Here is a 57671-nt window from a genome sequence, read left to right as displayed (position 1 = left end):
CATCATTTTAAACATAAAATGTGCGAAGGCACCAGTCTCTTCCTACTTGAAATGCATCTTTTTTTGAGCTTGACCGAAGCTATGATAAAATACAATCAGCGAATGATAACAGGAGGCAAAACATGAGTGAATTCCGATTTAGAGAAGAAGATTTTGATACGTTTACAGTAGACGGCTTAGAGGAACGGATGACAATATTAAAAGAAAGAGTGAGACCAAAACTTGAAGCACTTGGTGAACATTTTGCTCCTCTTCTTTCTTCCATTACGGGTGATGAAATGTATGTACATGTTGCAAAGCATGCTAGAAGATCAGTCAACCCGCCAGATGATTCTTGGGTAGCGTTTGCTAACAGTAAACGCGGATATAAAAAACTTCCTCATTTCCAAATTGGGCTATGGAAAACGCATGTGTTTGTTTGGTTTGCCCTCATATACGAGTCTCCCGTCAAAGGCGAGTATGGTCAATTATTTGAAAAACAGTTGGACACCATAAAAAAAGAAATTCCAAAGGATTTTGTTTGGTCAAAAGATCATATGAAACCAGATGTCTTGCGCCATAGCGAACTAGATGATGAGCAACTCAAAACATTGTTTGAACGCGTTCAAACAGTGAAAAAAGCTGAGCTGTTATGCGGAATTCAATTACCAAAAGAAGAAGTGGTTCAAATGAATAATGAAGTGTTTTTATCAAAAATTGAAGAAGCATTTCATACCCTTGCGTTTCTCTATCGGTTTACACATAAAGAATCCGTTTAAAAAACGAGCCTTCATCGGCTCGTTTTTTACATACGTATGAGCGCAGTCTCTTCTGCTTCTCTTGCTGTTTTTACTGTTCGGTAAGCAGAATATCCGCTTCCTTTCTCAAAAGCCGCACAGTGCGTTTTTTCCTCTGATTTGGCTGGTACAACCTTTTTAAAATGTTGATAAGCATTTAGTAATTCTTTGGCTGAAATGCCTTTTTCATAAGCTTTTTCAACCGCTTGAAAAAAAGCAATAACCGCTAGTTTCTCCTCAGTTGTCCATTCGACATCCATCGGATATTGATATTCCATTTCACATGTCCCTCACTTTAATTTTTCCACTTTGTTCTTGCGTTTTTATTATAACATTGATTGCTTAAAGAACCGATTGATTTTGTGCTTTACAATCTGAGCAGTTCATAATATAATTCTTTTGTTTTATGCAATGAAACCCGCTGTTTATTGGCATAATAACAGCAGGTATTTCGATGAAGGTGGGAAAGCAATTGTCACAACACGATACACCCTTATACACTGGACTAAAAAAGCATGCATCTAAAAATCCAGTACAATTTCATATTCCTGGTCATAAAAAAGGAGCAGGTATGGATCCTGAGTTTCGTTCATTTATTGGAGACAACGCTTTAAGTATTGATCTAATTAATATAGAACCTCTTGACGATTTACATTCACCTAAAGGGATCATTAAAGAAGCACAAGATTTAGCAGCAGAAGCGTTTGGTGCAGACCACACATTCTTCTCCATACAAGGAACAAGCGGTGCCATTATGACAATGGTCATGTCTGTGTGTGGCCCTGGGGACAAAATCATTATTCCTCGCAATGTCCACAAATCCATTATGTCTGCCATTGTATTTTCTGGTGCGATTCCGATCTTTATTCATCCTGAAATTGATAAAGAACTTGGTATTTCTCACGGGATTACGCCTGAATCAGCGAAAAAAGCGCTGACAGAACACCCTGATGCAAAAGGGCTTCTTGTCATTAATCCAACATATTTTGGCATCTCAGCCGATTTGAAGACGATTGTTGACATCGCTCATTCCTTTGATGTTCCAGTCCTTGTTGATGAAGCCCACGGTGCTCACATCCATTTTCACGAGAAACTTCCACTTTCTGCGATGCAGGCTGGTGCCGATATGGCAGCAACAAGTGTGCATAAACTTGGAAGCTCACTTACTCAGAGCTCCATTTTGAATATGAAGGAAGGATTGGTTTCAAAAGATCGTGTTCTTTCGATATTAAGTATGCTTACGACGACGTCGACTTCATATTTGCTACTTGCATCACTGGATGTGGCAAGAAAGCGACTAGCCATAGAGGGCAAAGCTTTAATAGATGAAGCAATTCGCTTAGCTGATTCCGCTAGGCATCGTCTGAATGAGATTGATGGCATCATTTGTGTTGGTGAAGACATTTTAGGTACAGCTTCTACATTCGATTATGATCCAACCAAACTCATCATTTCTGTTAAAGATCTTGGTCTGAATGGTCATGACGTAGAAAAATGGTTACGAGAAAGCTATAATATTGAAGTTGAATTATCGGATTTATACAATATTTTATGTATTGTGACACCTGGCGATACAGAAGAGACAATTGAAGCACTTGTTTCCGCTTTAAAAGAAGTTGCGTCAATATCATCTCATGATGCAAAAAGACGTACACCAACTGAAGTGCTTTTGCCTGACATTCCATCTCTAGCGATGACACCACGAGATGCATTTTATGCCACAACAGAAATGATTCCACTTAAAGAAGCAGTCGGACGAATCACCGCTGAATTTGTGATGGTCTATCCACCTGGAATCCCTATTTTTATTCCTGGAGAAATTATTTCGGAAGAGAACATTTCATATATCTTTAAAAACATGGAGATTGGTCTTCCTGTTCAAGGTCCTGAAGATTCGACATTAGAAATGATTCGAGTAATCAAAGAGCAAAGACCTATCTTATAATGAAAAAAGAAGCATGTAGCCTCTTAGCTACATGCTTCTTCTTATTTTATTCAGCAGCTTCATCAAAGCAATAACAATGACCGCAAGTTCCGTAAAGAGTCGTCACTTTCTCATTTTCGAATTGATCAATGGTTTCATTGCAATCTTGACAAACGATTGTACCCAATGTACATTCCCCTTTTCTCAAGTGATGGTTGAAAGCGTTTTAATATTTTCATATTTCTATAATATGATGTCACATTGGAGTTGTCAACGATATATTGTATGTCACATTTAATCATTTTAAATAAAATACGCTATTCCACTAACGATATAGGCGAATTTTTCAAATGTGTTTTTATTCATATCAATTCTGTAACAATTGGGTAACAATCCTAAATTGCGAAAAGAACCGTGATACACTAGAGTCATTAACAAGGAATCAATTCCTAAATTTGTTGGTACAACCCCAAAGGATAAAATTTGAGGTGAATAGATTGATTTTTTTCAGGGCGCTTCTCGCCACATTTCCCCTACTACTTATACTTAGCTCATGCTCACTTGCATATATTATACCGAACAAAACGGATCAAGTTGCAAACATTCAAAAGCCGAGAGTCTTATTTTTTACAGATGCTGAAAATCTCGATAAAGAAAGCCCTTATTACGATGCCGTACTTGAACTTAAAAATCAGTACCCAAATGAAATGGCAAAGATGATTGTGAAAGAGGATCGAAAAGGCTGGAAAAATGAAGTAGACGAGGTTCCTGCTATTTTACTTGTGAATGAAGAGAAAGTGATTGTGAAAGTAGAAGGAAATGTCCGAAATAAGGAAGACATCTTATCACCATTTTGTCATGCGCTCGATCAAGTCAAGACCAACTAATTGGTTGCATTGCACTTATATAGATCATTATGAAAAAACCCCTCATGATATGAGGGGTTTTCATTTTATGTGCGATTATTTTACGATATGGATTGGGCTACCAATAGCTACTTCAGCCGTTTCCATTGTAATTTCACCAAGTGTTGGGTGAGCATGGATCGTCATAGCGATATCTTCAGCTGTTACACCTGCTTCAATTGCAAGGCTAAGCTCTGAAATCATATCAGAAGCGCCTACACCTGCAATTTGTGCACCGATAACAAGGCCATCTTCTTTACGAGTGATCATTTTCATGAAGCCATCTGTAGCATCAAGAGAAAGTGCACGTCCATTTGCACCAAATGGGAATTTCGCTGCAACGATGTCGATTCCTTCTTCTTTCGCTTGCGCTTCACTATAACCAACTGTTGCAAGTTCTGGCTCAGAGAAGACAACAGCAGGAATACCTAGATAATCAATTTCAGCTGGCTCTCCAGCGATTGCTTCAGCTGCAATTTTACCTTCATAAGAAGCTTTGTGTGCAAGTGGAGGTCCATCAACGATATCACCAATTGCAAAGATGTTAGAAACGTTTGTGCGGCACTGTTTGTCCGTTTTCACAACGCCACGATCAGTCAATTCAACACCAACTTGCTCAAGACCAAGTTCATCTGTGTTTGGACGACGACCAACTGTTACAAGAACGTAATCCGCATCAACTGTTTTCTCTTCACCTTTCACTTCAAATGTTACTGTAACGCCATCTTCTTTTTCTACAACGCCTTTTGCAAGAGCGTTTGTATGAATTTCAACGTTCCCTTTTTTCTTCAAGTTACGTTTCACAAGAGAGCTCATTTGCTTTTCGAAACCTGGAAGGATTTCGTCTCCTCCTTCAAGGATGACAACTTCTGTTCCAAAGTTTGCGTAAGCTGTACCAAGCTCTGTACCGATGTATCCGCCACCGATGACAACTAACTTTTTAGGTACTTCTTTCAATGCAAGAGCACCAGTTGAGTTAATCACACGCTCAGTGTATTTAAATGCAGGCAATTCAATTGGACGAGAACCAGTTGCAAGGATTGCATTTTTGAAAGTGTAAGTCTGAGCTGAGTTTTCATCCATGACACGAACAGAGTTGCTGTCTACGAAATAAGCTTCACCTTTCACAATGTCAACTTTATTTCCTTTAAGAAGACCTTGCACTCCACCAGTTAATTTGTTGACTACAGAAGCTTTCCATTCTTGGACTTTTGTAAAATCAACTGTTACGTTCTCAGCTTTGATACCCATATCTTCAGAATGCTTCGCATTTTCATAACGGTGTCCAGCATTGATTAATGCTTTTGAAGGAATACAACCAACGTTAAGACAAACACCGCCAAGCGTTCCTTTTTCAACGATTGTTACTTTTTGTCCAAGTTGAGCAGCACGAATAGCAGCTACATAACCACCAGGACCTGCACCGATGACAAGAGTATCTGTTTCAATTGGGAAATCTCCTACTACCATGACATTACGCCTCCATTAAAATTAATTGTGGATCATTCAGTAAACGCTTGATGTGGTTAAGGGCATTTTGCGCAGTAGCTCCGTCAATCATACGGTGGTCAAAGCTTAGGGAAAGAGCTAAGACAGGAGCTGCAACGATTTCGCCATCACGTACAATCGCTTTTTCTGCGATACGGCCGATACCAAGGATCGCCACTTCTGGGTGATTGATAACTGGTGTAAACCATTGTCCGCCAGCAGAACCGATGTTAGTGATTGTGCAAGATGCGCCTTTCATTTCAGCTGGAGCCAATTTACCATCACGTGCTTTTGTTGCAAGCTCATTGATTTCGTTAGAAACTTCAAAAATCGCTTTGCGATCAGTATTTTTCACAACTGGAACAAGCAAACCTTTTTCAGTGTCAGCTGCAATTCCGATGTTGTAATAATGTTTTTGAACAACTTCATCTGTTTTATCATCGATAGATGTGTTCAATACTGGATATTTCTTAAGTGCAGAAGTAAGAGCTTTCACAACGTAAGGCAAGTAAGTTAATTTGATTCCTTGATCAGCTGCAACTTGTTTGAATTGTTTACGATGTGCAACAAGGTTTGTTACGTCAATTTCATCCATCAATGTAACGTGTGGAGCTGTATGTTTAGAGTTCACCATTGCTTTTGCGATCGCTTTACGGATTCCGCTCATCTTCTCGCGAGTTTCTGGGAATTCTCCTTCAAGAACTGGAGCTGCTGCCGCTTTTGGAGTCGCTTCTTCTTTTGCACTTTCTGCTGCTTGAGGAGCTGCTTCTTGTGCTGAAGAACCACCGTTTACGAAGCTGTCGATATCTTCTTTTAGTACACGGCTGTTTTTACCAGTACCTGCTACTTTGTAAATTTCAACGCCTTTTTCACGTGCATATTTACGTACAGAAGGCATAGCAATTACGCGTTTATTCGGGTCAGCATCTGCTTGATCTTGTACGCCAGCGCCAGATGCTGCATCATCTGCTTGTGCAACTTCTTTCTTCTCAGGCTCGTTACCAGATTCAGCAGTTCCTTGAACTTGTGCTTCTGTTTTTGCGTCGCCTGACTCTTCTTCGCTACCTTTAAATTGAAGGTTTTCATAACCAGGTGCATCAAACGTAATGATTGTTGTTCCAACAGTTGCAACTGTTCCCTCTTCAACTTTTAATTCTAATACTTTTCCTTTAACAGGTGAAGGAATTTCTACAACTGCTTTATCGTTTTGTACCTCTGCTAACACGTCATCTTCATTTACTTCGTCGTTTGGCTTAACAAACCACTTAACGATCTCACCTTCGTGAATACCTTCTCCGATGTCCGGAAGTTTAAATTCAAATGCCACTGTTTTCGCCTCCTAGATTTGGTTCGTTCTTTGTTGTGCATTTCACACGTTCGTTTTGAGAATTGATAAAGGGGAAGAGAAATAAATTCTTTTCCCCTTGTCATTTAATTAAAATTCAAGAACTTTTTTAGCTGTTTCAAGCACGTCTTTATGGTTTGGAAGCCATACGGTTTCAGCTTGAGAGAAAGCAAAGACAGTATCAGGTGCAGTTACACGCAACACAGGTGCTTCTAAGCTAAGAATCGCTCTATCATTGATTTCAGCTACAACGTTTGCAGCAATACCTGCTTGTTTTTGAGCCTCTTGAACAACGATTGCGCGTCCTGTTTTTTCAACAGAAGCAATGATCGTTTCAATATCAAGTGGGCTAACTGTACGAAGGTCGATAACTTCAGCAGATACGCCTTCTTTTTCAAGTTCTTCAGCAGCTTTTAATGATTCGTGAACCATTGCACCATAAGTGATGATGGAAAGATCAGTTCCCTCACGTTTCACGTCAGCTTTACCAATTTCGATTGTGTACTCTTCTTCAGGAACTTCCTGACGGAAAGAGCGATATAGTTTCATATGCTCAAGGAATACAACTGGATCGTTGTCACGAATTGCTGAGATAAGCAACCCTTTTGCATCATAAGGTGTTGAAGGGATAACAACCTTAATACCAGGCTGTTGTGCAACAAGTCCTTCTAAGCTATCAGCGTGAAGCTCGGGAGTATGGACCCCACCACCAAATGGCGAACGGATTGTTACTGGAGAATGCCAGCGTCCACCTGAACGGTAACGCATACGAGCCATTTGTCCAGAAACAGAATCTAATACTTCATAAACGAATCCGAAGAATTGAATTTCCATAACTGGGCGGAATTCTTGTAGTCCAAGGCCAATTGCAAGACCGCCAATACCAGATTCAGCAAGCGGAGTATCAAAAACGCGATCCTCACCAAACTCTTTTTGCAATCCTTCAGTCGCACGGAATACGCCGCCGTTTAAACCAACGTCTTCTCCGAAAACGAGAACGTTTTCGTCATTTTTCAGTTCTGTGCGTAACGCATCAGTGATTGCTTGAATCATTGTCATTTGCGCCATGGCTTACTTCGACTCCTTCTGTTTGTAGATTTCAAGCTGTTCAACTAGGTTGTATGGTTGAACATCATGCATGTTTGCAATCAAGTCAGTTACTTTTTGCTTAGGTTGTTCATCTGCTTCTTTAATTGCTTGTTTGATTTGTTCCTTTGCATCTTCGATGACTTTATTCTCTTCTTCTTCAGACCATAGGCCTTTGTTTTCCAAGAATTTACGGTAGCGGATCAATGGATCTTTTTGCTCCCAGTCGTTTTCGATTTCTTTTGTACGATACTTCGTTGGGTCGTCACCAGCCATCGTGTGTGGACCATAACGGAATGTAAGAGTTTCGATAAGCGTCGGACCTTCACCGTTCACTGCACGCTCACGAGCTTCTGCTGTCGCTGCATACACAGCAAGTGCGTCCATACCGTCAACTTGGATACCTACGATACCAGCTGCGGCAGCTTTTTGTGCAATTGTTTGAGCAGATGACTGCTTTTCAACTGGAGTTGAGATTGCATATCTATTATTCTGCACAACAAAAATCGCTGGTGCCTTGTATGCTCCTGCGAAGTTGATTCCTTCGTAGAAGTCACCTTGTGAAGCTCCACCGTCACCAGTGTAGGTGATTGCTACTGCTTTTTTACCGCGTTTTTTCAAACCAAGTGCTACACCAGCAGCTTGGATGATTTGTGCACCGATAATGATTTGTGGAGAAAGTGCATTCACATCTTCAGGCATTTGGTTACCAACAAAGTGTCCACGAGAGAACAAGAATGCTTTCGCAAGTGGAAGACCGTGCCAAATCAATTGTGGAACATCACGATATCCTGGAAGAACGAAGTCTTCTTTTTCAAGTGCAAAGTGAGTTGCAAGTTGAGAAGCTTCTTGTCCAGCTGTTGGTGCATAGAAGCCAAGACGTCCTTGTCGGTTCAATGAAATTGAACGCTGATCTAATACTCGAGTAAACACCATACGGCGCATTAATTCTTTTAATTGGTCATCTGAAAGATCTGGCATTGCCGCTTCATTTACGACTTCGCCTTTTCCGTTTAAAATTTGAAACGTTTCAAACTGCTTTTTGATGGCATCAAATTGCTTTTTGCTATCAACGATTGTTTTTTTCGTTTTTGCAGCCATTCTAAAGTCACCTCTTCCTTTCTTATAACAGTCAATTTGTCGTGAATCCATTTATACATACAGAATTAGGATAACCCAAAATGTTCATATGACTCCATATACATAATCGCTACTTGGATTTGTCGAATCATCATATGTATGGGTCATGTTGAAGCCTTTTAAACTGTATTAACGATAGTTCACAAAAAACTAATACAACTTCTGTTAACAAGGACTAGTTTACAACAAGAAAAATACTCCGTCAATTGATTTAATGGCTTATTTTAAATAAATGTATTCGCTTTACATTTCATTCAGCGGTTTCACTTTATTCCCTCAAAATAGACATAACTGTACTAGTATAGAATGAACTGCTGTACTACAATAACCATTGTATGTTTTTGTCGAAAAATAAAAAAAGAGCTATTTTCAGCTCTTTTCTATCTCATAACCTGCTACTCGATATAAGGATTGCTTTTTTTGATTTAATTGATCGGTATAATCATTGAATTTCTTACTTTCTTTTCTCACCTTGCTGTATGTATGATTCACTGTTTTTAATTTTGTTTTTAGCTCCTGATATCCAAGGTCTTTCTTTTTGAAGGATTTGTATAACTTCTGATCGAGTTCCAGTGCCTTCTCATATTCACGATAAAGCTTATCGTAAGACTGATATCTTTTCTCCATTGACATGACCGTTTCTTTCGCTTTTTCTTTCATATCAGCATCCGCTATCCGCTCCGCTGACTCTTTCACAATATGAAATTCTTTTTTTGACTGGTCCATGCTTTCTTTTTCTGTTCTTAAATGTTTTTTCCGTTGTTTTGATAAGGCTAACGCTTGATTGGATAGGTTTGTGACTGTTTTCGTTTTATCCTTAGTTGTGTTGATCATGTCTTTGTATAGCTGCTGTTCCTTCTTTTCATAATCCATGAGTGAAGCTTGCTCCGTTTGAAACGGCTTCTCTTTTTCAGTGACTTTCTCCATTGCATCCTGCATTTCATTCAGTGGATTCTGACTACCACATCCAGCAAGAAGAAAGCTGCATATACCGGCTGCAATAAGGGCTGTTTTGACGCTTCGTTTTGTAAATCTCATCAACAAAATCCTCCTTATGTATCTAACTACCACTATAATTTCTCTGGGCGTTTGTGACAAGAAAGGATCATCGTTTTTTTCGTTTTCAGAAGATATTTTCTATCTATAGGCTCATGACTATACAATTGGTGCAGTTATACATAGTTTATATTACACGCTTCGCCTTCTAAGAAAGGCTGAGTGTATTTTCAAAGGAGGTCAAAATGATGTCTAATTATAGTCACGGTAGCATGTATGGTGGATATGGTGGATATGGTGGATATGGCGGTGGATACGGCGGTGGCTGTTGTTATCCAAGTTATGGTGGTGGATACGGTGGAGGATACGGCGGTGGACGTACATTTGCTTTAATCGTTGTATTGTTCATCCTTCTAATCATCGTAGGCGCAGCATTTTTAGGCGGCGGCTGCGGCTGCTAACGGCTGTTTAGCCTCTGACCGGTCAAAGTGACCGGTCTTCTTTAATTCATTGCATATGTGGCGTTTCATTTTATATACTTTACATACATAAGGAAATAGGAGTGAAGTTTTGTGATTACCATGGACGATATTGTACGAGATGGTCACCCCGTCTTAAGAAAGACAGCAGAAACGGTTCAGCTTCCGCCAACTGAAGAAGAAAAACAACTTTTAGCAAGCATGATTGAGTTTGTGAAAAATAGTCAAGATGAAGAATTGGCTGAAAAACATGAGTTAAGACCTGGGGTTGGTTTAGCTGCTCCACAAATTAACATTAGCAAAAGAATGATAGCTGTTCATTGCGAGGATGAGGAAGGACAATTATATAGCTATGCTTTATTTAACCCTCGAATTGTCAGTCATTCTGTCAAAAGAAGCTATTTGTCAACTGGTGAGGGCTGTCTTTCTGTAGATGAGGCGATTCCAGGATTTGTTCCACGTTATGCGAAGATACGTATTAAAGCAACAACACTTGAAGGAGAAGACATTGATATTCGTTTAAAAGGTTTTCCTGCGATTGTATTTCAGCATGAGATCGATCACTTAAATGGCGTGATGTTTTACGATCATATTAACAAAGAGAACCCGTATGCTGAACCAGAAAATTCTGTTGCGATTGGACGTTAGAAAAAGACCCCTGTCAAAATAGACAGACTTAAATAGACGATGTAGCCAGTGCGACACGATATTGCAACCCAAGTACACTGGCTACATCGTTTTTGAAGTCTTTTATGATTCTACTCATATATGTCATTGAGTGAATAACAACATAAAATCCCCTCTAAGTAGAGGGGATAAAACCATTTTCAAGTGTCTTATTCAGTTATTGTGATAAACCTAACTTGTTCACTGCATATAAAATACCATCTTCATCGACCGACTTTGTGACAAAATCAGCAAGTTCTTTCAATTCATCTACTGCATTTCCCATCGCTACGCCTGTCCCAACGAATTCAATCATTTCTCGATCATTTAATCCATCTCCAAATGCAACTGTATCTTCTACTCCGAAAGGAAGACGCTCAATGACATGTTTGACGCCTTCTGCTTTCGAGCCCCCTTTTGGCAAAATGTCAGTAGCGAGTTCATGCCATCTTACAAGGTCGATTGCATCATGGAATGCTTCATATTGCGTTTCTTCTTCTTGTTTACAAAACAGAAGAAGCTGAAAAATTTCATTCTCTTTAAAGAAACTTACATCATGCTCGGGATGTTCCGTTTTTAACGTACCAATGCCTTCATGAATAAACGGATGATTTAGAACAGATGCTTTCATCGTTTTTTCTCCCATAAATACTAGCGGATGATCGCGTCTTTCTGCTACTTCATATATTCGCTCAATTAGCTCTTGATCAATTAGGTTTCGGTAAATCACTTTTCCTTCGTAAACAACAAATTGCCCATTATAAGCAACAAATGAGTCAAGCTCTAGCTCTTCTAAAATCGGTGCAATTAAAAAAGGTGAGCGTCCGGATGCAATAAATAAATGATGCCCTTTTTCTTTAAGGATTTTTACTGCTTGTTTCGTCGAATTAGGTATACGTTTATCGTGATCATATAAAGTACCATCAATATCAAAGAAGATGACTTTTTTATTCATATCTAAGTCTCCTGTCCCTTCGTTATGTATGCCATGTATTTATTTTTTCTTATACTCATCATACAGAAAGATACCATTTGAGAAAACCTTTTGACTGCGAAAACACTTATTCCCACATTTAACCATGTAACAATCAGGACATTCATCATATAATACAAGTATAAAGAGATCATGGATACTTCGGCTGTTTATAACCCCATTATTGAAGGGAGGAATTTAAGATGCTACGCCGTCTCCGCAAAAAATTTAGAAGACAATGGAAGGACATGCTTCGTAAAAAATCCATTGCATAACAAGGATCTTCCGCACATTTGCAGGAGGTCCTTTTTTCTCAAGTCTTTTCTTATGGGCGTTTTTTTAATATAATAGAATAAGCGAGTGTAACATACGGTATTTAAGGAGAGATTTGGATGATATATAAGGTATATTATCAGGCGAGCAACACTGAGGTACCTATTAGAGAAAACACAGATTCACTATACGTTGAAGCGGCTTCCGAAAGAGAAGTTCGTGATAAGTTAAAAAAACATAACTACAATATTGAATTCGTTCAGCCTGTAGACAGTGCTTTTTTAGACTACGAACGAGAAAGTGAAAATTTTAAAGTATTGGAGCTATGAGAGGAATGAAATTTGTAAAAAATGATCAGGCGGCTGTTTTTGCTCTCGGCGGTTTAGGCGAGATCGGTAAAAACACGTATGGCGTTCAATTTCAAGATGAAATCATTTTAATTGATGCGGGTATTAAATTCCCTGAAGATGAGCTTCTTGGTATTGACTACGTCATTCCTGACTATACGTATTTAGTTAAAAATGAAGACAAAATTAAAGGTCTTTTTATTACACACGGACACGAAGACCACATTGGGGGCATCCCCTATCTTCTCAAACAAGTGAATATTCCAGTTTACGGAGGCAAACTCGCAATCGGCCTCTTGCGCAACAAATTGGAAGAACATGGTTTACTTAGACAAACCAAACTTCACACGTATGAAGAAGATGACGTGATTAAATTTAGAAAGACAGCTGTCTCTTTCTTTAGAACGACGCACAGCATTCCAGATTCTTATGGCATCGTTGTAAAGACTCCACCTGGAAACATCGTACATACGGGTGATTTCAAGTTTGACTTTACGCCTGTTGGTGAACCTGCTAACTTAACGAAAATGGCTGAGATCGGAAAAGAAGGTGTTCTTTGCCTTCTATCAGATAGTACAAACAGTGAAATACCTGAATTTACGATGTCTGAAAGACGTGTAGGAGAAAGCATTGATGATATTTTTAGAAAAGTAGATGGTCGTATTATCTTTGCAACATTCGCTTCAAACATCCACAGACTACAACAAGTGATTGAATCTGCTGTATCAAACGGCAGAAAAGTAGCTGTATTTGGACGTAGTATGGAATCTGCTATTGATATTGGACAAGACCTTGGTTATATCAAATGTCCAAAAAACACATTTATTGAACATAATGAAATCAACCGACTTCCAGCAAATAAAGTCACGATACTTTGTACTGGAAGCCAAGGTGAACCGATGGCAGCATTATCAAGAATTGCCAACGGTACACACCGCCAGATTTCAATTATCCCTGGTGATACAGTTGTATTCTCATCATCACCAATCCCAGGCAACACGATCAGTGTGAGTCGTACGATTAACCAGCTTTATCGTGCTGGCGCAGAAGTGATCCATGGTTCACTCAACAACATTCACACATCAGGTCATGGTGGGCAAGAAGAACAAAAACTTATGCTTCGTTTAATCAAGCCTAAGTTCTTTATGCCAATCCATGGGGAATACAGAATGCAAAAAACGCATATTAAACTTGCGACAGATTGCGGGATCCCTGAAGAAAATTGCTTCATTATGGATAACGGTGAAGTGCTTGCACTGAAAGGTGAAGAAGCAAGTATCGCTGGTAAAATCCCATCAGGTAACGTATATATCGATGGTAGTGGCATTGGTGATATCGGAAATATCGTCTTAAGAGATCGACGTATTCTTTCAGAAGAAGGCCTTGTTATTGTAGTGGTCAGCATGGACATGAAAGAATTTAAAATTTCTGCCGGTCCTGATTTAATTTCAAGAGGGTTTGTTTATATGAGAGAATCTGGTGACCTCATTAACGATGCACAGGACCTTATTTCTAAACATCTTGAAAAAGTAATGGAGCGTAAAACAACACAGTGGTCTGAAATTAAAAATGAAATTACTGACACACTTGCGCCGTTCTTGTATGAAAAAACAAGACGACGCCCAATGATTTTACCGATTATCATGGAAGTGTAAGCAGTCGAGGAGGCATTCCCGTTTTGGGATGCCTCCTTTTTTCTTTCAGACACGAAACAACCGCATGCTATTCAGCATGCGGTTGTTTTAAATTTATGATTGGATGTCTAGGTGTTTAAAGGATGTGACATCAAACAATCCTTTAGTTGTCATTTTGACATCTGGAATGACGGGCAATGCTAAGAATGACAATGTTAAGAACGGATTAAAGTCTGATGTAAAGCCTGTGTCTCGTAATGCCTCGTGGAGCGTATGAAGGCTGTCATTTACCTCACTAGCAGACTGATCAGATAAAAGTCCAGAAATCGGCAAGGGGAGCGTATGCAATGAACGTCCACCGTTCACAACCGTTAAACCGCCTCCTACCTCTTTTAAAACTTCAATGGCTTTCATAATATCCTTATCATTTGTTCCTACAGCAATCAAGTTATGCGAATCATGTGCAACTGTTGTTGCGATTGCACCTTCTTTTAATCCAAACCCTGTCACAATGCCTACACCAATTTCATGTAGTCCTTTATGGCGTTCAACAAGGACAATTTTCAATAAATCTTTCTTGATGTTGCTCGTAAATTGAGCACAATTTTCATCTGGCTCTACTTGCTTCAGCTTTGTTTCAAGCTGATTTGGAATAATGCGAATGACGTTCAAATTCTTTTTAGGTTGAAGAGGAATTGACAAGTCTTCGGTTTTCACATCAACTGTATGAACAGAATTCATGAGCTGTGGGTCAGGTATCACTCTTTCTACCTTTTGATTGTACTCACCATTTTGTGCAACCAAGTGGCCATTCATAAATACATCAGTAATCTGTACTTTGTGCAGGTCAGAAATGAGCATAAAATCTGCATCATATCCTGGTGCAATGGCTCCTTTCGTTTTGAGCCCGTAGCATTCAGCAGCATTTAAACTGCCCATTTGATAGGCTAAAAATGGATCTAGACCTTCAGCGATCGACATTCTTATTTGTTCATCAATGCTTCCTTGTGAAATCAGATCGTCTAAATGCTTATCATCTGTACAGAAGAAAAAACGTCTTGCATTTTTAGCATTTACAGCAGGCAATACTCGTTTCACATTTTTGGCAACCGATCCTTCACGAAGCATGACATACATCCCTCGCCTCACACGATCAAGTGCTTCTGATGCTGTTGTCACTTCATGATCTGTCTGAACATGTGCCGTTCGGTATACATTGATCAATCGGTCTGTTAAACCTGCTAAGTGACCATCAATTAATTTGCCGTGGTTGTGTGCATCCAAAAGCTTTTGTAACATATCACTTTCAGCTTGTTCTACCGCCACATAATCCATGACTTCCGCAAGCCCTAGCACTTCTTCTTCTTGATAAAGGGGCGCTAAATCCTTCGCCTTTAAGACAGCACCAGATCGTTCAAAACTCACTGCTGGGACACAGGAAGGAAGCATAAAATAAATATTTAAAGGGGCTTTCCTCGCTTCTTCTAACATAAAGCGAATGCCAGCAACACCTGATACATTTGCGATTTCATGCGGATCTGTAATGACGCTTGTCACACCATGGGGAACCACAGCTTTGGAAAATTCAGCGGGGGTAACCATTGAGGATTCAATATGAACATGACCATCAATAAAACCTGGAACAAGCATTTGACCAGATGCGTCTATTACCTGCTCTCCCTCATACTCACCAATACCTACTATTTTACCGCTTTCGACAGCGACATCTGCTTCGATCCATTCTTGGTTAAATACATCCATAATTTTCGCATGTTTAATCACAAGGGCTGCTTTTTTCCGCTCTGCAGCAACCTCAATTTGATGACTGAAAAGCTCCTTATCCAACAACAACTGCCTCCTCCAAGTAAACATATATAATGTTTCTTATCGTATACGAATCTCCCTGTCCAGTCAATGAAATTTAGAGAAATTGACTATGGAAAAAAGCTCGATTTTTCATTTCAGAAAAATGATAATATAATGAAAAAAACACTTTTTTCTAAGGCTTTTGTTCTACAGGTTTCATCGACTCAAAAAGCGTTGACTCACCTAAGATAAAGGGAGTGCCATTCCTTCACAAACGGACACTAACACAAAAAAACACTTCAGTGACGAAGTGTTTTAATGATCATTTTGCATTTCTCTTTTTTCAAAACGTCCAATATCTGCGACAGCACCGATAACAATTAATATATCTTCTTTCTGAATCATTTCATCAGCAAGTGGAGAAACAATGACTTCTTTTCCCCGTTTAATTGCTACAATATTAATCCCATATCTTGCTCTGATATCAAGATCGAGTAACGAGTGACCTGCCAATCGGGTGTTCGCCACAATCTCTATTAAGCTGTACTCATCTGAAAGCTCTAAATAATCAAGTACATTATTTGAAATAATCTTGTGGGCAATACGTCTCCCCATGTCTCGTTCTGGATGAACGATTCGGTCAGCACCGATTTTATTTAAGACTTTTTCATGATAATCATTTTGTGCCTTCACTGTGACCATTTTGACTCCGAGCTCTTTTAGCATAATTGTTGTTAAGATACTGGCTTGAATGTTTTCTCCGATTGCAACAATGACATGGTCAAAATTTCGAATGCCAAGATTCTTTAAAACAGATTCATCTGTTGAATCGCCGATGACTGCATGAGAAGCAATCTTCGCATATTCGTTCACACGATCTTCGTTCATATCCATTGCCATCACTTCTAGACCTTCTTCACTCAACGCTTTACAAATACTTCCTCCAAAGCGTCCAAGTCCAATGACTGCATATTCCTTTTTCATCATACTGCTCCTTTTATTTCACTTACCATGCATTTTACTACGCTTTCGCTAACGAATCCATATGAGAACGAATTTTTTCCCGAAATGCCTCACTTAAATAAAGATCCGCCCCTTTTTCGATCTCAGTTCGATAATGGAGCGGCGGAGCAATTTCATCGCTTTTTTCAATGACAAGAAAGGTTAAACAATCTTTGTACAATTTCCCATTTACCTTTACATCCACAAAAGCAGGGCGGTACGTTTGTTCAAAAACGCCTTCTCTCTTATACAAATAGTGGGCGGCAGCAAACGGAACATTGTAGAGCACACCTTCTGTCTCGCCCCCATCCTCAACCATATCCGCTCTCGACCCATCAGGTCTAACTAAAGTAAACCTTGTTGTAAAACGATCTAGTATGCCGCCACCAACGATCTCCTTGAAAAAGTGATCGACTTTAGCAAGCTGAAATCTTGCATCATCCATACAAGAACCGTACGCATAATAGTGAATAAACTCTGGTTGCTGCTGAAACAGCAGATGCTCTTTCCAATTCCCACTTTTAATGAGGCTAAAATGTTCGACATCTTTAGCAAACATCGTATAGACGAAAGCTTTTATACTACCTTGGTCTGTCTTTACTGTCACCTCTTGTTTTTCATACCCTTCCTCTAGCTTGTCTATCTTATTCAACGTCTCAGATGAAACCTCATATATTTCACCATAAACGGTACCGTCTCCTTCTAATACACAGACTGGATAGCCTTCTCCAGTATCATATAATTGTCCGTCAATCCATGCTTCTTTTGCCTTCAGTAATTCCGTGGATAAATAGTCATGATGATATACTTCGTGCTTTAAAAGTGTACCGTAAACAAACAGTGTCTTGTTTATCAAAAAATCCATCCTCTCTTCTCTGTCATACTCTATTTTTATACGCTGGTAAGTAAATATTGAAGGTTGTCCCTTTTCCTAACTCACTAGAGACATTCATTCTTCCATTATGACCTTTCAAAATAGTGTCGCATATCGTTAGACCAAGACCTGTTCCTTCTTTTTTCGTTGAAAAGAATGGATCAAACATCTTTTGAATGTCATGGGTTGGCATTCCTTCTCCTTCATCTCTGATTGTCATTTTCCACTCATCAAATTCCTGTTCAGTAGATATGTAAATACTACCGCCTTTTGGCATGGCCTCAATTGCATTTTTAATCAAATTAATGAGTAACTGCTTCATTTGATTTGCATCTGCTAATATGGCACCTGGATCTTGTTTTTTAAATGACTGATGAAGATGAATATCAGATAATACTGCATTTGTGTTTAAAAGTGTAATGACTTGCTCAAGCAATGGGTGAATATTAACCTCTCGAAAGGTGACTTCTTGTGGCTTTGCAAGAACAAGTAATTCACTTAAAACAAAGTCAATTCGTTTAATTTCAGAAAAAATAATATCGAAATAATCAGTACGTTCTGGATACTGTGTTTTCATTAATTGCAAGAAACCATTCACAGATGTAAGGGGGTTTCTGACCTCATGTGCAATTCCAGCAGCAATTTGACCAGCAACAGCGAGCTTTTGTGCCTGAATTTGCACTTGTTGATTAGATCGTTCGAGCGCAAGTTTTGCTTCTTTTTGTTTCGTGATATCAGCTACCGTTCCAATACTACCGATAAACTGCTGATCTTCATTAAAATATAGCTTATAATGAACATCTCCCCACACCTTTTTTCCTTCTTTATGAAGGAGCTGCACTTCGATTCTTTCTTCGTCCTTATGCTCACGAAGAACGGAGAGGATATGATTGGTCACTCGCTCCTCCTGATCAAAATATTGATTGTACAAAGTGCCTATACACTCATCTATTTCATAGCCTGTAATCGATTCCCATGCTTGATTTAAAAAAATGAATTCACCTTTTTCATCCGTTTCAAACACCCCTTCTTGTAAATTATCTGTAATACGATTTAAACGATCGGTTAAATCATGTGCTTCTTTCTCTCTTTGATTCAAATCCGATACAAGTAGGTTTAATCGATCTACATATCCTGACACAACCCATATCCCAGCTAGAACTACAAGAGTAAACATCAAATCAAGGGGCCAATTGATTTGATACCCTCCCATATAATAAAAGTAATCCCAGCTAAGTATTAAAATGATTGCAAGAACGGATAATCCGATCCGCACTTGATATTTTTTGTTCAATGATTCCACCTGCCGACCTGAGATTCTTTGTCAATTGTACCATTTTCCATTTATTTTTTGCGGGAGTTGTGTCATTTTTAAAGAATTTTTTCTTTCCTCTCCAATTTCAATCGGGAGATATTTTTCAATTTCCAAAACAAAAAAGCCTGCTATCATCCCAAAGGAATAAACAGCAGGCTTCTTTGTTTTATTGTTGAAGTGCTTCTTGCAGTTCTTTTAATAGCGTTACTGCACCTTCTGCACTTAATGTAATTTGACCATTTCCATACTCATGGTTATCAGAGGTAATTTCACCAGTCAACAAGCAAGCTCCTTGTGGTTGATATTTCTTTAAGACGATTTTATCCCCATCTGTAAAAAATTCCATGCTGTCTTTAATTGCGATATCAAGTGCCCTTCTTAGCTCGATTGGCATGACAATTCGCCCTAGTTCGTCTACTTTTCTTACAACTCCGATAGATTTCAATTTCGTTCCCTCTTTCTTTCATTAGCTCAAGATCAATAGGCTTTCACCATCTTGATATATCGTAGACGTAGGAAACGCTAAAAAGGTTTCTCGTAGTAAAAAAAAAATTCGAAATGTGTGAAAGGAAAGGGAAATTTTATAGTGAATGGCAAAATGATACTTGAATTTTACAGATTCATTTCAAGGTTGTCACACACCCCCAAAAAAGATAAGGATCCTCTGAACTTTTAAATGTGAAATGATTTGAATGAGCAAAAATAGAGATTGGGTGAAAACATGTTTCAAAATGCCGAAATTGGAATTGATTTAGGAACAGCTAATATATTGGTTTATAGCAAAAACAAGGGGATTATTTTAAATGAACCGTCCGTTGTCGCAGTTGATACAGAGACAAAGGCTGTTCTTGCTGTAGGATCAGAAGCAAAAAATATGATCGGAAAAACACCAGGGAAAATTATGGCAATTCGTCCAATGAGAGACGGTGTGATCGCAGACTATGATATGACAACAGATCTATTGAAGCAAATTATGAAAAAAGCAGGTAAAAACATCGGTTTTACCTTTAGAAAACCAACCGTCGTTGTTTGTACACCTTCTGGTTCGACTGCTGTCGAACGACGTGCGATCAGCGATGCTGTCAAAAATTGTGGCGCTAAACATGTTCATTTAATTGAGGAACCAGTTGCAGCTGCAATTGGCGCTGACCTTCCTGTAGACGAACCAGTTGCAAATGTTGTAGTTGATATTGGCGGTGGGACGACTGAAGTCGCCATTATTTCATTTGGTGGTGTTGTGTCTTGTCATTCTATTCGTATTGGTGGAGATCAGCTTGATGATGACATCATCACCTTTATCAGAAAGAAATACAATCTACTAATTGGAGAACGTACAGCAGAGCAAGTTAAAATGGAAATTGGCTATGCGCTCATTGACCATGAAACAGAGTCTTTAGAGGTTCGTGGTCGCGATCTCGTCACTGGGCTTCCAAAAACGATATTGCTTGAGTCACTTGAAATTCAAGGGGCAATGAGAGAGTCTCTTCTTCATATATTAGAAGCAATTCGTGCGACACTTGAGGACAGCCCTCCTGAACTCAGTGGAGATATTGTAGACCGAGGTGTGATTCTGACAGGCGGTGGTGCCCTTTTAAACGGCATTCAAGAATGGCTCGCCCAAGAAATTGTCGTTCCTGTACATATCGCCGCAAATCCACTTGAATGTGTGGCAATCGGAACAGGTCGCTCACTTGAAGTGATCGACAAATTGCAAAAAACATTGAAATAAATCTTCTTGTTCTACTTCTTTTTTGAGCCTTTCCATCATATTGTGAGAAATGGATAAACAATAAGGAGGAAGAACATGTTTCTTGATTTAGGAAAACGGGTCGTTGTCACAGTGATTTTAACTGGAATCATTTTAGGAGGAATGAGTTTATCCTTTTCTCATATGCCTCCTTCCAATGCTCAGCCTGTGAAACAACTGAACCGCTAAAAGCCGCTGTCATGCGGCTTTTTCTATTTTCAGTATGCCTGCTCCAATTTTCCTTTTCATTCATAAATCTGATATGATAAGCATGACTAAAGGAGGGTTTTTTTATGAGTTCATTTGAAAAACAGCTAGATCAATACGCCAAACTCATTGTTGAAGTAGGAGTGAACGTTCAAAAAGGGCAAGAGGTGATGATTTCAGCTTTTACTGAAGCGATTGACCTTGTTCGTCTCGTTGCAAAACATGCATATGAACGAGGTGCAAAGAATGTCCATATTCGTTGGAGCGACAGTGTGCTAGCACGCTTAAAATATGAACATGCACCCAATGAAGTGTTTGAAGATTTCCCTGCATGGGAAGCCCAATCAATGGAAACCATCGCGAAACGTGGGGGAGCTTTTATTTCAATCTTGTCTCAAAGTCCTGATCTCCTTCAAGGGATTGATTCTAAAAAAATTGCTGCGCAGCAAAAAGCAGCTGGTACAGCGCTTAATACATATCGTAAATATGTCCAATCCGATAAAGTGGCCTGGACGATTGTTGGAGCAGCGTCTTTAGATTGGGCGAAGAAAATGTTCCCTGATCATTCTGCTAATGAAGCTGTCTCTTTACTGTGGGAGAATATTTTTAAGGTTGCACGTGCGGATCAAAAAGAGCCTGTGGATGCTTGGAAAAAGCATGATGAAGCATTAAATGAAAAAGTAGAAGTACTTAACGAAAGACACTACCATAAACTTCACTATCAAGCGAAAGGAACAGATTTAACCATTGAACTTCCCGAAAAACACCTTTGGGTTGGAGCAGGAAGTGTAAGTGAGCAAGGTGTTTCTTTCATGGCAAATATGCCGACAGAAGAAGTATTTACAGTACCTAAAAAAGACGGAGTGAACGGAACCGTTTCAAGTACAATGCCACTTAGCTATGCTGGAAATATCATTGATGGGTTTACTTTGACGTTTGAGAACGGTCGCATCATTGATGTTAAGGCAGAGCAAGGTGAAGATATTCTGAAATCACTCATTGAAACAGACGAAGGCGCTCATTATTTAGGTGAGGTTGCACTCGTTCCAGACGATTCGCTTATCTCCAACTCAAATATTTTATATTACAACACACTTTATGATGAAAATGCATCAAATCATCTTGCAATTGGTAGCGGCTATGCCTTTAATATCGATGGCGGTAAAAGTATGTCAAGAGAAGAGCTAGATGCAGCTGGCGTAAACAATAGCATTACGCATGTTGATTTCATGATTGGTTCTAAGGAAATGAATATCGACGGCATTACAAAAGACGGCAAGCGCGAGCCTATTTTTCGTCAAGGGAACTGGGCATTTTAAGCACAACAAAAAAGACATCCACAAGAGTGGATGTCTTTTCTATTAAGCATAAAGCTCATTTAGTTTTTGTTTAATTTCTTGATCTTCTAGGAAATCATCATACGTAGTTTGTTTGTCGACAATACCGTTTGGTGTGATCTCAATAATTCGATTCGCAATTGTTTCTACAAATTGATGGTCATGAGATGAGAAGAGCATTGCACCTTTAAAGCCCATCAAACCGTTATTGAGCGCTGTAATTGATTCAAGGTCTAAATGGTTCGTTGGTTCATCAAGAAGCAGGACATTGGCACCTGATAGCATCATTTTTGATAGCATACAACGTACCTTTTCTCCTCCAGAAAGAACGCTAGATTTTTTCTTCACTTCTTCTCCAGAAAAGAGCATGCGGCCTAAGAAGCCACGCAGGAAGCTTTCACTCTGATCATGTGGTGAATATTGACGAAGCCAATCAACAAGATCAAGATCATTTCCTTCAAAGTATTCACTGTTGTCTTTCGGGAAGAATGCTTGAGACGTCGTCACACCCCATTTAAAAGTCCCGCTATCTGGTTCCATTTCTCCAGCAAGAATTTTAAATAGTGTAGAAACAGCAAGCTCATTACGACTTAAGAAAGCAATTTTATCTTCACGATTCATAATAAAGCTGACATTGTCGAGCACTTTTACGCCATCAATCGTTTTAGACAAACCTTCTACTTGCAACACGTCATTCCCAATTTCACGCTCTGGTGCGAAGTGAACGTACGGGTATTTACGAGAAGATGGTCTTATATCATCCAGTGTAATTTTATCAAGCAATTTCTTTCTCGATGTTGCTTGCTTAGATTTAGAAGCGTTCGCACTGAATCGTGCGACGAATTCTTGAAGTTGTTTGATTTGTTCTTCTTTTTTCTTGTTGGCATCCTGATTCAGCTTCAAGGCAAGCTGACTGGATTCATACCAGAAATCATAGTTCCCGACATATATTTGAATTTTACTAAAGTCAAGATCAGCAATATGTGTACACACTTTATTTAAGAAATGACGGTCATGGGATACAACAATAACAGTATTCTCAAAGTTAATTAAGAATTCTTCTAGCCACTTAATCGCCTGCAAGTCTAAATGGTTCGTTGGCTCATCCAGTAAAAGAACATCTGGTTTGCCAAATAAGGCTTGCGCTAAAAGAACCTTCACCTTTTCAGAGCCACCAAGCTCAGCCATCTTCTTTTCATGAAGGCTTTCCGGAACTCCTAGCCCTTTTAAAAGAATCGCTGCTTCGCTTTCGGCTTCCCAACCGTTTAATTCAGCGAACTCTCCTTCAAGCTCTGCTGCACGAATTCCGTCTTCATCTGAAAAGTCCGCCTTCATATAGATAGCGTCCTTTTCTTGCATCACATCATAAAGACGCTTATGTCCCATAATGACTACTTTTAGCACTTCATACTCTTCATATTCGAAGTGGTTCTGTTTTAAGATCGTCAAACGCTCTCCTGGGCTCATATGAACATCACCTGTTTGTGGTTCAATTTCGCCAGAGAGAATCTTTAGAAATGTTGATTTCCCCGCTCCATTTGCGCCAATCAAACCGTAACAGTTACCTGGTGTAAATTTAATATTTACTTCTTCAAATAGTTTACGATCTGCAAAACGCAAACTAACATTATTAACTGCAATCATTTATTAATCCTCCATCACTAGTTCATCATATGCAGTATAACATGAATGAGGAGCGATAGAAACGCCTCTCTCTTAGAAACCATTAGTATCCGAGGTTTTTATCAAATATGTTATAATCACAAGTAATGATAACGAGAAGGAGTTCACTGACTTTGAGATTATTAACATTAATGGAATATTGTTTACTTGTTTTTTTCTTAGGCATTTACTTATCAGCGACAGGATTTACCGCGAAGGACATTGGACTTTATATTGGCCTTGTTCTTATTTATACATTCGTCCATCTCTTTTCAAAACGTTTTTTGCAAAAACGCGGTAAAGCAGATCACAAAGTCGGATTGTTTAAATCTGTCCTTGCCATTGTAGGAGCTGTATTTGCTTCAGTGCTGGCAATCGTGTTGATTGTGACAATTCTTGCCCCAAAATAAAAACGACTCTTCAAACAGAGTCGCATTTTGATAAACCGCTCATCACACTTGCCTGTTTCAACAGATGGCAAGTGTATTTTTATGTGTGAATGAGAGGGTTTGGTTTTATTTTGTTTGTCTAATATCACCGAATGGAAAGAAAACAAATTCTGAAGTGCCGACAATTCGATCCTTTTCAATCAGTCCTAGTCCATTCCTGCTGTCCATGGAATTCAATCGATTGTCACCCATGACAAAATAATTGTCCTTTGATACTTTGATTGGACCGAAATCACCTGTTAAGTGAACCTCATATTCTTTTGCATGCTGCTTATTTTCTTTCAAATATGGCTCTGCGCTTTTCTTTCCATTGATGTAAAGTGTGTCATCCTTCATTTCGATTGTATCGCCCGGAAGTCCAATTAACCTTTTCACGTAATGAATTTTTTGGCCATCTTTCCCATTAATAATGACGATGTCTCCACGTTTCACTCCGCCTAAATAATTAATCGTTTTATTCACAAACAACTTTTCGCCATCATGAAGTGTAGGTTGCATCGATTCGCCTTCAACCACGTATGGTTCGAATATATACGTGCGAATAAGCAATACAAGGGCAAGGGCAATTAAAATCGCTTTGACCCATTCAAGTAAAGAATTTTTCTTTATTTTTGCTTGTTCAGCACCAGATTCAATTTCTTTTTCATTATGTTTGTTTTCTTCTTTCAAAATGCTACTTCCTCCTAAGACTTTCTTCTGTCAGACTGAAAACGGTTATACAATAACTTTACTTTATCATATGTCATTTAAAAATTCACAAACCAACCATCTAATTAGATATAATTTCCTAATTTTTTCAATCTAAACAAAAAGAAGCATCGCTTTCTTGCGATGCTCCTTTTCATGTTACGCTTCTTGTTTAACAGGTTTTTTCAAAATACCTAACAGTAGTGCTGTGACGACTGCACCAATTAAGATGCTCATCATATATAGTAACGGATGGTTTGTCACCCAAAATACAAACAGTCCACCATGAGGTGCTGGGAGGGTGACTCTAAAGAATTCAGTTAATCCCCCAGCCACTGCTGCCCCGATAACTGCGGAAGGGATAACACGAAGCGGATCTGCTGCGGCAAACGGAATGGCACCTTCAGTTATAAATGCCGCCCCCATAAAGTAACATGTAATGCCTGCTTCACGATCACGCTTTGTAAATTTGTTTCTAAAAATGGTTGTCGCAAGTGCAATACCAAGTGGAGGAACCATCCCCCCTGCCATAATGGCTGCGTGAGGTGCAAAGTTACCTGCAGCAATCATCGCAAGACCAAATGTGTATGCCGCTTTATTGATTGGTCCGCCCATATCAATTGCCATCATTCCGGCTAGAATGATCCCCATTAAAACAAGGTTCCCAGTTCCAAGTGTTTCCAGCCAATTCGTTAAACCATCCATAATATATTTTACAGGTGTGTTAACCACGTAATGCATAATGATCCCTGTAAAGAAAATCCCAAACAATGGATACAATAGTACAGGCTTAATTCCATCTAATGCTTGAGGAATAAACGTAAATGCTTTTTTCAATAGAACGACGATATAACCCGCTAAGAAACCAGCAATTAAACCACCTAAGAATCCAGCACCTGCAGAGGATGCCATAAATCCACCAACTACACCCGGTGCAAAACCAGGACGATCTGCAATACTCATTGCAATAAACCCAGCTAATACCGCTACAATTAAAGCTAATGCATTATCTCCACCGATACTTTTTAGTACAGCTGCAAATTCGTTAAATGAAGGGTCTTTTGGATTAGCTGAATTAATTCCCCAGAAAAACGAAATGGCCACTAAGATCCCGCCACCAACAACAAATGGTAGCATGTTGCTGACACCGCTCATTAAATGCTTGTAAAAGCTACTTCTTCCACCGCTTGTAGATTCTTGTTTGTCACTTACTGCACCACCAGCACCCTTATAGATTGGTGCATCTTGATTAAGTGCTTTTTCTATGAGCTCTTGTGGACGACGAATACCAGCTGTTACAGGGACTTCGATGACATGCTTGCCCTTAAAGCGTTCCATTTCAACCTGCTTGTCAGCAGCAACAATGATCGCAGGTGCCTCTTCAATTTCCTTAGCTGTTAATGCATGCTTAATACCACCTGAACCATTTGTTTCTACTTTAATGTCAACGCCAAGCTCTTTAGCCTTTTCTTTGAGTGCATCTGCTGCCATAAATGTATGAGCAATTCCTGTTGGACATGCAGTGACAGCTAAAATCTTGCCTTTTGATCCTTCAAAAGATGCTTCTTCTGCTTGCTCTTCTTCCTCATCATCATCTTGATCATGTGCATTAATAATCTCGATAACTTCCTCTTCTGATTGCGCTTCAAGGAGTTGTTTTCTGATTTCTTCACGCATCAAGAGTGTGGACAGACGAGAAAGCGCTTCAAGGTGTGTATTGTTCGCTCCTTCTGTCGCAGCAATCATAAACACAAGATGACTTGGTTGACCGTCTAATGATTCATAGTCAACACCTGATTTAGATCGTCCAAATGCAATAGCAGGCTCTTTTACGCTAGTTGTTTTGGCATGAGGAATGGCAATCCCTTCACCAATTCCTGTTGAGCTTTGCTTCTCACGATTGAGGACTGCTTCTTTGTAGCCTTCTTTATCATTTAATTTTCCTGCCCCATCTAAAACGGTGACAAGCTCTTCGATGACTGCTTCTTTTTGCTGACTGCTCAAATCAAGCTTGATTGTATGCTTCGTCAGTAATTCTGTGATTTTCATGATGAATCCTCCTTTAAATGCGTGTGACTTTCACTTCTGGCAATAGCTTTTCAACAAACTCCTTTGTTCCAAGCTCTTCAGAGAACGCTGTAGCACTTCCTGATGTAACACCCAGTCTAAATGCTTCTTCCATGGATAGTCCTTTTGAAATTCCGGCTAAAAATCCTGCCACAACTGAATCACCTGCACCGACTGAGTTCACTAGCTTACCTTTAGGGACGTTTGATTGAAAAATACCATCTTTGCTAAATAAGAGCGCGCCGTCTCCTGCCATCGACACAATCACATGCTCTGCACCTTGTTCAAGCAGCTTTTCCCCATAAGGCACAGCTTCTGATACAGATGTAATGGATGTATGAAACATGTCACCAAGTTCATGATGATTCGGTTTCATTAAGTATGGTTTCATGTCTGTTGCTTTTTCTAAGGCTTCTCCTGAAATATCAAGAACAACATGCCCGCCATTTTTCTGACAAACTGATGCGATACGTTCATACGTGTTTTGCGGCATTGATGATGGGATACTTCCTGCTAGTACAACGATATCTCCTTCATTCAAGGCATCAAATTGAGCAAGAAACGCCTCAAACTGTGCTTCAGTAATGTTTGGACCCATTCCATTGATTTCAGTTTCTTCACCTGTTTTCAATTTCACGTTAATTCTAGTATCTTCTGCTACCTCATGAAAGGCAGTTTGTAATTGTTCATTTTGTAAGAAATCTTGAATATATTTCCCTGTAAATCCGCCAATAAATCCGAGCGCTTTCGATTCGACACCATGACGATTTAAAAGCCTTGAGACATTGATGCCTTTACCACCTGGGTATTTTTTGTCATAGGTCGAGCGGTTCAAAGCGCCGACAGCAAAGTCCTCAACATGTACGATATAATCAACAGATGGATTTAGGGTGACTGTGTAAATCATGTTTTCACTACCTTTATGACCGTTTTTTCATGGTAATTATCGAATGCATCTTCTGCTAAGTCGTTTGTGATAATGACCGCGTCTTGTACACTAGCAAAGGCTGAAAACGATATTTCTCCAAATTTTGAAGCATCTGATAAGATATACGTTTTTTTCGCCTGCTTCATTGCCTTTTTTTTGATGAGCGCTTCCTCTGGATCGGGCGTTGTAAAACCAGCCTCAGGATGAATTCCATTCGTTCCAACAAAACTTTTGTCAAATCGATAGTTGTCCATCGCTGTCAATGCTGCTGCTCCAACCATTGCTCCTGTTCTATGCTTCACTGATCCGCCTATCAGGTAAAAAGAAATCCCTTTTCTCAAGAGTGCTTCAATGTGCATCACGCCATTTGTGACGACGACGATATCTTGATCCGGATCAAGATACTCTATCATTTGCTGTGTGGTCGTACCCGCATCTAAATAAATACAGTCGCCTTGTTTTAAGAGTGATACTGCTTCTTTGGCAATGGCTGACTTTTCGTGAAGGTTTTTGGCTGATTTTTCATAAACGTCAGGTTCAAGGCGAATACTTGAAATTTTTGCTGCTCCTCCATGAACTCTTTTCAGAAAACCTTTTTCTTCAAGGGCAGACAAATCTCTTCTGATTGTAGATTCAGAGGCATCTGTCATACTCGTTAAGTCCTGTATTTTGACGACATCCTGTTCTTCCAAGTAATCGATAATTAATTGATGTCTTTCCGGCGTTAACATTGAAAACACCCCCTATTGAAAACGCATTCATTCTGTGCGCATCTTTATTGTAATCGGTTTTTTCATCATTATCAATATAAAACAATCAAATACATCCAATAACTATCAAAATCTTTCACAATGGTCATCTTACCTTTATATGTACCATTTGTAAACTGAAAAATATGTGACATTGAGATTTATGTGATGGTATTAGCATTTCTATCATTTCTTATTTCATTCTAATGTTCTAAAAAAGGATCAAAAAAAGTCCTCATGCCAAGTGGCACAAGAACTTTTTTGGTTTATTCATATCGAAGAGAGGCAATTGGATCGAGCCTTGCTGCTTTGTTTGCAGGGATTAAACCAAATACAATACCAATGATCATACTAAATAATACACCGCCACAAACAACCTGCCACGATACAAGTGAAGGCCATCCAGCAATCAGTGAGACAAGCGAGGCGCCTCCAAAGCCTAGTGCAATTCCGATCAAACCTCCTATTAATGTCAGTACAACGGATTCAATTAAAAATTGTATGAGAATTTGTGATCTTGTCGCACCGAGTGCCTTTCTAATACCGATCTCTCTTGTTCGTTCTGTCACTGAAACAAGCATGATGTTCATTACACCTATTCCGCCTACAAGAAGAGATATCCCAGCAATAGAACTGATAATCGTCGTCATCACCGAGGTGATTTGGCCAATTCCAGCGACTATTTCCTCCATGTTAATCACCTCGTAGGAATCTTCTGTATGATGATTTTCATTGATCAGCATAGCTGCTTTACTCCCCACTTCTTTCATTTGGTCTGTATGTGCTACTTGAATGGATAATTTATCGTATTCATTGATTCCAAAAGAAGATGTCAGCATAGAAAATGGTACATACATGTCGTTCATATCAAATGACAGAAGACCTGCTTGTTTTTCTAGGACCCCAATTATTTCAATTGGTTGCCCGTTAATCCAAACAATTTCACCAATGATTTTTTCTCCATTTAAGAGCTCTTTGGCAAGATCAGCTGAAATGATCGCCGCTCGTCTACCACTGATAAAATCAGTTTCTTTGAAGTCTCGTCCTTCAGCGATTTGAAGAGAATGAACATTCGTATATCCTTCATTGATTCCATTGACTGTTGTATCAATTGTTGTATCCTGTAATCTCACCTGCATCCCTTGAGTTGATGATGAAGCTACTCGTTTTACACCACTTAGTGTTTTGACCAATTGAATGTCTTCTTCTGTAAAACGTGCATCAAAATATGCATTGGGATTTGCACTTAGCTCTTCATCAGAGGGCATATATGTCACATCAATCGTATTGTTTGGTCCTGAGATGGATTCCTTTAGCATTTGTTCACCACCCTGCCCAATAGCGACAACTGCAATAACTGAACCTACACCAATGATGATGCCAAGCATGGTTAAAATCGATCTCAATTTATGAGCAAGCACAGAGTTGAGCGCCATTTTTATATTTTCAAATAGACTCATTCCCTGCGCCTCCTTGCTTCATTCTTTCTTGAACAATTTGACCGTCTCTGACAATGATTGTCCGGTTTGTGTAAACTGATATTTCCTCTTCATGTGTCACAAGCACCACTGTCGTTCCTTCTTCATTTAGCCGTGTAAATTGTTCCATGATCGAGGTGCTCGTTGTTGAATCCAGAGCTCCCGTTGGTTCATCTGCTAAAATGAGCTTAGGCTCGTTGACAATGGCTCGTGCAATTGCCACTCGCTGCTTTTGACCACCTGACAGTTCACTCGGCATATGACGCATCCGATCTGCCAACCCCACTTTTTCAAGCGCGTGCTCTGCTCGCTCTTTTCTTTCTTTTAGACCGATGCCAGAATAAATCATCGGAAGCTCCACATTGCGTCTGGCATTCAACCGCGGCAGTAATTGAAATTGCTGAAAAACAAAACCAATTGATTGGTTACGGATTGCCGCAAGCTCTTGATCTTTACAGACTGACAGGTCTTCTCCATGAAACAAATATTGTCCAGTCGTTGGGCGATCAAGACACCCAATGATATTCATTAAGGTCGATTTCCCAGAGCCTGAAGGCCCCATAATTGACACATACTCTCCATCTTCTATAGAGAGATTTATCTCTTTTAATACATCAAATGTTTCATTGCCGACTTGATAGCTCTTTTTGACCGTTGAAAGCTGAATCATTGAGCATTCACTTCCATTCCATCATGCATGTCTTCAGATGGATTCGCTATAATCTGATCAGTCGTTGTGAGGCCTTTTTTTACTTCAAGTTGATTTCCTGTTGTCTCACCTAGTTCCACCTGAATCTTTTTTAGCTTATTTTTTTGTATAACATAAACGTAATGATGGTCATCTTCTTTTTTCACAGCTAAATCCGGTAATGTAAGTGCCTTTCGTTTATCTGTTTCAATCTCCATAATCATTTTAAAACCCGGTTTACCTTCTGGTTTTTTTCCTTTTATCTCAATTTCAACCGGATACTGCACAGTCTGCTCCGCACTTGTATTCTCTGTAGAAGGATTGTCAGGAACAAGACCGACTTGTTTGACAACCCCTTCCCAGCTCTTGCCACGGATCACATCAGATGTAATTTTCACTTTTTGTTTCTTCTTTACCTTTAAAGTGTCATATTCAGATAAAACGCCACGTACCACCATTTTTTTCTCATTTCCGATATGAATGACCGGCTGCTGAATATCTGATTTATTCGCAGTAGTGGCCTCATGATGAATTGAAATAATTGTGCCTTTCAATTCACTATAAATGGTGAGATCATCAATTTGATCTTGTACTTTTTGTCGATTTAGTTCTGCCTGTTTTTTCTCCAATTCAGCCGCTTTCAGTTCCATTTCAAGCTGGTTTCGATTAGCTGATGTTAGCTCCGGTTCATCTGAGGAGCCATCCTTTTTTTCATTCAGTTGTTCGCGTAATTGCTCGATCTTTAATTGACTTGATTCGATAGCCAAGGCTTGCTGCTCCTTCTCTAGCTGAAGCTCCTTGTTCTCGTATGTAAGTAATGCAGAACCAGGTTCTACTTTGTCCCCTTCTTTTACTTCAATGTTCTTTATGGAACCTTTATTTTCTTCAAAGAACACATATTGTTCCTCAGAAAAGGTGAGCGTGCCAGGAGTCATCACAGTTGATCTGATTTCCTTTTCCGCTAGCTGCACTGTTTTCAGTTCAACAGTTGAGACAGTTCGCTGTTGATTCTTTGCGATATTAAATCCAATAAAAAGACCAATTGCAATAATCACAATCGCACCAATGATGATTTTTTTCATCAACTTTTAAGCCCCCCATTGCTTCACTGTAATAAGAATCGTAGCACCTATGTATGTAAAGACGATCAAAAGTAGATAGAAAATACCAACCGTAATCCAAGAAGCTTTTTTGGACATATGTCCCACTTGCATAAACAGAATGGCTGTTAAAATATAACTCCAAATGGTAAAGATATCTACATTTGATAAGACAGCATGCCATTCTTCGGGGAGGCGAATGACAGCATTTAGTGATGTTACGACCACATCTTTCTTTAGATCAAATAAGGTAATGGCCAGCTTTTGAATTATTGTGCCAACGATGTTAATTGGTAAAATAAGTAAAACTCCAGAAAAAAGCTGCTTAAACGTTGCATCGCCCTTTGCTAAAAAAACGATGAACTTATAAATCCCTGCGGCAATTGTTGTTGCAAGTAGCGTGCCTAAAAATGCAGTGATCAACGCTAGAGGCAGATCAATCTCCCTAAGAGCTGTCATGTCACCTGTTATCATTTGTTTTGGAAGTAGATAAGCATCAATCAAAGTTAAAACAAGCACAAATAGTAGTGGTAGCCATATCAACGGAAACTGACGCACCCGTCTGAGATGCTCTGTTGGGTTGGTGAAAATCCCCCAAATGGAAGGCTTCAAACTTGTCTTTTCATTCAATTTTTGTACTCCCCCTTATATCTATTTATTTGTAAACATTACGAATGACGAATCAATATGTTTCATGAATGTTAACCATTCTTCTATTTTATCAAAAGATTGCCAGTTTAGTTATTTCTAATTTTATTTTCCTGTTCGTTGTTTTAGAATGACCATCCTATAATCCCTTTTTTTAACACAAATTGTTGATTTAAGCTCTTCAATTACGTCAAAACAGTATAGAAAGTTGCTTTATCGAAGTGTAAAAAACTTTTTTTCAAATGAAATAGATTGTTATACGGAATAAATACCCTTTTCCATAAAAAAACGCACTTTCTTAAGATACAACAATTTTTTATTAAAAAAAGCCTGTTATTCATGCTACTCCTGCCATTTTAGGACTACCATATGTTTCTTTTACAGAACAACTAAGACTTTAGTATCAATACTTTCATATTAAAAAATTAAAAAAAAAGGGATTTTGCTTGATTGAAAGTTATTTTTTCATATAATGTAAAATAGAGGTAGGGTAAATGATAGTGGAAATGGAGTCAAGTGAATGTTAAGAGAACAATTAAAAAAGCAATTAATCTTACTTTATCAAAAGGAACAAGAAGCATGGCAATACTTTCGAAAGGAACGAGAAGTGGTCTATCATGAATTAAAACTGCTCGATATGAAGGAAAGTAAACCTTCAACTGACAAAGTATTCTATGCAGCAAGATGTGTTGACATTATTAAAGAAAAGAAAGGAAGTATCGTCAGTACGAAGGAATTGAAGGAACAACTTCAAGCACGAACAGACTTTAATGTAAGGCGTATTAGCGAATTATACGATCTGATTCAACAGCTCGACCCTCACATTTTAAAAGCACGAAGAGGTTGTTTCATTTATGAAGATCACACTCAACCACCTCTGCAAACTTTTCACACTTAAAAAATTGGTTACAGCCAATGTGCCATAACCAATCCCTCTAACCTATTTTATCCACCACTTACAGGAGGAATGAATGCAACAGTGTCCCCGCTAAACACTTCGACATTGTCCCTCGTATAAACTTCGTTGACTGCAATCATCACTTTTTTTGCAGTATCAACACCATACACCTCCTGTAATTCTATTTTAATATCATCTATCGTTGTTTTTTCTTTATTTATGACCATGTATTGTTTGCCGGCCTTTTCAGCAAGTCCGGCAAACAATAATACCTTAATCAAAATGCACCTCTCCTTTCCGATTTAAATGGTGAGCTTTTGGTTTTCCATCCGGATAAGATATCGTTTCAAGCTGATCACCAATCCACGCCTCCCCATCTTCCCAATATTCTTTTTTCCAAATTGGTACAATTTGTTTGATTCGTTCAATTGCATACTCATTGGCTTCATAGGCCGCCTTCCGGTGAGGAGATGATACAGCAATAGCAACTGCTGCATCTGTTATATCGAGTATACCAATTCGATGGACTATTGCTACGACTGTATTTGACCACTTTTCTTGAATTTCCTTGCCGATTTGCTTTAGCATCTTTTCGGCCATCGGCGGATACGCTTCATATTCTAATCGTAATGTTTTCTTACCGTTTGTCCATTCCCTCACTGTACCAACGAAGGTTGTGATGGCACCAGCTTCTCGTCTTTGGACATGATCAATCAGTTGATTCACATCGATTGGCTGATCTGTTATTTTAAACAACTCATTCATGCTTTAGCCTCCTTAAGTAAGTTTAAAGCAAATACCACACCTTGCTCTTCATATGCTGAAAAAACAGGAAACGGATATTCATTTTTTGTACTCAAGTAATCTGATAAATAAATGGCTGCTTGCACATTTGAAAGGGCAGCCAGTTCTTTTAGCTCTTGCTCATTCCTAGCACAAATTATCTTAGGGTATTGCGCTTGTTTATAGCCTTCAATCAAAATTCCATCTATCGGAAGATGCTTCAATAAAATTAAAATAGAATCCATCGACATATGATTGACCATCAAGTGAAACTCTCCCTCGCCCTCAACACCGGCAACAAGCGCACCAGCATCTAGATATCGATCTGAGTCTTTCTCTTTTGTCATACGGTCTGGTTTTCCGCCATGTCCATGATGTTTTAGACAGCCAAACTTCAGCTCATTTTGATCAGCCCGTTTACATATTTTTTCGATAAAAGTCGTTTTTCCGCTATTTTGATAACCCACAATTTGTAAAATATTCATATATTAATCCACGGATCTTCACTTCCGTTTTCTTCCTTAAACAATAATACGTTCACCTTATCACCTGTTTTAAATCCCCTTGTACCTCCTGGAAGTACGATGAAACTATCGGCTTCAGCAATTGAAGTGACAGCACTTGATTTATCCAGTCCTGTTGGGGTGACTTCAAGCTGACTTCTAGCAAAACGAGTCTCAGCTCTTACAAAGCGAGTAAATGGATTGGGTTTCGGAAAATCATCTGTTAGCACTGCTTCAGCAAAAAGTGCATATGGTTTTTCTTTTAAACACCATGAAGCAATGATTGGCTTCACGAAAAGCTCAAATCCCACAAAACAGGCAGCTGGATTTCCAGATAACCCAAACAATAGCTTTTGATCGCTCTGCACAGCCACAGTTGTTACACTACCTGGTCTCATTGCCACTTTATTAAATAATACCTTCGCACCAAGCTTTTGATAGATTGCCGGCAAATAATCGAAATCTCCGACAGATACTCCACCTGTCGTAATGAGAAAGTCTACTTTGCTAACAGCTGCTTTGACAGCTTCATAACTCGTTTCAAAGTCATCGGAAACACCGCCCAAATCAAGTGGCTCACCACCTGCTTCTTGAATTTGGGCAAATACCATGTTTAAATTGCTATTTCGAATTTTCCCATCAACTAACGCATCACTTACTTGAAGGAGTTCTGTTCCCGTTGAAATGATGCCGATGACTGGCTTTCTAACAACTGGTACAATTGCATATCCAAACGTCGCTAATAATGCGATGACACCTGAAGTCACCTTTGTTCCTTTTTTAACCATCAAGCTACCTTTTTTCGTTTCTTCCCCTTTTCGTGAGATGTTATCCCCTTTTCGGAGAGGCCTCTTTAAAGTCATATAAGCTTTACCAGCTCGTTCAAATGTTTTTGTCAATTCTAGCATGATGACGACATCTGCACCTTTTGGAATCATCGCACCTGTCATAATTCGCACAGCTTGATAAGGATCAATTTTTTTCATTGAAACAAGACCTGCACCAATATGATCAATCACCTCAAATTCAATCGGATGGTCACTTGATGCGTCTTGTGTATCCTCCGCACGTAAAGCATAACCATCATATGGAGAACGATCAAATCCAGGCACATCATGATCTGCCAGCACATCCTCTGCTAAATATCGATGTAAGCTCTCCTTTAAGGGCACCCATTCTACTTCCCCTTTTTTTTGATAGAGATTGACCTTTTGAATTGCCTCTTCAACGGGAAGTGGCTGTCTTTTTTCAACCATGACCTACCTCCTATATACCAAGTAATCTTGCTAAAAGAGAATGAGCTTTCATTTGATCATTCGTTCCATGGACCATTGCTCGTCCACCTTGAAAAAGAACAATACGAAACCCCTCATAATGAACATGAATTAAAAAATCATTGGCTTCAATTTCACAAACAGAAGATAGTTGCGTTTTGATTTCAGTAAATGGAATGTTTGCTAAATCCTTTGAGATCACTTGAACCGTATCTCTGCCGCAAAGAACCGCCGTCCTTTTTCTTTGTTCCTGTAAATAAGGATACACCCTTTCATTTCCGCAGGATGGACATTCCTGATTTTGAATCATGGAAAGATCCATTTTAAAGAAAGAGGACTGCCATAAATCAAATGTGACAAAAGAACGTTCTATCTGCTCCTTGTGCCCAGTTAAGTATTTTAATGCCTCTGCCTGTTGATAAGCAGCAACCATTTGTACAGCTGGTGCAATAATACCTGCTGTATCACAAGTCGCTCCACCAACTGGTATTTCTTCAAATAAGCAAGTAAGACATGCCGTCTCATTCGGTAAGATCACCATGTACATTCCCTGACTGCTCACGCAGGCTCCATAAATCCAAGGCGTGTTTGTCTCCTGAGATAAATCGTTCATGACCATTCTTGTATCAAAATTGTCAGTTGCATCAATGACAATATCCGCTTGTTGAAACAATGGTCTGAGCAAATCGACTCCTGCATCTTCAATCAATGCATGAATACTGACTCCGTGATTGATTTCTTGTAACCGCCTTTTGGCTGCTTCTGCTTTTGGCAGACGCTCATTTGCATCATTTTCGGTATAAAGTTGCTGGCGTTGCAGGTTTGAAAATTCCACATAATCTCGATCCACAATTGTAATCGTACCTACCCCAGCACGCACAAACCCTTCTGCTGAAGCTGTTCCAAGTGCACCAGCGCCTACGACCAGAACGTGGCTGTTGTTTAATTTTCTTTGTCCTTGATTACCTATTGGAGGAAAGAGTATTTGTCTTGAATAGCGCTCTTGCAATGTTTGTTCTCTCCCAATCTTTTTTATGTATCATATCATACAGTTAAGTGTGTAAATCACGCCTTTCATTGATATTTTTAAATTCATTCTCTGATGCATTTATGTCTTTCTCTGTCACATAGCGTACATGTAAGTGATTAAAGAAGTCCTTCATTGATAATTGGTTTTTTTTAAATGATTGTTCTATCGCTAAAAGCGAACGTCTGTGGTAGATGGAAAATAGCGGCTGGAGTCTGCCATGAATGTTAGGCACAATCGCGTCAAAGGTTTCATCACAGTAAGCCTTGAGCCGTTCTACAGTTAACCCTTGGATAAATGGCATATCACAAGCAACCACCATGTACCACTCCGCTTTTTTCGTTTGCATGGCTGTATATATGCCGGCAAGCGGACCCTTCCCACGTACATCTTCTATATCTAAGAAAACCTCTTTCTCTCCTTCTTCTTGAAAAAAGGATACCAAATCTGGATGACTAATGATCATCAAATCCTCATTTGGCAACTGTTCTTTCACTAACTGATATAATGGACGACCTTTGTATCGATAGCTTGCTTTTAACTCTCCAAAACGCCTAGACTGTCCACCAGCTAAGATTACATGTAATATCTTCATCGAATCATTCCTTCCGATCAAGGTTGTTCTATTCATCTTATTTTTGCATATTGTATTGTTAACATGAATAAGGAGGGTGACCTATGAATAAACGAAACGCTTCTCCACTATTCCATGATGTCTCTCAAGAAAATTTATACTTAAAAGCTGAAGCTGCTAAGTATCAAAAAATGTTTTCTGACTTACAGTCAAATTACACTTATCAAAAAAACATGAAGCTTTCTAAAGAATATAGTGACATGAAAAAGGATGTCTCTAAATTAAAACACCAATTGGATGAAATGACCATCCTCAAAAACGAAGTGACCTCAAAAGTAAAAGAGCTCTCATATAGCAAAACAGAATTGCTACATAAAATCGTTCTTCTACATGAGCTGCTACAAAAAGAAACGTATCGAAGAGTAAAAGAAACAGAAGAAAAACATAAGCTACACTTGAAGGTTGTGAAATACCAAGAGCTTTCAAACCAATTAAAAGAGCAAATGCAAGATAAAGAAGGACAGCTTACGAAAGAAGAAAAAAAAGGGAAAACGCTCGCAGCTGTCATTGATCGTCTCCAAAAAGACTTATCTGAGAAAAACGCTACACTTGATGTGATGCAGTCAGGAGTTAAGACCCTTCAACAACGCTTTTACGAAACACAAGAAAGGCTACTACACATCGAAAAATCGAAAGAAATCATTTTTCATGAAACGCTGGCAGCATATAAAAGACAGCTGAACGAAAGTGATGATTGGATTGCTTCACATTTTGCCGATATTGACAGGTCAAATCAGTTAGATGAACACGCCCTTGTCCAAGATCATGTCATTCAATCAACAGAACAGATCGCACCCATTCTTGAAACGTTAAAAGAACAAGTTCAAAACCTCCAGATCCACTTAGATGCAGTACAGCAGAATAGTGAAGCAATGACAGTCAAAATTGATGGGTTTAAGCAGCAACATAACGAAACAACCAATGAACGACGCATTTTATATACAATTGAGCAGAAAAAAGAAAATAAGCGACTAATGAAATAAGAAAAAACTGCTGGCCTAAAGCCAAGCAGTTTCTTTTTTATCCTTCATCTGTTTGAATTTCGCCTTCCAAAATGTATTGTCCGCGATATGGCTTTTTCACTTCAGGATACATTTTGATTAAGCTTTGCATGAATGTTGTCATATTTGGAATTTCAAGCCCGCTCTCTTTTTCAATTTCCTTTTGAAGTTCAGAGCTTTTAATCGCCGCATTATGGCGTTTTAATGTTTTAATTGCAGCTTCACGAAGTTTAGCCGCCTTAGAACCTGGACGTGCCGTTCCTCTTCTTCGTCTTCCAGTACCTTCAGGGATACCTACTGGTACTCCATTTTGAAGTTGACCTGTTCCTAATGAAGATGAACTAATGCTTGATTGTGATTGAGGTTGGTAGCTTCTAATTTCCTGTGCAGCAAGCTCTGCTAAAACAGGTAGTGAATCCGTTTTTCTTTCTGGACGGATCTCTTTTTTTGTATCTGTTGTCAGGCCAGTTCCCTGACGATCTAATTCCCTTAATTTAGCATAAATGGTATCACGTTCAATTTGATATTCACGAATGACCTTCACTTCTGCTTCATTTAGTTGCTCCAATCGTAAACGTAACGCTTCCCTCTCATTAAACAATTGTTTTCCCCCTCATCATATAAAAAATATTCTATAGTAAATATTAGATTAGAAAACTAATTTTATCAACTATTTTTTTATCATTTTACAGTTTGCTAACAGATAGGTATTTTCAACTAAAATTTTGCCTATTTGAACAAAAGGCGAACCATTTCACTGTCATTAAAGGCTTTTTCTGGCCTTTCAAAAATTGTAAAAAACTTGATTAAATTCTGAAACTACTTGATTTATAAAGAAAATTACCAAAAGGAAATTCCTTTTGTGAAAAAACGTTCCAGACAGTAAAAAGTTAAAAATTTTACATGAACATTTCAAATTTAAAATGTAAATAGGTCATAACTCCTTTTTAATAAAGGATTTTTTTTTATAACAGACCCTTTTTTCTATAATGTTGAAAAATTGATCTTACCAAAAAACATAAGAGATGAATATGACTCCTCATTTTGTTCAACAAAAAACCCCCAATTTTTTTGGGGGACGTGATCTATTCTGCTGCTTTCTCAGATTCAGACAGGACGCGATTGACACGTTTTTCAAGCATTTTCATTCCACTTCCGCCAGCTTGGAAGTGACGAAGAACGCCTGTTTTATCAAAAACATAATATGCTGGTACATATTCATTTTCAAACACTTCTGTTAATTTATGGTCACTATCTACAAAAATCGGTTGTGTAATTTCATGTTCTGCAGCAACCTCTTTTATTTTATCTAAATCAAGATCATCTTCTGAACGAGGCATATGCACTGCCACCACATTTAGTTGATCTTGATATTGATCACGAAATTGATTGACTTGAGGCATTGCCTCTTTACAAAGATGACAGCTAATTGACCAGAAATGAACCAATGTTGGTTTATCACCAATTAGTTCATCTTTTGAAACTTCTCCATTTAACCATTCTTTTGCACCAGTTAGTTCTGGCATTGGTTGACGCAATTTCATCACGATCCGCCTCCATACAAGTTTGATGTTTAGAGACAAAAAGGTCTAACGATTGTTAGACCTTTTTGTTTCCTCAGCTATAAATTAAAGTGTTTTTTGACCAGGCTTCCAGTTTGCTGGGCAAAGTCCACCAGTTTGTAATGCTTGAAGAACACGCAATGTCTCATCTACATCACGACCGATATTGTTGTGGAATACTGTTTGATATTGAAGTTCGCCTTCTGGGTTGATAATAAACAATCCACGAAGTGCAATCCCTTCTTCTTCAATTAGGACACCATAGTCTCTAGATACAGCATGGTTCGTATCTGCAGCTAATGGGTATCTTAATTCACCAAGACCATTCTCTTTGCGATCTGTGTTGATCCACGCAAGGTGAGTATGGATTGTATCTGTAGATACTCCAATCACTTCTGCATCAAGATCTTCAAATTCATCGTAACGATCACTGATCGCTGTAATTTCAGTAGGGCAAACAAATGTGAAATCCATTGGGTAGAAGAAAAGCACTGTCCATTTATCATTTTTAATGTTTTCCTCTAAACTTACTTTACCAAACTCTTTGTTTGAAAGTACTGCTTCCATTTCAAAACGTGGAGCTTGTTTTCCTACAAAACGCTCTGCCATATGTAAATCCCTCCATAATAAAAATAGTATAAGTATACAGTCTTTTTAGCTGTATCCAAAGTGAGAATTCAATGATGAAATTCTCATTTAGTTAATAACTTCACAAATACAATTATAATACTTTAGGTGTTTTTAGTCAATATTAATTAATAATAAATTTAATTAACACCTATAGTTCATGTAGAGCTTATCTATGAAAAGTTTAACATGACTGGCATACGGGAACAAATGATTAGCTTTCCATTTCATAGATGTACATAGATAGGATTTTGAAAAAGATGAAGGCAGTTCAGCAAATTGATTGGTTTTCACTATTCATGACTGCCAGTTTGATTCTATTCAAACTACTTGTCATTTTTATGATTTATTTTGTGGATAGAGCCATTGGTAACCGGATGATTAAGCGCGCATATGGAAAATTTTCTTCAAAACACGAAGTCTCTTTAGCTAGGGCTCAAACCCTTCAAAGCCTTACGCTTAACATCTTCGCCTATGCATTAATTTTTATACTGGTTGTGATGATACTCGACTTATCCCATTATAACCCAACTGCATTACTCGCAGGTGCTGGCGTGGTAGGACTTGCGATTGGATTTGGCGCACAAGGACTTGTTAGCGATATTGTCACAGGTTTTTTTATCTTGCTTGAAAAACAATTTGGTGTCGGTGAATATATTACGGTAGCAGGTTTTGATGGCATCGTTGAACAAATTGGACTTCGCACAACACAATTGCGAAGCTTTGACGGAACGCTTCATTTTATTCCAATCCGAAGTATATTGAATGTGAGCAATCATTCAAGAGGTACGATGCAATCACTTGTCGACATTGAACTATCTCCAGATGACAATGTCGATCATATGATCATGTTGTTGCAGGTGGGTTGTAATGACGTAAGAGCGAATACTCCACAAATTTTCTCGACCAGCAAAAAGGATTGGCATAAGAAAAACCGGGGTTACACCCGGTTTTTCTCATCTTAATGAACACGTTGCTCTACTTCTTGGCAAATTTCATCTGCTGTCATGCCAGATGCCTTAATCACTGATGCCTTTGTTACTGTATCTGAGATTCCAAGAACATTTGAATCCTGACCTGTCACTACATAGCAGTCACAATCTTCCATGTGCTGTTCATTTTGAATCCTCACAACTTCATAGCCTTTTTGCTTAAGTAGCTCTTCAACATCTGATAATGATGGCTCTACACCGATTCTTGTCATAATCAAGAACACCTCCTATTCATAAGGTGCTCAGGTGCAGACTTGATTATTCACTCGCCTGATCGCTTTTTAAAATAGGCAGTCATCACGTTAACGGCTGTTTCAATGGCACGTTCGTCAGGTGTTAACTTGGCATGATGTAATCCATTCTCAGAATCCACCCCAAGCCAGAACATAAACCCAGGATACTTCTTCAGCATGTAGCCAAAATCCTCGCCTGTCATCGCTTCTTTACACTCAATCACTTCCGCGAGTCCCTGGCCCGTCACAAAGGACATAAACTCTTCTGTCAGCACTTTAGAATTATCCACCTGATAGTACGACGATGGATAACGAACCGTAACTTGACATTCATAGCCAACTTCAATTCCTTTTGCAAGCGCTTCGATCCGTTTTCTTACTTTGTCCATTGATGCGGATGACAACGTACGAATGGTTCCATCTAGCCGAGCATGTTGTGCAATAATGTTTTGTGCAGTGCCTCCAGTGATGGTTCCTACTGTGATAACCGCACTATCTAAAGGATCTACATTTCTAGAAATGACAGATTGCAACTGTCCAACAAGACTACTCGCTGCAACCACCATATCATTTGCTAAATGAGGGTAGGCGGCATGTCCTCCCTTTCCTTCTAAATCAATGATTAATTCACTTGTATTCGCAAATAAAAGGCCTGATTTAGTCGCAATCGTTCCAACGGGGTGTTCCGGGGCAATGTGTAAGGCTGTGATAAACTCGGGTGTCCATTTCTTTAGGACATCACTTTGAAGCATAGGTTCAGCACCACCGGGGCCTTCTTCAGCTGGTTGGAATAAAAACAGTAGATCCTCTTTGATTGGATTGTGTACGAAATAATCAATGACACCGAGTGCAATCGTCATATGAAGATCATGTCCACATGCATGCATCTGCCCTTCATGGACTGATGAAAATGGGTATCCTGTTTTTTCTGGAATAGACAATCCATCCATATCAGCGCGATAAGCAAATATACGGGATGGGCTTGTTCCATTCACTTTTACAAAAAGGCCTGTTCGCCATTTTTCAATTTCAATTCGGTTACCTGAATAAGCTTCAAGGTGCTTTAAGAGATAAGCTTGTGTTTTAAATTCCTGAAAGCCAAGTTCAGGGATTTGATGCAAATCTCGACGAATTGATATGAGTTGCTCATGATTTAACAAATGGACTCACTCCCTTTCCTCTATACGAATAAGACGTGGATGCTTAAATCCACGCCTCTCTCACTTTAAGCTGCGTATATTTTTACAATTGACGCAGTTCTTGTTTAATTTCAGTTTTGCCTTTTGTTTTCTCATCAATGTCTTTGATTTTCTTCGCAGGTGTACCTGCTACAACCGTATATGGCTCTACATCGTTTACAACAATTGCGCCTGCTGCAACAACAGCACCTTTTCCGATTGTTACGCCTTCAAGGACAACAGCATTTGCTCCAATGACAACGTCATCTTCAACAACAACGGGTTTAGCAGATGGCGGCTCAATGACACCAGCAAGTACAGATCCTGCACCGATGTGACAGTTCTTACCGACAGTTGCACGTCCACCAAGTACAACGTTCATATCAATCATTGTACCTTCACCAATCACAGATCCGATGTTAATAGAAGCACCCATCATAATAACTGCATTATCACCAATTTCTACTTGATCACGAATGATCGCACCTGGTTCAATACGTGCTTTGATGTTTTTCAGATCCAGTGTTGGGATAGCAGAATTACGACGATCATTCTCAACGACTACATCTTCAATTTTATCCTTATTTGTTTCAAGTGCTTCTTGAATTTCGTTCCATTCACCGAACACAACACCTGTGTTTCCAGTAATGAATGTTTTTGCATTCTCACCGAATTGAATGCCTTCAAGAGCACCTTTGATGTAAACTTTAACCGGTGTAGATTTAGTACTATTTTGAATAAATGAAATAATTTCATTTGCGTCCATTTGTTTCATGTATGTATGTCCTCCTCTTATTTTCTACCTCATTACTGTACCAAAGGAAAGTTTTAATGACAAGTGAAAGAATTGTGTTCTCTTTGTCAGAAAAAAAGGCCAGTATGTTTTAACCGGCCTCTTGTTGATGGATATGAACAAATTGCTTCCCCAAGGAAATTAATTCCTCTTCTTCATCACCCTCTGGATTTAATTCAATCTTGATAGATGGTAAGACAACATTTCCTCCAAGTTCTTTTACCTTTTCTTCAATTAGATCTACCGCTCCGCAAAAATGCTCGTAGGAAGTATCACCAGATCCAAACACAGCGAAGGATTTCCCAGACAAATCAAGATCATCCATATCTTCATATAAATCAATAAAATCGTCTGGCAGATCGCCATCCCCCCACGTATATGCACCTAAAATGATTTGTGTGTAATCATTTAAAAGCTCGGCGTCAATATCCATCGCCTCATGACGATCAACACTTGCTCCAGCTTCAAGCAAACCTTTTTCAATTAAATCTGCCATCGCTTCAGTGTTTCCGGACATTGTGGCATATACTAATAAAACATTTCCCATTTCAATCGTTTCCTCCTTGTGATCATTAATGAATCAGTGCAGATTCCTCGTAAGGTCTAACAAATTTACTTTCATACAGTCCGGCACAGAAAAAATTCTCATTTTGATTCGCCACACGAAAACCGTGACCTTTGATGATATCAAACCACTTCAACTCTTTATGGTGAACATCAAGTTGATACACCTTCGAAAAGCCATACTCATCTTGTGAAGTGGTAACATATATAATGCCGTTGTCTTCAGAAACGTCCAAAAAGGATTCTTCTCCGACAACCGCTTGTGACTGTATATCATATACAACGTTTGTATGAAGATTTAATACTTGGACAGCCCCTTTTCTTCCCTTTTTAGAGCCAAGAGCACAGACAAGCCAAAGTTCATTGTAAAGCAACATAGAGGCCGTCATACGATGTTCTTCTCTATTTATTAATAGAATCGTTTCTGTTTGCAGGTCATACGACCAAATCCCGCCATGAAGCTCATGAATTTGTGTACCGATATAAAGCGTCTTCCCTGCCAAACAAAGAGAGCGAATGACTGGTGGATGATCAATATGCTCGAACGGTTTCATAATTTCCCAGGAAATGCCGAAATCATTTGATATGTAAATAGAGTGCTTTCCATGCGCACAGACAAAGCCGTCATCATTACCAGTAATAGACCAAATGACAGCATTTGTCGGGAATGAGGACATTGCCCATGTCGCCCCTTGATCTGATGAACGAATGACAGTTCCATTTTCACCAACACCAAACAAGTAAGGGCCGATATATGTAATGGCATGTATTTTATGTTTTAGTTTCAATAGCTGATGCCAGCCTTGTTCATAGCTATAATGAAAAATACCTTCACGTTTGACAGCGACAAAGTAGCCTACTTGATTCGAAGCGACAACTGCGGTAGCACCTTTATGAAACATGATTCTCAATCCTTTTCTCAGACAAAGTAGCCCAAGTTAAAAAGCTCGTTGCGAACTCTTTGCAGCAATCCACATCCTCATCCGTATCTGGTGCGAGTTCCAGTTTTAACATCTCTTCAAATACCGATGCCCCTGTTGTTTTTAACATCTCACGAAATGTATGAACCGCCTCACAAAACTTTGGATACCCGTAGTCACCTGATCCAAAGGTCGCTGCCTTTACACCATTTAATTGCAATGAGGAAACATCATCGTAAAAATCCTCTGCTTCATATGGAAGATCACCATCACCCCAAGTGTAAGAACCCACAAAAAGGTAATCGTATGAAGCTAGGGTTGTCACTTCAGTCTCATCCATTTCAAGCAGATCGACTTGAACGCCGTTTTCTTCGAGTGTATTTTTAATGATCATCGCAATATCTTCTGTATTTCCAGACATACTTGCAAATGTAATTAGTGCTTTCATCTATCGGTCACCTCGTCTAAATGATAATCATTTTCAATAATCATATGTACACTTTAAATGATAATGATTTTCATTGTCAAATAAAATGACGAAAATAAGAAAAAAAGCACCCTCTTTTTTTGAGGATGCCTACACCGAATCTGTTTCAAGCATTTCTTTCACAACACCAACAAACGCTTGTACCTGTTTTAATTGAAAGGAGGCTTCATAACCTAAAAGCCATGTGTCTCGCCCTATTTGCTCTCCGCTCGCATCAACGAGTGGCGTTTTATGAACGTTTTTTTCATGATCATATAAAGTGACAGACGGTAAAATGGCATAGCCTATCCCATGATAAGCCATTTGTTTACACGTCTCAATTTGATCAACGAGAATGGTTTGTTTTGGTGATACTTTGAACTTTTGATGCCACCAATGTTGAATCTCTTGATAATACGTGCTATCACTTTTAAATTGAATAAATGGGCGTTCTGTTTGAATGAGATCATCAACATCTTTAATGACTGTATCTACCAAGTATAAGTGATCTATCATCAAATATTCCTTTGTCCCTTTCCAATCTGGATTCCCGCGAATTATCCCAATATGCACATGATCTTCATAAAGGCTTTTGAGCATCTCACTGCTCCATCCCGTCACAAGAGACACTTTCGCATTTGGATACTTTTCTACATATCGCTTTAATACTTTCGGAAGCCAGTGCTGTCCTATGATAGAGGCGACTGCTAGTTTTAAAGTTCCATGAATCTCTCCTTCAAGCTCATCGATTCGTTCCCTTACACGATTCTGTTCTGTTGTGACCTCTTTTGCAAATTGAATGATTTGTTCACCCGCCGAAGTGACAGTTAATCCTTTTTGTGAACGAAAAAAAATTTTTGTTTCCCATTCTTTCTCAATCGTTTGCAGTCTTTGAGATAAAGCGGGCTGAGACACAAATAAACGCTCTGACGCCTTCCTCATATTCAATTCTTCAGCAAGTACAACAAGCATGTGTAGCTCTTGAAGTTGCAACAGGCGCTCTTCCTTTCTTTATAAGTTTTTCTTATTTTATATTGATCATTATATAAACCTTTTCTTATGAAGGCAAAAAAAATAAGCTGATATACAGCTCATTTTTTTTGGGAATGTATGACTTCATTTAAGCGCTTTAAAACAACACGACGAGTAAAGATTCCTTCAAACACTTGATCCTCATTTTCAACGCAAACAAAACCGTTGTTTGTAACAGCATGCACACCTTTAATGACAGGATCATTTGTTTTTAGTCTTGGGATATCTGTTACCATGACTTCTTCTACTTTTAATTGGTCAAGTTTTTCAAACTCAATTCGTTCAAGACCAAATATTCTATTCATAATCATGTTCGTTCCAATTAATCCATGGAGGTGATAAGAAGCATCAAGTACAGGTATCGCTGTATATCCGGTTTTTGTCAGTACCAACAAAGCATGCTCTAAATTGTTACCGATTTGGACATGAGCTACTTTATCTGCATCAATCATATGTTCCGCTACAGTTGATTCAAGCAATTGATCTGGTTGTATATCAATCATGTTTCATCGACCCCTTTTCTCTCGATCATCAATCATACATTCCCGTATACCATTTAGCATAAACTAAAACGAAATTTGTCGAAAGATTTTCCTGCATAAAAAAGATACTCGGATGAGTATCTAATAGAATGTTAAACCGATATTAATTCTCAAATCTTACTCTGTCATACAGTGTTATCAACTGTTTATACGTATTGTCGTCTACATTTTTTGTTCCACATTCTATATCATTGATCTCACTGCTTAATAATTCGACAGCATAATCCTGATTCAGTAATACATTTAATAATAGCTTTTTTTCTTCTTCATTAAAACGATTTTCGATGACGCTCATTCAACATCATGCCCCCTGTTTCATATATGCTTTTATATTGATTAGCAGGCTTTGAATGTCTGCTTCTTCTCTATAAGGCTAGAATAAGGAACTAGAATGAAATCGTCAACCGCACATTTCGACAACTGATGGGGAATTTTGACGGAATTTATTTTGTATATCGATTCGCATAAGAGAACGCTGTATAAGAATCTGGTTTGATTTTAGCTTCTATTCCCATCGCTGTGATCATGCCTGTCATTTCTTGAATCAGCTCTTTTGTGCTTCCCTTTTTACCAATGTCCAAATGAACTTCAAAACGAAGATCTGCTCCTTCCTCAGCAAAAGGGAGGAGCAGATCCATCAATTCTGTCAAATGTCCATCAAGGATGTCTGCACATACCTTTTGGCTAAATGCTGTTTCTAATGAAATTTTTTCTCGAAGACTGTGCACAGGTCTGTTCAGCACGTAATGTGTTAAACAACCCCAAGCCCCCTTTCCTATACGGTGAAGATGAAGTGCTGTAATAAACTTTGTTTCATTCTGATAGACCTGAGAATCGGTGCCAATTGATAGAACATAGACCGACCTAGGATCTTTTAGAATAAAGTCCTTCATTCTCATGATGACATCCGAAAACGCTAACTGATCTTCTGAAAGATTGTAGAAAAAAGAATGATTCACAAGAGAAACTCCTTTTTATTGGAATCTTCTATCAGAAAGGAATGAGATGTTCTATGATCTCCTCTTCACCTGATGATGCCGTCATCAAGCGACGCATGCATTTGAATTGGCGGCAATACGGACAGGTGTTACCCCGAAAAAACATTTCATTTCAACTTATAATTGTAGAAGCTCAAAGATTTCAATCGAAATCATGTCAATGTTGTCAAATGGAAAAGTGTTTGGCTTATCCCCTTGTTGAAAAACGGTTAACTCAAACGTTTGGTTTTTTTCAAAATACTTGACACTACAGATCTTCTCACCATTCACTTCAAAATAACGCTGTGACGGCTCATTTGCAGCCTCCGCTGTCTCTTGAAGACTTTGCAACCTTGTAATGATACCCATTAATTGTGACATTCTAAAAAAAGACTCCTTTCAAAAAAACAACTCAAGATGAACCCGTATTGATTATACACAAGTCCTACAAAGCATCATACCATAAAGTGTTCTCAGATGATATTTTTCCTCCTGAATTCAAAAAAAGAAAAAGAATCAGTTTTTTTATTTTGAGTCTTTTTTTCTCATCTCATTCATGTTGTTTATTAAAGCCCAGCAGATCTCATCAGCCTTTTTGCAATTTCATCGAAATCTTCCTTCGAAATGCCAGGTGCAAATTCTTCAGGTAGCTCCCTGTAGTCTGGTACAGGTGCACCTTTTGGTGTTCCCTCAATGACAGTGAGTGGCTTTCCATCAATCGGATGATTCCCTTTCCATATCAGATTGATGTCCTTATAATCGGTGTCGCTAAATGTGTACAACTTGGTATGCACATTCCGCTCTTCAAACTTTCTCGCAGTGTCAAAATATTTATTGTCTAAATTTGGAATAGGTAACATTTTACCTACATCTACCCCTGTCGCCACTTCGAGTGCTTTCGCATATGCCACAACATGCACGCCACCCCGAACAAGTAAATAACCGATCATTTCCCTAGCTGTGGGGTGATCTGTCATTTCGTATACACGCATTTTATGTGTTCGTGCGCCGCATTCAAGAAAAAAGTTATGAAGCAGATCAAGAATTAAATTTCCGCTTGAGAAGACATTTTCCCCTGTCCAAGGCTTTGCCATAGAATCAAAAGGATATCCAGTTTGAGCAGTTTGAATAAAATGTTGTGTATTCCGTTTATCAACTGCCGCCTTAAGAGGCGTTGTATCTGGATCACCATTAAATGTTGTTCCAGTAATCATTAAATTAATGGCAGTTGTCACAAGTTCTACATGTCCGAATTCTTCGGCTGTAATACTTGAGACAAGATCGTAAAACGGCTTGAGCTTCCGTTTGCCTCTGAAATTAAAGGATTGAAACATATAATTATTTAATGTAGACATTTCACCAAACTTCCCGCCAAGTAGCTCCTGTACAGCAGCAGCACCATTTGCGTCTGGATGATCTGGAGTAGGCAAATCAATCAGTAGCCGTTTATCACGTTTTATCATGTTGTTCCCTCCCACTTCAATTCCCATCATTTTAGGTGTATGGAAGGATAAGGATGTCCTATGCATGGAAGGATCGTGATAAAAACACAAAAAAAACTTGGCGGGGGTAGCGCCAAGTTTTTTGGATCTTGATCTGATAGAGGGGTTGGGGAACAGAGAGTAGCTTCTCTCTATAACTAAATGATAATGATTATCAGTGTCATTGTCAACAATTTTTTTATTTCTTTGTTCATATCAGTTTTCACACAATAAAAAGCGACCTCTAGGCCGCTTTTTAAATTAAACCATCTTGTTCATATAAATAAGCATATGGAAGGTCAACAAATAAATACATGTCCCCTTCTAACGGATAAGAAAACGTTCTAATCCGCTCGCCTGTTTCTATATCGCTATACACATCACTAAAAAAGCCCTTACCACTTATCCTCATTTGCAAAATATTCGCCAAAAAGTATGGCCGCCAGCTCCAATTTTTTTCTACATATTCAGGCTGAAATAACCATTCCTTTTCTTGTTTAAATACATTTCCTGTAATTTGAAACCCTTCTTCATTACACATATAAATGCGAAAACTGCAATCCGTTAACTCAAATGCTAATTTCTGAATCAGTTCATCATTGGACGCACAGGATTTTCTTAATGTTGTCACAGCTTGATGAATTCGTTTGTAAAAGGTCTCTGAGTGCTCATAAACTGTCTCGAGTTTCTTTTTCTCATGAGCAATAAATTGCTGGAATTCTGCTCGTAATTGACTTCTCATCTTGTTACGATCAATCAAGTCTTCTTCGGGTTGATGGAGATAATATCCTTGAAAATACCTCCCGCCGTTTCTCCAAGCATATTGAAGCTGAAAATTCGCCTCAATGTCTTCATATATGAGTGCTGCACCTACTTTTCTAGCAAGCAACGAAATACTATAAAGCACATATTCATATGATGGAGACGGTGATGAGGCTTTAAGCGCATGTAAATCAATCTTTAATAAATCAGGTGAAAGGAGTGCAATGCGGTCAAGGTTGCTACTCTCCTTCCCTATATTAGACACGGCAATCTTAATTCCATATGTACGATAGTACGTTAACGTATGGTAAAGCTGTTCGATGTCACCGCTAAATGTATGCTCTGTAATTTCAATAATAAATCGATTCAACTGAATACCTTTTGCCTCATATTCTTTTAAAAAGGCCAAAAAGCTCTCTCCATGATCGAGCATTAATACATTGGCATCATAATTAATGAAAATGAGCAAGTCCTCATCAGCTGATGTGAAATAGTCGAGTGCTTTCCCCACTACTTTTCGATCTACTTCCAACTTGTATTCATCTGGAATAGATGGGTCTGTAAAGAAAGAGCCTAGACTAAGGGTCTCTGATTCAAGCTTAAATCTCCCCAAGATCTCATAGCCTATCACTCTTTGTTCTTCAGCACTAAAAATCGCTTGGTAGTGTGGGAAAACATCATCAATATTCGTTAAAATATCCAATGGATCGACCATATTTATCACCTGCTTCTCTCTTTGTGTGATTATACCATATCAAAAGCAGGTCTTACACGATGATTCAAAATGGTGATTGATTCAGCCATTGCCCCCCATCCATTGTGATACAATCACCATTTATATAAGAGGCTTGATCAGATAAAAGAAAATGAGCTAATTGAGCAATCTCCTCCGGTGTTCCAAGTCTACCCATAGGTACACTATCAAGCGTTCGTTGAGCTGCTTCTTCAGATTCCCATAGTTTATCTGCACCTCCTGTCCTCTCAATTGGGCCTGGTGCGATAGCGTTGACACGAATGCGATATTGTTTTCCCCATTCAACCGCAAGTGTCCGGGTTAGTGAAAGGACACCCGCTTTCGCTGCTGCTGAATGAGCAACGCCAGCACCGGCTCCCCACGCATAAGTGGCAACCATGTTCACAATGCTACCTTCTTTCTTTTGACGTATCCAATAATTTCCGACGGCATGACTGCAAAAAAACGTTCCATTTAAAACGATATCAATGACTGCACGCCATCCGTTAGGCGAAAGTTTTTCAGTTGGACATATAAAGTTGCCTGCTGCGTTATTAATCAATGCATCAATACCTCCAAACGTACTCACAGCAAATTGCACCATATTGTTTGTGTCATCTGGGTTTCGAACATCCATTTGAAAATAGCTGATCGTTCCCCCTTTTTTCTGAATTTCATCTGCTGTCTGTTCTAACGTTTCCTGTGTTCTTCCTGTAATGACAACATTCCATCCATTTAAGGCTAGATAGGTCGCCATTTCCTTCCCCATTCCGTTAGATCCTCCCGTTATAATGACGGTTTGTTTTGTCATATGTTTTCCCCCTTCTGTTTTGAATGACTATTCATTCATTATTCTGTCATCATATCATGTTTTCCCTTCTTTATACCATATGAGAAGAGATTTTACGGCTTCCATGATATACTTATTTTTATTTTTAAGGAGTCTATCATGAAACATATATCTCGCAGACAATTTCTCAAAGGTGCCGCTGGGATTGGTGTACTCGGTTTTATTACATCTACGTTCGGATATGGCTATGCGCGTTACATAGAACCACATACATTTGAATCGGTTTATCTCACAATTAAAGATTCTCAGCTTCCAAAAGCGTTTCACAACTTCAAGATTGCTCAGTTTAGTGACATCCATTTAAGTGATTCATTCACCGAAAAAGATATACGGAAGGTCATAGAACAAATCAATGCTGAAAACCCCGATATAATTGTATTCACAGGTGATCTCGTCGATTTTCAATCATCTATCAATGAGCATGACAAAGCGAAAGCTTACTTAAAAGATTTACAAGCACGGCATGCGAAAATTGCGATTTGTGGAAATCACGACTACGGTTCGTTTGGAATTGATTTATATGAAGAAACCATGATGGCATGTGGGTTTACCTTATATAAAAATGCCGTTTTTCATCTCGAAATAGATAAAGAGCGTATTCAAATTGCAACACTAGACGATCTGATGATGAGCGTACCTAATTATGAACTGATCAAACGGGAAGTCTCACCTTCTTTATTTACAATGTTATTGGTGCACGAGCCTGATGCGGCGCTTGAATTAAAACAAGTGCCTATTAACTTACAGCTATCTGGTCATACACACGGCGGACAAGTCCAACTTCCCTTTTATGGTCCTATTTTAACCGCACCATTTGGCGTGACATACATTGAAGGACTATACAAAATGGAAAACAAACGAATCTATGTCAATCGTGGCCTTGGGACAACAAGACTTCCGCTACGTTTTTTGGCGAAACCAGAATTAACGTTTTTTACATTAAAATCAGCCAGATAAAATGATGCCAACTCACCTTCTCTTGCATATGTATAAAAGGGAATGACCTTGATAACAGATGTTAGGAGAAACTTTACAGGACCTAATTCCGTCCATATGTCATATGACGGCAATTATGGCTCCTTTTTATTCAAATAAGAGGAGTTGTCTTCAATTGCTAAGATATTCAGTTAAAACCGGAGAGACACTCGCTTCTATAGCGGCTGATTTTAGAACAACAAGCGCTGCCTTAAAAGCAGCAAACCCTGCACTTGAAAGTCGAGAACCCTATCCAAATGAAGTGATCATCATTCCTGGATTGCCTGATCCAAGCACGATCCCTTATCGAATTTCTGTGTCTATTTCACAAAAAAGACTTGTTCTCTTTTCTGGGGCACAACTGATTCGTTCTTACCCAATTGCGACTGGTCAAATACTGAATATGACACCAACAGGCTCTTATTATATTGTGAACAGAGAGCCAAACCCAGGAGGCCCTTTTGGTGTTTACTGGTTAAGTCTTTCGAAAATTCATTATGGCATACACGGCACGAATAACCCGTCTTCAATTGGTAAAGCTGTCTCTAGAGGATGTATACGCATGTATAACGATGATGTGATAGAACTTGCCTCTATTGTACCGAACGGAACTCCTGTGACTATTAGCCAGTAGGTAAAAAAAATTGTATGAAAGCTTAAAATTTTATATGATATAAAGTGGGATCTTCAGGTTAAGGAGCGTATTTATGGATATTTTCAAAAACCGAAATTTTGTTCGTCTCTTTTTTGCGGCACTTGCCTCACAAATGGGGACAACTGTGGGTAATATGGCTTTTGCCTTTTATTTACTTGACCATTTTAGCGATCAGCCTGCATATGCCACGCTAGCAGAATTGATGTACTCACTTCCGACAATTTTTGTCTTTTTTATGGTTGGCGTTGTCGCAGACCGTTTTGATCGTAAAAAAGTCGCAGAAAATTGTGATTGGATTCGAGCTGGGCTGACGATTGTATTATTTATCGTGATTTATTTCAATTCACTTCCGCTCATTTTCTTGATCTTATTTATACGTAGTGCCATTACGAAATTCTTCTATCCAGCTGAGGCATCTCTCGTACAGGCCATTTTAAATAAAGATCAATATGCGAAAGCCGCTGGCTTAAATCAAATGCTCTTTAGTCTATTCATGGTATTTGGTGTTGGCATTGGCGCCATCATGTATAAAACAATTGGACTTCATGGTGCAATTACCATCGATTTGATTAGTTTTATTGTATCTGGGATACTCATTCGTGCTTGTAAAATTCCACTCGAAGCACGTCAACCAAATGGACAAGCTGGCTGGAAAAGCATGTCGTTCAAAACATCGCTTCAAGATTTTAAAGAAGGCATTCTTTACATTTTAAAAAATAAATTACTGGCTTCTTTAATTTTTGGATTTTTTGTTTTCGGTCTTGTTAATGGGGGTTTCGCTGTTCTCCCAATGTTTTCTATGAAGTATGGCCTCTCGCCAGATCATTTTGAGTTACATACGTCCTTTTTCACCATTGCAATCGGTGCAGGACTTCTCGTTGGTAGCGGTGTTGGAACGATCCTTGCCAAAAAAGTGAAAATGCAATATTTAATGTCGATCCCTATTTTAATTGCAGGTGTTCTCATTTTTGTCCTTGGATCAACTCATACTTTATGGCTATTTTATATCACTTCATTTGTGATAGGCACTTGTATTGGCCCAATTAATATTGTCATTGGTGGCTCTCTGCCAAAGATTGTCCATCCGCGCCTGATGGGACGCGTTTCTGGTTGGGTAGACCCACTCACGATGTTCGCTCAATCATTAACATTAGGACTTATCGCTTTCTTATTTCCAAAGCTGATTACGAATTTATCTTATATTTATTACGGTATGGGATTCGTGATTTTACTCGTTTTCCTCTTCTATTTCATTACCCTGCCGAAATTCAGCCGAGAGGCAGCTGAGCTTGATATTCAGCGTGAATTAAAAGGCGAAGGCATTCAATAAACGATTAAAAGCATTTTCTTGTGATATAGAAAGTGCTTTTTAATCATGTTGCTTCTAGAGACAATGCACTTCACTTAAAAGAACCACGTCAATTATGTGTCAAAAAACAAACAAAAACCCAATATTATATTGACAAAAAAATTTAGATATGCTATACTTTTAAGTTAATAAACTTTTGTGTATAATGAGATTCTCCTGGCCAGGGGAATCTTTTTTTATTCAGAGGGGGACTAAGCATGAATCAAAATAAGTCCAGTTTAACTTCTTTAATCTCGGCTTTTGGCCGAGCTTATCACAGTCAGTATGATACACCAAAAATATTTGATGATTTCATTGCAAAAGAGCTCATTACAGAAAAAGAGTTTTTAGATATTAGCGAGAATATGATTAAAGGAATACAGTTTTTCAACAAAGACAGTGCCAAAAAATTCATGAATAACTCAGAAGAAATATTAAAATGGGTTACACAAGTCCAGCTTTCTCCAACGCCATTGGCGCGTGCAGCATATTGCGAAAATGTATTGCTTCGTGAAGTTGCATTTGGACGAAAACAGTACGTTATCCTTGGAGCCGGACTGGATACGTTTTGTTTTCGATATCCAGAGCTGAAAAACAGGTTGAAAATCTTTGAAGTCGATCACCCTGCCACACAGGAATTCAAAAAGAATCGGTTGAAAAATGCTCATTATGACATCCCAGATCATCTTCATCTTGTCCCAATGGACTTTGCCCGTGGATTTTCTTATCAAAGTCTAGAGATTGAAGGATTTGAAAACGAAAAAACTTTTTTCAGCCTTTTAGGTGTTTCTTATTATTTAACGAAAGAAGAAAATACAAGTTTGATCAGTCAATTATTTTCTAAAGTTCCATCAGGCAGTTCAATTGTTTTTGATTATGCGGACGAAAAGCTCTTTGAAGAAAAAGGAATATTCAACAGAGTTGAAAATATGGTAAAAATGGCCACAGCAAGTGGAGAGCCGATGAAATCATGTTTTACTTATGAAGAAATTGAAAAGATATTGGAATCATCAGGCCTGCTCATATATGAGCATTTATCTCCTGAAAAGATAAACGATCGTTTCTTTCATAATCGAACGGATGATCTGTCTGCTTTCGAAACGGTTCATTATATACATGCTGTGAAAAAATAATATTTTATTGAGCTACTCAAAATGTCATCAAAAGTGACCTTTTGAGTAGCTTTTTCTTTTCATTGTAATTCATTTTCAAATATTTCAATGCCGTTGTGATGTACAGATCAGTATTCGGCTCGTATACTTACCTTCTTTTTACAATCATATCACGATGTTTTATCCTTATAACTGTCTTTTTGTTCAATGAGCACAAATAGCGGCTTTGCTTGATCATGGACAAAAACCATATGCACCTATTTTCAAAAAAGGAGGGAATTGGTCGTTAGGGAGGTTTTGCTAAAAACTCTCTATTAGATGACCTTTCCTCCTTTCAATAAAGATTTTTTATTTTATTTTCGTAGTAATCGTATTTACTTAATCTAATTTCTTAAGCACAACAGAAGCGTTTACGTTTGTTTGCGTCCCTCCTGCTAGAGTTTGAAGAGTAACTGCTGCGGCAGAAGTATGATTGACAAGAGTAAGTGTATCCCCAGCCGCTAGAGCAATGATTGCCTGACCGTTATTCTGCTGTGTACCGGCTCCTGAACCATAAACTGTGTTCGTCACAGGGCCTCCATTTACAAATAAGGTGAATTGGTTTGGTTCTACACCAGAGACTGAAAAAGTAACCTCATAATTTCCTGGAGTGGTTACGATAATTTGAGCTGTTCCAGGGGCATGTGTAATACCAGCAGTAATGATTCCCGTTGAGTCAAAAATCACTGGAGCCTCTAAAGCTACTGTTTCAGCACTTAGATTGTACACATATGCAAATTCAGCTAACCCAGCTCCCGTGGCTCCCGTTGAGCCTGTTGGACCTGTGGCTCCTGTAGCTCCCGTATCACCTATGGCTCCCGTTGCACCTGTTGGACCGGTAGCTCCCGTATCACCTGTAGCTCCGGTAGCACCCGTGGCTCCGGTGGCTCCCGTATCACCTGTTGCTCCTGTTGCTCCGGTGGCTCCCGTTACA

Annotated in this window: 64 protein-coding genes; 18 read left to right on the top strand and 46 right to left on the bottom strand. The window is 38.8% G+C overall.

The genetic code is table 11. The features are described 5' to 3' along the window. The first annotated feature begins 122 nt into the window (after positions 1-122). On the top strand, positions 123-758 hold the full coding sequence (locus tag ACQKEZ_RS13015) for a DUF1054 domain-containing protein (RefSeq protein WP_427301376.1): 636 nt from the start codon (positions 123-125) through the stop codon (positions 756-758). 26 nt (positions 759-784) lie between these two features. Here the strand turns inward: ACQKEZ_RS13015 and ACQKEZ_RS13010 are convergent, their stop codons facing one another. Then, complete coding sequence (locus ACQKEZ_RS13010; RefSeq protein WP_427301375.1) at positions 785-1054, bottom strand: UPF0223 family protein; 270 nt, start codon at positions 1052-1054, stop codon at positions 785-787. Positions 1055-1248: 194 nt separating this feature from the next. Between ACQKEZ_RS13010 and ACQKEZ_RS13005 the strand changes: the two genes are divergently transcribed. Next, positions 1249-2721, top strand: a complete 1473-nt coding sequence (locus tag ACQKEZ_RS13005; protein ID WP_427301373.1) for an aminotransferase class I/II-fold pyridoxal phosphate-dependent enzyme — start codon at positions 1249-1251, stop codon at positions 2719-2721. Positions 2722-2767: 46 nt separating this feature from the next. Here the strand turns inward: ACQKEZ_RS13005 and ACQKEZ_RS13000 are convergent, their stop codons facing one another. Then, a complete protein-coding gene (locus ACQKEZ_RS13000; protein WP_427301371.1) occupies positions 2768-2887 on the bottom strand; it encodes a GapA-binding peptide SR1P in 120 nt (39 codons plus the stop codon). 301 nt (positions 2888-3188) lie between these two features. On the opposite strand from ACQKEZ_RS13000, the gene ACQKEZ_RS12995 reads away from it, so the two are divergent. After that, positions 3189-3587: a hypothetical protein gene (locus ACQKEZ_RS12995; protein WP_427301370.1), complete on the top strand. Its 399-nt coding sequence runs from the start codon at positions 3189-3191 to the stop codon at positions 3585-3587. Positions 3588-3662: 75 nt separating this feature from the next. Here the strand turns inward: ACQKEZ_RS12995 and lpdA are convergent, their stop codons facing one another. The 5 genes from lpdA to ACQKEZ_RS12970 form a co-directional block, all read right to left on the bottom strand. Further along, on the bottom strand, positions 3663-5075 hold the full coding sequence (gene lpdA / locus ACQKEZ_RS12990; RefSeq protein WP_427301369.1) for a dihydrolipoyl dehydrogenase: 1413 nt from the start codon (positions 5073-5075) through the stop codon (positions 3663-3665). Positions 5076-5079: 4 nt separating this feature from the next. Further along, positions 5080-6420 (bottom strand): dihydrolipoamide acetyltransferase family protein, encoded by a 1341-nt coding sequence (locus ACQKEZ_RS12985; RefSeq protein ID WP_427301367.1) that lies wholly within the window; start codon positions 6418-6420, stop codon positions 5080-5082. A 108-nt stretch (positions 6421-6528) separates the two neighbouring features. Next, entirely contained in the window at positions 6529-7506 is a 978-nt protein-coding gene (gene pdhB, locus ACQKEZ_RS12980; protein WP_427301365.1) for a pyruvate dehydrogenase complex E1 component subunit beta, read from the bottom strand. A gap of 3 nt (positions 7507-7509) precedes the next feature. Beyond that, complete coding sequence (gene pdhA, locus ACQKEZ_RS12975; protein ID WP_427301363.1) at positions 7510-8625, bottom strand: pyruvate dehydrogenase (acetyl-transferring) E1 component subunit alpha; 1116 nt, start codon at positions 8623-8625, stop codon at positions 7510-7512. 408 nt (positions 8626-9033) lie between these two features. After that, a complete protein-coding gene (locus ACQKEZ_RS12970) occupies positions 9034-9702 on the bottom strand; it encodes a YkyA family protein (RefSeq protein WP_427301362.1) in 669 nt (222 codons plus the stop codon). Between the two features lie 230 nt (positions 9703-9932). Here ACQKEZ_RS12970 and ACQKEZ_RS12965 point away from each other — a divergent pair, with 230 nt between their 5' ends. After that, complete coding sequence (locus ACQKEZ_RS12965; RefSeq protein WP_427301952.1) at positions 9933-10121, top strand: YjcZ family sporulation protein; 189 nt, start codon at positions 9933-9935, stop codon at positions 10119-10121. Between the two features lie 111 nt (positions 10122-10232). Next, positions 10233-10787, top strand: coding sequence for a peptide deformylase (gene def / locus ACQKEZ_RS12960; RefSeq protein WP_427301360.1), 555 nt, complete (start codon positions 10233-10235; stop codon positions 10785-10787). Positions 10788-10983: 196 nt separating this feature from the next. On the opposite strand, the gene ACQKEZ_RS12955 is transcribed toward def, so the two are convergent. Further along, complete coding sequence (locus ACQKEZ_RS12955) at positions 10984-11760, bottom strand: Cof-type HAD-IIB family hydrolase (protein ID WP_427301358.1); 777 nt, start codon at positions 11758-11760, stop codon at positions 10984-10986. 410 nt (positions 11761-12170) lie between these two features. On the opposite strand from ACQKEZ_RS12955, the gene ACQKEZ_RS12950 reads away from it, so the two are divergent. Together ACQKEZ_RS12950 and rnjA are read left to right on the top strand one after the other, a co-directional pair. Further along, on the top strand, positions 12171-12380 hold the full coding sequence (locus tag ACQKEZ_RS12950) for a DNA-dependent RNA polymerase subunit epsilon (RefSeq protein WP_427301356.1): 210 nt from the start codon (positions 12171-12173) through the stop codon (positions 12378-12380). Between the two features lie 5 nt (positions 12381-12385). Continuing rightward, complete coding sequence (gene rnjA, locus ACQKEZ_RS12945) at positions 12386-14053, top strand: ribonuclease J1 (RefSeq protein WP_427301354.1); 1668 nt, start codon at positions 12386-12388, stop codon at positions 14051-14053. A 93-nt stretch (positions 14054-14146) separates the two neighbouring features. On the opposite strand, the gene ade is transcribed toward rnjA, so the two are convergent. From ade to ACQKEZ_RS12920, 5 genes are all read right to left on the bottom strand, one after another. Next, positions 14147-15877 (bottom strand): adenine deaminase, encoded by a 1731-nt coding sequence (ade, locus tag ACQKEZ_RS12940; RefSeq protein ID WP_427301352.1) that lies wholly within the window; start codon positions 15875-15877, stop codon positions 14147-14149. A 276-nt stretch (positions 15878-16153) separates the two neighbouring features. After that, positions 16154-16822 carry a potassium channel family protein gene (locus ACQKEZ_RS12935; protein WP_427301950.1) on the bottom strand — a complete coding sequence of 223 codons (669 nt, stop codon included), beginning with the start codon at positions 16820-16822 and terminating at the stop codon, positions 16154-16156. Between the two features lie 37 nt (positions 16823-16859). Continuing rightward, positions 16860-17693 carry a gamma-glutamylcyclotransferase gene (locus ACQKEZ_RS12930; protein WP_427301949.1) on the bottom strand — a complete coding sequence of 278 codons (834 nt, stop codon included), beginning with the start codon at positions 17691-17693 and terminating at the stop codon, positions 16860-16862. A gap of 25 nt (positions 17694-17718) precedes the next feature. Beyond that, on the bottom strand, positions 17719-19008 hold the full coding sequence (locus ACQKEZ_RS12925) for an ATP-binding protein (protein ID WP_427301351.1): 1290 nt from the start codon (positions 19006-19008) through the stop codon (positions 17719-17721). 187 nt (positions 19009-19195) lie between these two features. Continuing rightward, positions 19196-19474 (bottom strand): AbrB/MazE/SpoVT family DNA-binding domain-containing protein, encoded by a 279-nt coding sequence (locus tag ACQKEZ_RS12920; RefSeq protein WP_427301349.1) that lies wholly within the window; start codon positions 19472-19474, stop codon positions 19196-19198. A 276-nt stretch (positions 19475-19750) separates the two neighbouring features. Here ACQKEZ_RS12920 and mreBH point away from each other — a divergent pair, with 276 nt between their 5' ends. The 3 genes from mreBH to ACQKEZ_RS12905 all read left to right on the top strand — a co-directional run bounded on the left by mreBH (position 19751) and on the right by ACQKEZ_RS12905 (position 22302). Then, positions 19751-20758: a rod-share determining protein MreBH gene (mreBH, locus tag ACQKEZ_RS12915; protein ID WP_427301347.1), complete on the top strand. Its 1008-nt coding sequence runs from the start codon at positions 19751-19753 to the stop codon at positions 20756-20758. Between the two features lie 75 nt (positions 20759-20833). After that, positions 20834-20965: a protein YkpC gene (locus ACQKEZ_RS12910; RefSeq protein ID WP_427301345.1), complete on the top strand. Its 132-nt coding sequence runs from the start codon at positions 20834-20836 to the stop codon at positions 20963-20965. Between the two features lie 104 nt (positions 20966-21069). Then, entirely contained in the window at positions 21070-22302 is a 1233-nt protein-coding gene (locus ACQKEZ_RS12905) for an aminopeptidase (RefSeq protein ID WP_427301343.1), read from the top strand. Positions 22303-22344: 42 nt separating this feature from the next. Here the strand turns inward: ACQKEZ_RS12905 and ACQKEZ_RS12900 are convergent, their stop codons facing one another. Continuing rightward, a complete protein-coding gene (locus tag ACQKEZ_RS12900; RefSeq protein ID WP_427301342.1) occupies positions 22345-23964 on the bottom strand; it encodes an ABC-F family ATP-binding cassette domain-containing protein in 1620 nt (539 codons plus the stop codon). A gap of 152 nt (positions 23965-24116) precedes the next feature. Between ACQKEZ_RS12900 and ACQKEZ_RS12895 the strand changes: the two genes are divergently transcribed. Continuing rightward, positions 24117-24392 (top strand): hypothetical protein, encoded by a 276-nt coding sequence (locus ACQKEZ_RS12895; protein WP_427301340.1) that lies wholly within the window; start codon positions 24117-24119, stop codon positions 24390-24392. 105 nt (positions 24393-24497) lie between these two features. Here ACQKEZ_RS12895 and lepB read toward each other — a convergent pair whose 3' ends face one another. The 8 genes from lepB to ACQKEZ_RS12855 form a co-directional block, all read right to left on the bottom strand. Beyond that, positions 24498-25067: a signal peptidase I gene (gene lepB / locus ACQKEZ_RS12890; protein WP_427301947.1), complete on the bottom strand. Its 570-nt coding sequence runs from the start codon at positions 25065-25067 to the stop codon at positions 24498-24500. A 210-nt stretch (positions 25068-25277) separates the two neighbouring features. Beyond that, positions 25278-27167 carry a PTS fructose transporter subunit IIABC gene (locus ACQKEZ_RS12885; RefSeq protein ID WP_427301338.1) on the bottom strand — a complete coding sequence of 630 codons (1890 nt, stop codon included), beginning with the start codon at positions 27165-27167 and terminating at the stop codon, positions 25278-25280. 13 nt (positions 27168-27180) lie between these two features. Beyond that, positions 27181-28092, bottom strand: coding sequence for a 1-phosphofructokinase (gene pfkB, locus ACQKEZ_RS12880; protein ID WP_427301337.1), 912 nt, complete (start codon positions 28090-28092; stop codon positions 27181-27183). Further along, positions 28089-28844 carry a DeoR/GlpR family DNA-binding transcription regulator gene (locus ACQKEZ_RS12875; RefSeq protein ID WP_427301335.1) on the bottom strand — a complete coding sequence of 252 codons (756 nt, stop codon included), beginning with the start codon at positions 28842-28844 and terminating at the stop codon, positions 28089-28091. Before ACQKEZ_RS12875 ends, pfkB begins: the two co-directional genes overlap by 4 nt. A gap of 284 nt (positions 28845-29128) precedes the next feature. Beyond that, positions 29129-30322 (bottom strand): ABC transporter permease, encoded by a 1194-nt coding sequence (locus ACQKEZ_RS12870; protein ID WP_427301333.1) that lies wholly within the window; start codon positions 30320-30322, stop codon positions 29129-29131. Further along, positions 30309-31010, bottom strand: a complete 702-nt coding sequence (locus tag ACQKEZ_RS12865; protein WP_427301331.1) for an ABC transporter ATP-binding protein — start codon at positions 31008-31010, stop codon at positions 30309-30311. Before ACQKEZ_RS12865 ends, ACQKEZ_RS12870 begins: the two co-directional genes overlap by 14 nt. After that, complete coding sequence (locus ACQKEZ_RS12860) at positions 31007-32110, bottom strand: efflux RND transporter periplasmic adaptor subunit (protein ID WP_427301945.1); 1104 nt, start codon at positions 32108-32110, stop codon at positions 31007-31009. Before ACQKEZ_RS12860 ends, ACQKEZ_RS12865 begins: the two co-directional genes overlap by 4 nt. 6 nt (positions 32111-32116) lie before the next feature. Further along, a complete protein-coding gene (locus ACQKEZ_RS12855; protein WP_427301329.1) occupies positions 32117-32758 on the bottom strand; it encodes a Yip1 family protein in 642 nt (213 codons plus the stop codon). A gap of 538 nt (positions 32759-33296) precedes the next feature. On the opposite strand from ACQKEZ_RS12855, the gene ACQKEZ_RS12850 reads away from it, so the two are divergent. Then, a complete protein-coding gene (locus tag ACQKEZ_RS12850) occupies positions 33297-33674 on the top strand; it encodes a hypothetical protein (RefSeq protein WP_427301327.1) in 378 nt (125 codons plus the stop codon). 47 nt (positions 33675-33721) lie between these two features. Here the strand turns inward: ACQKEZ_RS12850 and ACQKEZ_RS12845 are convergent, their stop codons facing one another. Genes ACQKEZ_RS12845 through ACQKEZ_RS12820 form a run of 6 tightly spaced genes read right to left on the bottom strand, consistent with a single transcriptional unit; the run spans position 33722 to position 37856 of the window. Continuing rightward, positions 33722-33955, bottom strand: coding sequence for a MoaD/ThiS family protein (locus ACQKEZ_RS12845; RefSeq protein WP_427301325.1), 234 nt, complete (start codon positions 33953-33955; stop codon positions 33722-33724). Beyond that, positions 33948-34439: a molybdenum cofactor biosynthesis protein MoaE gene (locus tag ACQKEZ_RS12840; RefSeq protein WP_427301323.1), complete on the bottom strand. Its 492-nt coding sequence runs from the start codon at positions 34437-34439 to the stop codon at positions 33948-33950. The genes ACQKEZ_RS12845 and ACQKEZ_RS12840 overlap by 8 nt, the downstream gene beginning before the upstream one ends. Further along, complete coding sequence (gene mobB, locus ACQKEZ_RS12835; protein WP_427301321.1) at positions 34436-34942, bottom strand: molybdopterin-guanine dinucleotide biosynthesis protein B; 507 nt, start codon at positions 34940-34942, stop codon at positions 34436-34438. Before mobB ends, ACQKEZ_RS12840 begins: the two co-directional genes overlap by 4 nt. Then, positions 34939-36216, bottom strand: a complete 1278-nt coding sequence (locus ACQKEZ_RS12830) for a molybdopterin molybdotransferase MoeA (RefSeq protein WP_427301320.1) — start codon at positions 36214-36216, stop codon at positions 34939-34941. Before ACQKEZ_RS12830 ends, mobB begins: the two co-directional genes overlap by 4 nt. 10 nt (positions 36217-36226) lie before the next feature. Then, entirely contained in the window at positions 36227-37243 is a 1017-nt protein-coding gene (locus tag ACQKEZ_RS12825) for a MoeB/ThiF family adenylyltransferase (RefSeq protein WP_427301318.1), read from the bottom strand. 43 nt (positions 37244-37286) lie between these two features. Continuing rightward, positions 37287-37856, bottom strand: coding sequence for a molybdenum cofactor guanylyltransferase (locus ACQKEZ_RS12820; protein ID WP_427301316.1), 570 nt, complete (start codon positions 37854-37856; stop codon positions 37287-37289). A gap of 83 nt (positions 37857-37939) precedes the next feature. On the opposite strand from ACQKEZ_RS12820, the gene ACQKEZ_RS12815 reads away from it, so the two are divergent. After that, positions 37940-38878 carry a sigmaE regulated sporulation protein gene (locus ACQKEZ_RS12815; RefSeq protein ID WP_427301314.1) on the top strand — a complete coding sequence of 313 codons (939 nt, stop codon included), beginning with the start codon at positions 37940-37942 and terminating at the stop codon, positions 38876-38878. A 37-nt stretch (positions 38879-38915) separates the two neighbouring features. Here ACQKEZ_RS12815 and rok read toward each other — a convergent pair whose 3' ends face one another. From rok to ahpA, 3 genes are all read right to left on the bottom strand, one after another. Then, complete coding sequence (gene rok, locus ACQKEZ_RS12810) at positions 38916-39497, bottom strand: transcriptional regulator Rok (protein ID WP_427301312.1); 582 nt, start codon at positions 39495-39497, stop codon at positions 38916-38918. A 484-nt stretch (positions 39498-39981) separates the two neighbouring features. Then, positions 39982-40440 carry a TlpA family protein disulfide reductase gene (locus ACQKEZ_RS12805; RefSeq protein ID WP_427301944.1) on the bottom strand — a complete coding sequence of 153 codons (459 nt, stop codon included), beginning with the start codon at positions 40438-40440 and terminating at the stop codon, positions 39982-39984. Positions 40441-40524: 84 nt separating this feature from the next. Continuing rightward, positions 40525-41067, bottom strand: coding sequence for a biofilm-specific peroxidase AhpA (ahpA, locus tag ACQKEZ_RS12800; RefSeq protein WP_427301310.1), 543 nt, complete (start codon positions 41065-41067; stop codon positions 40525-40527). Between the two features lie 278 nt (positions 41068-41345). On the opposite strand from ahpA, the gene ACQKEZ_RS12795 reads away from it, so the two are divergent. Further along, on the top strand, positions 41346-42050 hold the full coding sequence (locus ACQKEZ_RS12795) for a mechanosensitive ion channel family protein (protein ID WP_427301309.1): 705 nt from the start codon (positions 41346-41348) through the stop codon (positions 42048-42050). On the opposite strand, the gene ACQKEZ_RS12790 is transcribed toward ACQKEZ_RS12795, so the two are convergent. From ACQKEZ_RS12790 to fadH, 14 genes are all read right to left on the bottom strand, one after another. Continuing rightward, on the bottom strand, positions 42047-42289 hold the full coding sequence (locus ACQKEZ_RS12790; RefSeq protein WP_427301942.1) for a YkuS family protein: 243 nt from the start codon (positions 42287-42289) through the stop codon (positions 42047-42049). The two genes, ACQKEZ_RS12795 and ACQKEZ_RS12790, sit on opposite strands and share 4 nt — an antisense overlap. Positions 42290-42339: 50 nt before the next feature. Next, positions 42340-43470: an N-acetyldiaminopimelate deacetylase gene (locus tag ACQKEZ_RS12785; RefSeq protein ID WP_427301307.1), complete on the bottom strand. Its 1131-nt coding sequence runs from the start codon at positions 43468-43470 to the stop codon at positions 42340-42342. 82 nt (positions 43471-43552) lie between these two features. Next, positions 43553-44263 (bottom strand): 2,3,4,5-tetrahydropyridine-2,6-dicarboxylate N-acetyltransferase, encoded by a 711-nt coding sequence (gene dapD, locus ACQKEZ_RS12780; RefSeq protein WP_427301305.1) that lies wholly within the window; start codon positions 44261-44263, stop codon positions 43553-43555. A gap of 109 nt (positions 44264-44372) precedes the next feature. Beyond that, positions 44373-44828 (bottom strand): flavodoxin, encoded by a 456-nt coding sequence (locus ACQKEZ_RS12775; RefSeq protein WP_427301304.1) that lies wholly within the window; start codon positions 44826-44828, stop codon positions 44373-44375. A gap of 25 nt (positions 44829-44853) precedes the next feature. Then, positions 44854-45747, bottom strand: a complete 894-nt coding sequence (locus tag ACQKEZ_RS12770; protein WP_427301302.1) for a WD40/YVTN/BNR-like repeat-containing protein — start codon at positions 45745-45747, stop codon at positions 44854-44856. After that, complete coding sequence (locus ACQKEZ_RS12765) at positions 45737-46213, bottom strand: flavodoxin (RefSeq protein ID WP_427301301.1); 477 nt, start codon at positions 46211-46213, stop codon at positions 45737-45739. The genes ACQKEZ_RS12770 and ACQKEZ_RS12765 overlap by 11 nt, the downstream gene beginning before the upstream one ends. A 129-nt stretch (positions 46214-46342) precedes the next feature. Next, positions 46343-47224, bottom strand: coding sequence for a LysR family transcriptional regulator (locus ACQKEZ_RS12760; protein WP_427301299.1), 882 nt, complete (start codon positions 47222-47224; stop codon positions 46343-46345). A 98-nt stretch (positions 47225-47322) separates the two neighbouring features. Continuing rightward, on the bottom strand, positions 47323-47766 hold the full coding sequence (gene cbpB, locus ACQKEZ_RS12755; protein WP_427301297.1) for a cyclic-di-AMP-binding protein CbpB: 444 nt from the start codon (positions 47764-47766) through the stop codon (positions 47323-47325). 142 nt (positions 47767-47908) lie between these two features. After that, a complete protein-coding gene (abbA, locus tag ACQKEZ_RS12750; RefSeq protein ID WP_289382682.1) occupies positions 47909-48100 on the bottom strand; it encodes an antirepressor AbbA in 192 nt (63 codons plus the stop codon). 148 nt (positions 48101-48248) lie between these two features. Further along, the gene (locus tag ACQKEZ_RS12745) at positions 48249-48704 is read right to left on the bottom strand and encodes a ribonuclease H-like YkuK family protein (protein WP_427301940.1); all 456 of its coding nucleotides are present in this window, start codon (positions 48702-48704) and stop codon (positions 48249-48251) included. 216 nt (positions 48705-48920) lie between these two features. Beyond that, a complete protein-coding gene (locus ACQKEZ_RS12740; RefSeq protein WP_427301295.1) occupies positions 48921-49163 on the bottom strand; it encodes a YkuJ family protein in 243 nt (80 codons plus the stop codon). A 185-nt stretch (positions 49164-49348) separates the two neighbouring features. Further along, entirely contained in the window at positions 49349-50245 is an 897-nt protein-coding gene (locus ACQKEZ_RS12735) for a manganese catalase family protein (protein WP_427301293.1), read from the bottom strand. Positions 50246-50519: 274 nt separating this feature from the next. Continuing rightward, entirely contained in the window at positions 50520-51740 is a 1221-nt protein-coding gene (locus ACQKEZ_RS12730) for an EAL domain-containing protein (RefSeq protein ID WP_427301291.1), read from the bottom strand. Positions 51741-51804: 64 nt separating this feature from the next. Continuing rightward, the gene (gene fadH / locus ACQKEZ_RS12725) at positions 51805-52569 is read right to left on the bottom strand and encodes a 2,4-dienoyl-CoA reductase (RefSeq protein ID WP_427301289.1); all 765 of its coding nucleotides are present in this window, start codon (positions 52567-52569) and stop codon (positions 51805-51807) included. A 138-nt stretch (positions 52570-52707) separates the two neighbouring features. On the opposite strand from fadH, the gene ACQKEZ_RS12720 reads away from it, so the two are divergent. The 4 genes from ACQKEZ_RS12720 (at position 52708) to ACQKEZ_RS12705 (ending at position 56719) form a co-directional block, all read left to right on the top strand. Next, a complete protein-coding gene (locus ACQKEZ_RS12720; protein ID WP_427301287.1) occupies positions 52708-53565 on the top strand; it encodes a metallophosphoesterase in 858 nt (285 codons plus the stop codon). A gap of 154 nt (positions 53566-53719) precedes the next feature. Then, positions 53720-54217, top strand: coding sequence for a L,D-transpeptidase family protein (locus tag ACQKEZ_RS12715; protein WP_427301285.1), 498 nt, complete (start codon positions 53720-53722; stop codon positions 54215-54217). Positions 54218-54290: 73 nt separating this feature from the next. Beyond that, positions 54291-55568: an MFS transporter gene (locus tag ACQKEZ_RS12710; RefSeq protein ID WP_427301284.1), complete on the top strand. Its 1278-nt coding sequence runs from the start codon at positions 54291-54293 to the stop codon at positions 55566-55568. Positions 55569-55804: 236 nt separating this feature from the next. Continuing rightward, entirely contained in the window at positions 55805-56719 is a 915-nt protein-coding gene (locus ACQKEZ_RS12705) for a class I SAM-dependent methyltransferase (protein ID WP_427301282.1), read from the top strand. 357 nt (positions 56720-57076) lie between these two features. Here the strand turns inward: ACQKEZ_RS12705 and ACQKEZ_RS12700 are convergent. Continuing rightward, a partial coding sequence (locus tag ACQKEZ_RS12700; RefSeq protein WP_427301280.1) for a BclA C-terminal domain-containing protein occupies positions 57077-57671 on the bottom strand: 595 nt, incomplete at its 5' end.

The sequence above is a fragment of the Bacillus sp. NPDC077027 genome, assembly GCF_050269555.1.
Taxonomy (GTDB): domain Bacteria; phylum Bacillota; class Bacilli; order Bacillales; family Bacillaceae; genus Bacillus.
The sequence above is the reverse complement of the archived record's forward strand: the minus strand, read 5'-3'. Positions and strand labels throughout refer to the sequence as shown.

Bases quoted from the DNA above. Each gene is read 5' to 3' on its own strand.
- ACQKEZ_RS12875 (WP_427301335.1), bottom strand. From the start codon at position 28,844: ATGTTAACGCCGGAAAGACATCAATTAATTATCGATTACTTGGAAGAA.
- pdhB (WP_427301365.1), bottom strand. From the start codon at position 7,506: ATGGCGCAAATGACAATGATTCAAGCAATCACTGATGCGTTACGCACA.
- pfkB (WP_427301337.1), bottom strand. From the start codon at position 28,092: ATGATTTACACAGTCACCCTAAATCCATCTGTTGATTATATCGTACAT.
- ACQKEZ_RS12740 (WP_427301295.1), bottom strand. From the start codon at position 49,163: ATGTCACAATTAATGGGTATCATTACAAGGTTGCAAAGTCTTCAAGAG.
- ACQKEZ_RS12860 (WP_427301945.1), bottom strand. From the start codon at position 32,110: ATGAAAAAAATCATCATTGGTGCGATTGTGATTATTGCAATTGGTCTT.
- ACQKEZ_RS12765 (WP_427301301.1), bottom strand. From the start codon at position 46,213: ATGAAAGCACTAATTACATTTGCAAGTATGTCTGGAAATACAGAAGAT.
- ACQKEZ_RS12720 (WP_427301287.1), top strand. From the start codon at position 52,708: ATGAAACATATATCTCGCAGACAATTTCTCAAAGGTGCCGCTGGGATT.
- fadH (WP_427301289.1), bottom strand. From the start codon at position 52,569: ATGACAAAACAAACCGTCATTATAACGGGAGGATCTAACGGAATGGGG.
- mreBH (WP_427301347.1), top strand. From the start codon at position 19,751: ATGTTTCAAAATGCCGAAATTGGAATTGATTTAGGAACAGCTAATATA.
- abbA (WP_289382682.1), bottom strand. From the start codon at position 48,100: ATGAGCGTCATCGAAAATCGTTTTAATGAAGAAGAAAAAAAGCTATTA.
- ACQKEZ_RS12790 (WP_427301942.1), bottom strand. From the start codon at position 42,289: ATGACAAGAATCGGTGTAGAGCCATCATTATCAGATGTTGAAGAGCTA.
- ACQKEZ_RS12730 (WP_427301291.1), bottom strand. From the start codon at position 51,740: ATGGTCGATCCATTGGATATTTTAACGAATATTGATGATGTTTTCCCA.
- ACQKEZ_RS12905 (WP_427301343.1), top strand. From the start codon at position 21,070: ATGAGTTCATTTGAAAAACAGCTAGATCAATACGCCAAACTCATTGTT.
- ACQKEZ_RS12840 (WP_427301323.1), bottom strand. From the start codon at position 34,439: ATGAATGAGTTGTTTAAAATAACAGATCAGCCAATCGATGTGAATCAA.
- dapD (WP_427301305.1), bottom strand. From the start codon at position 44,263: ATGAAACAAATGGACGCAAATGAAATTATTTCATTTATTCAAAATAGT.
- ACQKEZ_RS12910 (WP_427301345.1), top strand. From the start codon at position 20,834: ATGTTTCTTGATTTAGGAAAACGGGTCGTTGTCACAGTGATTTTAACT.
- ACQKEZ_RS12970 (WP_427301362.1), bottom strand. From the start codon at position 9,702: ATGAGATTTACAAAACGAAGCGTCAAAACAGCCCTTATTGCAGCCGGT.
- ACQKEZ_RS12900 (WP_427301342.1), bottom strand. From the start codon at position 23,964: ATGATTGCAGTTAATAATGTTAGTTTGCGTTTTGCAGATCGTAAACTA.
- ACQKEZ_RS12775 (WP_427301304.1), bottom strand. From the start codon at position 44,828: ATGGGAAATGTTTTATTAGTATATGCCACAATGTCCGGAAACACTGAA.
- ACQKEZ_RS12795 (WP_427301309.1), top strand. From the start codon at position 41,346: ATGAAGGCAGTTCAGCAAATTGATTGGTTTTCACTATTCATGACTGCC.
- ahpA (WP_427301310.1), bottom strand. From the start codon at position 41,067: ATGGCAGAGCGTTTTGTAGGAAAACAAGCTCCACGTTTTGAAATGGAA.
- ACQKEZ_RS12950 (WP_427301356.1), top strand. From the start codon at position 12,171: ATGATATATAAGGTATATTATCAGGCGAGCAACACTGAGGTACCTATT.
- mobB (WP_427301321.1), bottom strand. From the start codon at position 34,942: ATGAATATTTTACAAATTGTGGGTTATCAAAATAGCGGAAAAACGACT.
- ACQKEZ_RS13010 (WP_427301375.1), bottom strand. From the start codon at position 1,054: ATGGAATATCAATATCCGATGGATGTCGAATGGACAACTGAGGAGAAA.
- ACQKEZ_RS12885 (WP_427301338.1), bottom strand. From the start codon at position 27,167: ATGAAAATCACAGAATTACTGACGAAGCATACAATCAAGCTTGATTTG.
- ACQKEZ_RS12865 (WP_427301331.1), bottom strand. From the start codon at position 31,010: ATGATTCAGCTTTCAACGGTCAAAAAGAGCTATCAAGTCGGCAATGAA.
- pdhA (WP_427301363.1), bottom strand. From the start codon at position 8,625: ATGGCTGCAAAAACGAAAAAAACAATCGTTGATAGCAAAAAGCAATTT.
- cbpB (WP_427301297.1), bottom strand. From the start codon at position 47,766: ATGATTGATATACAACCAGATCAATTGCTTGAATCAACTGTAGCGGAA.
- ACQKEZ_RS12965 (WP_427301952.1), top strand. From the start codon at position 9,933: ATGTATGGTGGATATGGTGGATATGGTGGATATGGCGGTGGATACGGC.
- ACQKEZ_RS12830 (WP_427301320.1), bottom strand. From the start codon at position 36,216: ATGGTTGAAAAAAGACAGCCACTTCCCGTTGAAGAGGCAATTCAAAAG.
- ACQKEZ_RS12870 (WP_427301333.1), bottom strand. From the start codon at position 30,322: ATGAGTCTATTTGAAAATATAAAAATGGCGCTCAACTCTGTGCTTGCT.
- ACQKEZ_RS13015 (WP_427301376.1), top strand. From the start codon at position 123: ATGAGTGAATTCCGATTTAGAGAAGAAGATTTTGATACGTTTACAGTA.
- ACQKEZ_RS12705 (WP_427301282.1), top strand. From the start codon at position 55,805: ATGAATCAAAATAAGTCCAGTTTAACTTCTTTAATCTCGGCTTTTGGC.
- ACQKEZ_RS12745 (WP_427301940.1), bottom strand. From the start codon at position 48,704: ATGAGAATGAAGGACTTTATTCTAAAAGATCCTAGGTCGGTCTATGTT.
- lpdA (WP_427301369.1), bottom strand. From the start codon at position 5,075: ATGGTAGTAGGAGATTTCCCAATTGAAACAGATACTCTTGTCATCGGT.
- ACQKEZ_RS12935 (WP_427301950.1), bottom strand. From the start codon at position 16,822: ATGAAAAAGGAATATGCAGTCATTGGACTTGGACGCTTTGGAGGAAGT.
- ACQKEZ_RS12815 (WP_427301314.1), top strand. From the start codon at position 37,940: ATGAATAAACGAAACGCTTCTCCACTATTCCATGATGTCTCTCAAGAA.
- ACQKEZ_RS12735 (WP_427301293.1), bottom strand. From the start codon at position 50,245: ATGATAAAACGTGATAAACGGCTACTGATTGATTTGCCTACTCCAGAT.
- ACQKEZ_RS12710 (WP_427301284.1), top strand. From the start codon at position 54,291: ATGGATATTTTCAAAAACCGAAATTTTGTTCGTCTCTTTTTTGCGGCA.
- ACQKEZ_RS12850 (WP_427301327.1), top strand. From the start codon at position 33,297: ATGTTAAGAGAACAATTAAAAAAGCAATTAATCTTACTTTATCAAAAG.
- ACQKEZ_RS12770 (WP_427301302.1), bottom strand. From the start codon at position 45,747: ATGTTTCATAAAGGTGCTACCGCAGTTGTCGCTTCGAATCAAGTAGGC.
- ACQKEZ_RS12955 (WP_427301358.1), bottom strand. From the start codon at position 11,760: ATGAATAAAAAAGTCATCTTCTTTGATATTGATGGTACTTTATATGAT.
- ACQKEZ_RS12805 (WP_427301944.1), bottom strand. From the start codon at position 40,440: ATGAAATTGCGTCAACCAATGCCAGAACTAACTGGTGCAAAAGAATGG.
- ACQKEZ_RS12820 (WP_427301316.1), bottom strand. From the start codon at position 37,856: ATGAAGATATTACATGTAATCTTAGCTGGTGGACAGTCTAGGCGTTTT.
- rnjA (WP_427301354.1), top strand. From the start codon at position 12,386: ATGAAATTTGTAAAAAATGATCAGGCGGCTGTTTTTGCTCTCGGCGGT.